This window comes from Nostoc sp. DedQUE05 (genome assembly GCF_034530955.1).
Taxonomy (GTDB): Bacteria; Cyanobacteriota; Cyanobacteriia; order Cyanobacteriales; family Nostocaceae; genus Nostoc.
This window is the reverse complement of sequence record NZ_JAVRCB010000023.1, coordinates 1-57,671: the sequence shown is the minus strand read 5'-3', so window position 1 is coordinate 57,671 and position 57,671 is coordinate 1. Positions and strand designations below refer to the sequence as shown.

49 protein-coding genes and 1 pseudogene (1 of these 50 running past the window's edge) are annotated in these 57,671 nt (G+C 41.1%); 24 read left to right on the top strand and 26 right to left on the bottom strand.

All coding sequences use genetic code 11. From position 1 onward, the window contains the following. Nucleotides 1-41, bottom strand: partial view of a high light inducible protein gene (locus tag RMZ42_RS18300; protein WP_322672723.1) — the 5' portion only. Its footprint begins 163 nt before the window's first position; only the first 41 of its 204 coding nucleotides appear in the window; the start codon lies at nt 39-41; the stop codon falls past the left edge of the window. Between the two features lie 724 nt (nt 42-765). On the opposite strand from RMZ42_RS18300, the gene RMZ42_RS18290 reads away from it, so the two are divergent. The 4 genes from RMZ42_RS18290 (at nt 766) to RMZ42_RS18275 (ending at nt 6,024) form a co-directional block, all read left to right on the top strand. Beyond that, complete coding sequence (locus RMZ42_RS18290) at nt 766-3,885, top strand: MFS transporter (RefSeq protein ID WP_322672722.1); 3,120 nt, start codon at nt 766-768, stop codon at nt 3,883-3,885. Nucleotides 3,886-4,175: 290 nt separating this feature from the next. Then, complete coding sequence (locus RMZ42_RS18285; RefSeq protein WP_322672721.1) at nt 4,176-4,448, top strand: hypothetical protein; 273 nt, start codon at nt 4,176-4,178, stop codon at nt 4,446-4,448. 278 nt (nt 4,449-4,726) lie between these two features. Continuing rightward, entirely contained in the window at nt 4,727-4,969 is a 243-nt protein-coding gene (locus RMZ42_RS18280; protein ID WP_322672720.1) for a hypothetical protein, read from the top strand. A 113-nt stretch (nt 4,970-5,082) separates the two neighbouring features. Next, a complete protein-coding gene (locus RMZ42_RS18275; protein WP_322672719.1) occupies nt 5,083-6,024 on the top strand; it encodes an alpha/beta hydrolase family esterase in 942 nt (313 codons plus the stop codon). 12 nt (nt 6,025-6,036) lie between these two features. Here the strand turns inward: RMZ42_RS18275 and RMZ42_RS18270 are convergent, their stop codons facing one another. The 3 genes from RMZ42_RS18270 to RMZ42_RS18260 all read right to left on the bottom strand — a co-directional run bounded on the left by RMZ42_RS18270 (nt 6,037) and on the right by RMZ42_RS18260 (nt 8,667). Beyond that, nucleotides 6,037-6,867 (bottom strand): dienelactone hydrolase family protein, encoded by an 831-nt coding sequence (locus RMZ42_RS18270; protein WP_322672768.1) that lies wholly within the window; start codon nt 6,865-6,867, stop codon nt 6,037-6,039. Nucleotides 6,868-7,426: 559 nt separating this feature from the next. Continuing rightward, on the bottom strand, nt 7,427-7,948 hold the full coding sequence (locus tag RMZ42_RS18265; protein WP_322672718.1) for a DUF29 family protein: 522 nt from the start codon (nt 7,946-7,948) through the stop codon (nt 7,427-7,429). Between the two features lie 95 nt (nt 7,949-8,043). Then, on the bottom strand, nt 8,044-8,667 hold the full coding sequence (locus RMZ42_RS18260; protein WP_322672717.1) for a class I SAM-dependent methyltransferase: 624 nt from the start codon (nt 8,665-8,667) through the stop codon (nt 8,044-8,046). Between the two features lie 93 nt (nt 8,668-8,760). Between RMZ42_RS18260 and hemH the strand changes: the two genes are divergently transcribed. Continuing rightward, nucleotides 8,761-9,927: a ferrochelatase gene (gene hemH, locus RMZ42_RS18255; RefSeq protein WP_322672716.1), complete on the top strand. Its 1,167-nt coding sequence runs from the start codon at nt 8,761-8,763 to the stop codon at nt 9,925-9,927. A gap of 119 nt (nt 9,928-10,046) precedes the next feature. Here hemH and RMZ42_RS18250 read toward each other — a convergent pair whose 3' ends face one another. Further along, nucleotides 10,047-10,601 (bottom strand): DUF4126 domain-containing protein, encoded by a 555-nt coding sequence (locus RMZ42_RS18250; RefSeq protein ID WP_322672715.1) that lies wholly within the window; start codon nt 10,599-10,601, stop codon nt 10,047-10,049. A 182-nt stretch (nt 10,602-10,783) separates the two neighbouring features. On the opposite strand from RMZ42_RS18250, the gene RMZ42_RS18245 reads away from it, so the two are divergent. Further along, the gene (locus tag RMZ42_RS18245; protein ID WP_322672714.1) at nt 10,784-11,059 is read left to right on the top strand and encodes a transposase; all 276 of its coding nucleotides are present in this window, start codon (nt 10,784-10,786) and stop codon (nt 11,057-11,059) included. A gap of 30 nt (nt 11,060-11,089) precedes the next feature. Beyond that, nucleotides 11,090-11,638, top strand: a complete 549-nt coding sequence (locus tag RMZ42_RS18240; RefSeq protein ID WP_322672713.1) for a transposase — start codon at nt 11,090-11,092, stop codon at nt 11,636-11,638. A gap of 101 nt (nt 11,639-11,739) precedes the next feature. Here the strand turns inward: RMZ42_RS18240 and purB are convergent, their stop codons facing one another. From purB to RMZ42_RS18225, 3 genes are all read right to left on the bottom strand, one after another. Beyond that, entirely contained in the window at nt 11,740-13,035 is a 1,296-nt protein-coding gene (purB, locus tag RMZ42_RS18235) for an adenylosuccinate lyase (protein WP_322672712.1), read from the bottom strand. 51 nt (nt 13,036-13,086) lie between these two features. Next, nucleotides 13,087-13,638 carry a DUF421 domain-containing protein gene (locus RMZ42_RS18230; protein WP_322672711.1) on the bottom strand — a complete coding sequence of 184 codons (552 nt, stop codon included), beginning with the start codon at nt 13,636-13,638 and terminating at the stop codon, nt 13,087-13,089. Between the two features lie 186 nt (nt 13,639-13,824). Next, the gene (locus RMZ42_RS18225; RefSeq protein ID WP_322672710.1) at nt 13,825-14,841 is read right to left on the bottom strand and encodes a YihY/virulence factor BrkB family protein; all 1,017 of its coding nucleotides are present in this window, start codon (nt 14,839-14,841) and stop codon (nt 13,825-13,827) included. A gap of 213 nt (nt 14,842-15,054) precedes the next feature. On the opposite strand from RMZ42_RS18225, the gene RMZ42_RS18220 reads away from it, so the two are divergent. After that, complete coding sequence (locus RMZ42_RS18220) at nt 15,055-15,696, top strand: type I restriction endonuclease (RefSeq protein ID WP_322672709.1); 642 nt, start codon at nt 15,055-15,057, stop codon at nt 15,694-15,696. Nucleotides 15,697-15,712: 16 nt separating this feature from the next. Here RMZ42_RS18220 and RMZ42_RS18215 read toward each other — a convergent pair whose 3' ends face one another. Next, the gene (locus RMZ42_RS18215) at nt 15,713-17,242 is read right to left on the bottom strand and encodes a YifB family Mg chelatase-like AAA ATPase (protein WP_322672708.1); all 1,530 of its coding nucleotides are present in this window, start codon (nt 17,240-17,242) and stop codon (nt 15,713-15,715) included. A gap of 114 nt (nt 17,243-17,356) precedes the next feature. Between RMZ42_RS18215 and RMZ42_RS18210 the strand changes: the two are divergent. After that, a pseudogene (locus tag RMZ42_RS18210) lies at nt 17,357-17,884 on the top strand (TRAP transporter large permease subunit); the annotation flags it as partial. Nucleotides 17,885-18,285: 401 nt separating this feature from the next. On the opposite strand, the gene RMZ42_RS18205 reads toward RMZ42_RS18210, so the two are convergent. The 7 genes from RMZ42_RS18205 to RMZ42_RS18175 form a co-directional block, all read right to left on the bottom strand. Further along, nucleotides 18,286-18,570 carry a hypothetical protein gene (locus RMZ42_RS18205; RefSeq protein ID WP_322672707.1) on the bottom strand — a complete coding sequence of 95 codons (285 nt, stop codon included), beginning with the start codon at nt 18,568-18,570 and terminating at the stop codon, nt 18,286-18,288. Nucleotides 18,571-18,868: 298 nt separating this feature from the next. Next, nucleotides 18,869-19,003, bottom strand: coding sequence for a hypothetical protein (locus RMZ42_RS18200; RefSeq protein WP_322672706.1), 135 nt, complete (start codon nt 19,001-19,003; stop codon nt 18,869-18,871). A gap of 165 nt (nt 19,004-19,168) precedes the next feature. Continuing rightward, complete coding sequence (locus RMZ42_RS18195) at nt 19,169-20,395, bottom strand: pentapeptide repeat-containing protein (RefSeq protein ID WP_322672705.1); 1,227 nt, start codon at nt 20,393-20,395, stop codon at nt 19,169-19,171. 574 nt (nt 20,396-20,969) lie between these two features. Beyond that, entirely contained in the window at nt 20,970-22,937 is a 1,968-nt protein-coding gene (locus RMZ42_RS18190) for a response regulator (protein ID WP_322672704.1), read from the bottom strand. Continuing rightward, nucleotides 22,937-23,413 (bottom strand): response regulator, encoded by a 477-nt coding sequence (locus RMZ42_RS18185; protein ID WP_322672703.1) that lies wholly within the window; start codon nt 23,411-23,413, stop codon nt 22,937-22,939. Before RMZ42_RS18185 ends, RMZ42_RS18190 begins: the two co-directional genes overlap by 1 nt. Beyond that, on the bottom strand, nt 23,410-26,544 hold the full coding sequence (locus RMZ42_RS18180) for a PAS domain S-box protein (protein ID WP_322672702.1): 3,135 nt from the start codon (nt 26,542-26,544) through the stop codon (nt 23,410-23,412). The genes RMZ42_RS18185 and RMZ42_RS18180 overlap by 4 nt, the downstream gene beginning before the upstream one ends. Nucleotides 26,545-26,548: 4 nt before the next feature. Continuing rightward, nucleotides 26,549-26,788 (bottom strand): helix-turn-helix transcriptional regulator, encoded by a 240-nt coding sequence (locus tag RMZ42_RS18175; protein WP_322672701.1) that lies wholly within the window; start codon nt 26,786-26,788, stop codon nt 26,549-26,551. 40 nt (nt 26,789-26,828) lie between these two features. Here RMZ42_RS18175 and RMZ42_RS18170 point away from each other — a divergent pair, with 40 nt between their 5' ends. Then, nucleotides 26,829-27,155: a hypothetical protein gene (locus RMZ42_RS18170; protein WP_322672700.1), complete on the top strand. Its 327-nt coding sequence runs from the start codon at nt 26,829-26,831 to the stop codon at nt 27,153-27,155. 492 nt (nt 27,156-27,647) lie between these two features. Here RMZ42_RS18170 and RMZ42_RS18165 read toward each other — a convergent pair whose 3' ends face one another. Both RMZ42_RS18165 and RMZ42_RS18160 read right to left on the bottom strand, forming a co-directional pair. Continuing rightward, nucleotides 27,648-29,123, bottom strand: coding sequence for a pentapeptide repeat-containing protein (locus RMZ42_RS18165; protein WP_322672699.1), 1,476 nt, complete (start codon nt 29,121-29,123; stop codon nt 27,648-27,650). Nucleotides 29,124-29,482: 359 nt separating this feature from the next. Further along, nucleotides 29,483-30,193: a pentapeptide repeat-containing protein gene (locus tag RMZ42_RS18160; protein ID WP_322672698.1), complete on the bottom strand. Its 711-nt coding sequence runs from the start codon at nt 30,191-30,193 to the stop codon at nt 29,483-29,485. Nucleotides 30,194-30,450: 257 nt separating this feature from the next. On the opposite strand from RMZ42_RS18160, the gene RMZ42_RS18155 reads away from it, so the two are divergent. Next, the gene (locus RMZ42_RS18155; protein ID WP_322672697.1) at nt 30,451-31,665 is read left to right on the top strand and encodes an FAD-dependent oxidoreductase; all 1,215 of its coding nucleotides are present in this window, start codon (nt 30,451-30,453) and stop codon (nt 31,663-31,665) included. A gap of 418 nt (nt 31,666-32,083) precedes the next feature. On the opposite strand, the gene RMZ42_RS18150 is transcribed toward RMZ42_RS18155, so the two are convergent. Continuing rightward, the gene (locus RMZ42_RS18150; RefSeq protein WP_322672696.1) at nt 32,084-33,904 is read right to left on the bottom strand and encodes a tetratricopeptide repeat protein; all 1,821 of its coding nucleotides are present in this window, start codon (nt 33,902-33,904) and stop codon (nt 32,084-32,086) included. A 165-nt stretch (nt 33,905-34,069) separates the two neighbouring features. Between RMZ42_RS18150 and RMZ42_RS18145 the strand changes: the two genes are divergently transcribed. Then, nucleotides 34,070-34,384 (top strand): hypothetical protein, encoded by a 315-nt coding sequence (locus RMZ42_RS18145; RefSeq protein ID WP_322672695.1) that lies wholly within the window; start codon nt 34,070-34,072, stop codon nt 34,382-34,384. Between the two features lie 322 nt (nt 34,385-34,706). Here the strand turns inward: RMZ42_RS18145 and RMZ42_RS18140 are convergent, their stop codons facing one another. Continuing rightward, nucleotides 34,707-37,877: a plasmid replication protein, CyRepA1 family gene (locus RMZ42_RS18140; protein WP_322672694.1), complete on the bottom strand. Its 3,171-nt coding sequence runs from the start codon at nt 37,875-37,877 to the stop codon at nt 34,707-34,709. A gap of 665 nt (nt 37,878-38,542) precedes the next feature. On the opposite strand from RMZ42_RS18140, the gene RMZ42_RS18135 reads away from it, so the two are divergent. Together RMZ42_RS18135 and RMZ42_RS18130 are read left to right on the top strand one after the other, a co-directional pair. After that, the gene (locus RMZ42_RS18135) at nt 38,543-38,965 is read left to right on the top strand and encodes a hypothetical protein (RefSeq protein ID WP_322672693.1); all 423 of its coding nucleotides are present in this window, start codon (nt 38,543-38,545) and stop codon (nt 38,963-38,965) included. A gap of 545 nt (nt 38,966-39,510) precedes the next feature. Beyond that, on the top strand, nt 39,511-40,311 hold the full coding sequence (locus tag RMZ42_RS18130; RefSeq protein WP_322672692.1) for a hypothetical protein: 801 nt from the start codon (nt 39,511-39,513) through the stop codon (nt 40,309-40,311). A gap of 862 nt (nt 40,312-41,173) precedes the next feature. Here the strand turns inward: RMZ42_RS18130 and bchB are convergent. Continuing rightward, entirely contained in the window at nt 41,174-42,700 is a 1,527-nt protein-coding gene (gene bchB / locus RMZ42_RS18125; protein ID WP_322672691.1) for a ferredoxin:protochlorophyllide reductase (ATP-dependent) subunit B, read from the bottom strand. 546 nt (nt 42,701-43,246) lie between these two features. Between bchB and RMZ42_RS18120 the strand changes: the two genes are divergently transcribed. Beyond that, nucleotides 43,247-43,942, top strand: a complete 696-nt coding sequence (locus RMZ42_RS18120) for a Uma2 family endonuclease (protein ID WP_322672690.1) — start codon at nt 43,247-43,249, stop codon at nt 43,940-43,942. A 13-nt stretch (nt 43,943-43,955) separates the two neighbouring features. Here RMZ42_RS18120 and RMZ42_RS18115 read toward each other — a convergent pair whose 3' ends face one another. The 3 genes from RMZ42_RS18115 to RMZ42_RS18105 all read right to left on the bottom strand — a co-directional run bounded on the left by RMZ42_RS18115 (nt 43,956) and on the right by RMZ42_RS18105 (nt 45,781). After that, entirely contained in the window at nt 43,956-44,333 is a 378-nt protein-coding gene (locus RMZ42_RS18115) for a DUF2358 domain-containing protein (RefSeq protein ID WP_322672689.1), read from the bottom strand. Nucleotides 44,334-44,386: 53 nt separating this feature from the next. Continuing rightward, on the bottom strand, nt 44,387-44,950 hold the full coding sequence (locus RMZ42_RS18110) for a hypothetical protein (RefSeq protein ID WP_322672688.1): 564 nt from the start codon (nt 44,948-44,950) through the stop codon (nt 44,387-44,389). A 156-nt stretch (nt 44,951-45,106) separates the two neighbouring features. After that, a complete protein-coding gene (locus RMZ42_RS18105; RefSeq protein ID WP_322672687.1) occupies nt 45,107-45,781 on the bottom strand; it encodes a HupE/UreJ family protein in 675 nt (224 codons plus the stop codon). 193 nt (nt 45,782-45,974) lie between these two features. On the opposite strand from RMZ42_RS18105, the gene RMZ42_RS18100 reads away from it, so the two are divergent. From RMZ42_RS18100 to RMZ42_RS18090, 3 genes are read left to right on the top strand one after another with little or no spacing between them, the layout of a single operon-like run. Further along, nucleotides 45,975-46,676, top strand: a complete 702-nt coding sequence (locus RMZ42_RS18100) for a DUF416 family protein (RefSeq protein WP_322672686.1) — start codon at nt 45,975-45,977, stop codon at nt 46,674-46,676. 16 nt (nt 46,677-46,692) lie between these two features. Beyond that, nucleotides 46,693-46,815 (top strand): hypothetical protein, encoded by a 123-nt coding sequence (locus tag RMZ42_RS18095; protein ID WP_322672685.1) that lies wholly within the window; start codon nt 46,693-46,695, stop codon nt 46,813-46,815. Nucleotides 46,816-46,822: 7 nt separating this feature from the next. Next, on the top strand, nt 46,823-47,545 hold the full coding sequence (locus RMZ42_RS18090) for an A/G-specific adenine glycosylase (RefSeq protein ID WP_322672684.1): 723 nt from the start codon (nt 46,823-46,825) through the stop codon (nt 47,543-47,545). Nucleotides 47,546-47,679: 134 nt separating this feature from the next. Here the strand turns inward: RMZ42_RS18090 and RMZ42_RS18085 are convergent, their stop codons facing one another. Further along, nucleotides 47,680-48,495, bottom strand: a complete 816-nt coding sequence (locus RMZ42_RS18085; protein WP_322672683.1) for an SGNH/GDSL hydrolase family protein — start codon at nt 48,493-48,495, stop codon at nt 47,680-47,682. Nucleotides 48,496-49,097: 602 nt separating this feature from the next. Here RMZ42_RS18085 and RMZ42_RS18080 point away from each other — a divergent pair. The 4 genes from RMZ42_RS18080 to RMZ42_RS18065 all read left to right on the top strand — a co-directional run bounded on the left by RMZ42_RS18080 (nt 49,098) and on the right by RMZ42_RS18065 (nt 54,758). Then, nucleotides 49,098-49,379, top strand: coding sequence for a hypothetical protein (locus RMZ42_RS18080; protein ID WP_094350381.1), 282 nt, complete (start codon nt 49,098-49,100; stop codon nt 49,377-49,379). Nucleotides 49,380-49,483: 104 nt separating this feature from the next. Next, a complete protein-coding gene (locus RMZ42_RS18075; protein WP_322672682.1) occupies nt 49,484-50,671 on the top strand; it encodes a TRC40/GET3/ArsA family transport-energizing ATPase in 1,188 nt (395 codons plus the stop codon). 255 nt (nt 50,672-50,926) lie between these two features. Further along, complete coding sequence (locus RMZ42_RS18070) at nt 50,927-54,229, top strand: GAF domain-containing protein (RefSeq protein ID WP_322672681.1); 3,303 nt, start codon at nt 50,927-50,929, stop codon at nt 54,227-54,229. A 205-nt stretch (nt 54,230-54,434) separates the two neighbouring features. Then, nucleotides 54,435-54,758: a hypothetical protein gene (locus RMZ42_RS18065; protein WP_322672680.1), complete on the top strand. Its 324-nt coding sequence runs from the start codon at nt 54,435-54,437 to the stop codon at nt 54,756-54,758. A 73-nt stretch (nt 54,759-54,831) separates the two neighbouring features. On the opposite strand, the gene dnaN is transcribed toward RMZ42_RS18065, so the two are convergent. Then, nucleotides 54,832-55,995, bottom strand: coding sequence for a DNA polymerase III subunit beta (gene dnaN, locus RMZ42_RS18060; RefSeq protein ID WP_322672679.1), 1,164 nt, complete (start codon nt 55,993-55,995; stop codon nt 54,832-54,834). A gap of 545 nt (nt 55,996-56,540) precedes the next feature. Here dnaN and RMZ42_RS18055 point away from each other — a divergent pair. Together RMZ42_RS18055 and RMZ42_RS18050 are read left to right on the top strand one after the other, a co-directional pair. Further along, nucleotides 56,541-56,981 (top strand): hypothetical protein, encoded by a 441-nt coding sequence (locus tag RMZ42_RS18055; RefSeq protein WP_322672678.1) that lies wholly within the window; start codon nt 56,541-56,543, stop codon nt 56,979-56,981. A gap of 253 nt (nt 56,982-57,234) precedes the next feature. Beyond that, nucleotides 57,235-57,630, top strand: coding sequence for a sugar ABC transporter permease (locus tag RMZ42_RS18050; protein ID WP_322672677.1), 396 nt, complete (start codon nt 57,235-57,237; stop codon nt 57,628-57,630). Nucleotides 57,631-57,671: the final 41 nt, after the last annotated feature.

The following is a 57,671-nucleotide window of genomic DNA, read 5'->3' as shown; positions in this document are numbered from 1 at the left end:
GGTGCAACAGCTGGTAAATCAGTAGAGGGACGAGTTTTCATTGTTTTTTCCTTCCTAATCAAGTTGGTTTTTATTCTTTAAATGCTCTCGTAACCAATCAAGTACAAAACTTTATAGCCAACTAAATCCCAAATTAAATAGGCAAGAAAGCCAATCATTGCAAAACGACCGTTTAAAATTGAGGCTTGAGGAGTCTAATAAAACAGAAAATCATTGCGATCGCAACTATTATATTCTGTTGACATTATTAGCAAATCTCTAGAAAAAGGAGTTGCCATTTCCTTGCCCTCAACAATTCGTTTGTTAACTTTAATGTAGCTATTAATAACTAGAATGCTTTCTGTCTATAGACACAAAAGACAAGCACTTCTTCTGACCGATGCTTAAACGTATTATTATAAATAAATCCACCTAGAGAGGGTGATAAAAACAGATATTGAAATAAATCTAAACTATTTGAAAGCAAACTATTTTGAAAATAGAGTTACTCACTATAAATTAAACAATTAAAATTAAAATTAGCAGTAAATTAAGTAAGATTGCTTGCCATTGAATTATGTTCTTTACCAAGAGCTAACAAAAGTTATATCTTCCGCTGTATGAGGGTTTCAGCCTTTGGAGAGATGCTTTAAAGACGTAAATTCTACGATTGTGATCTAAAGAGTTAGGTATTGCCATAGGTACAAACATAATAAATACTAAGAGTTGCTTCTCAAGAAATTCTTAATTCCCCAAATTGAAACTTAGTAGGTAGAAGGAAATCCAATGTTCCAAAGTACGGAAATCATGGTGGGACTCTATAAACCACTATTGTGGTTAGCACAGGTTCCATTAGAACGCTCAAACGTCACACCAGAACAAGCATCGGTTCTCATTTCCGGGCCACGCTTTTTTGTGGCTTTAATCTCCGGCGTGATTCTTGCCTTTGCTTTCCAATTAGTTCTAACTAATCTCTCCCTTGCATTCGGTATTTCCTACCTGGGGCACTCATCTGACTCGGATTCAGATAGTAGGGAGGTGGAAAGTTTGGGCGGTAATATTCGCAAAATCGGTACAGCAGTGGGAATTTGGACATTAGCCACTGTGACGATCGCCTTATTAATCGCTTCTTACCTAGCAGTAAAATTGAGCCTTGTGATCTCAGACCGAGGATTGGGAGCGATTCTCGGTTTAGTGATTTGGGGTGCTTACTTTTTGCTCTTAGTTTGGGTAAGTTCCACCACCGTAGGCTCCTTAATTGGCTCAGTTGTCAATACGGCAACATCTGGCTTTCAGGCGATTATGGGAACTGCTACCGCCGCACTAGGTGCGAAAGCTGTAAATAACCAAGTGGTAGCCACAGCTGAAGCCGCCGCTGCTGCTGTCCGTCGAGAACTAGGAAGCGCCATCGACCCCGTAAGTATCCGAGAAAACATTGAAGATTACTTAGAAAAGATTCGTCCTCCAGAACTCGATGTATCAAAGATTCGGAGTGATTTTGAAAATTTACTCAACGATCCGCAATTAAAAGCGATCGCTGGGACTCCAGATATCCGCAACATCGACCGCCAAAAGTTTATCGAGTTAGTCAGCAGCCGCACCGATCTTTCCAAAAAAGACGTTAGCCGGATTTCTGATACCTTATATAAGGTTTGGCAGCAAGTGGTAAGTCAGCAAGCACCCACCGCAGATCGGCTGGGTGAGTTAATGGATTATTTGAAATCACTCCCACCAGGACAAACCAAAACAGATGAACTCAACGCCAAACTGGATCGGTTATTAGCAGAACAGGGTGGTTCCAAAGAAACTGACCAAAACCAAAAGGCAGGCTCTGGCCCAATGCAAAGTACAATCCAGCAAGCACTATCCGCCTTAACCGCCACTGTGCTGGGACGGGCAGATTTGCCTGATTTGGATGTGGAAAAAATCTTGCGTAGTCTCACCACCGCCAAAGATAAAGTCTCTCAACAAGCAGATAAGCTAGGTTTGCCAACACCATCACAACCCTATAGCCCAATTCGGGCTGATGTTGAAAACTACCTGCACAATACTTATGCTTGGCAACTGAGTCCAGAAAGAATTGCCCAGGAATTTCATGATGTCATCTACGACCCAGCAGCCGACCCTGGAATCGTCCGCCGGGAACTAGAACGACTATCCCGTAATGATTTTGCCAATATTCTGCAACAACGGGGATTGCTTACCCAAGCCCAAATTCAGCGCATTGCCAATCAGCTAGAAACAGTCCGCCAAGAAGTGCTAGTAACAGTCAGAGCTATTGAAGAAAGAGATATAGTTCAAGACTTGCAACGTGCAGTAGAAAGTTATCTGCTCGTTACTCCCAAGGCAGATTTGACACCCGAAGGCATTGAGCAGAATTTTAAACCACTGCTGGAAGACTCAGAAGCAGATTATGAAACCCTGACATTGCGGCTAGCGCACCTTGACCGCCAAGAAATTCGGCAGATATTGCTACAACGTAACGATGTCCAGTTATATGAAGTAGATAGCATTGTCGATGAGTTGGAAAAACAACGCGATCGCGTCTTGGTAGAATCCAAAGGACTAGCAGAACAGGCACAATATCAAGCAGAAACCCTGTGGATAAATGTAGAATCATATCTGCGTAACACCGGCAAATCAGAACTGAATCCTGATGCCATCCGCGCCGACTTCAAAAAGATACTAGAAGATCCGCAAGCTGGAATTAGCTCAATTCGGGCACGCTTGTCTCGCTTTGACCGCGATACCTTAGTCCAATTGTTGAGTCAACGGGAAGATTTGAGTGAAGATCAAGTTAATCAAATCATCAATGCTACTGAGGAGTCATGGTATAATATTCGCCACACACCTCAAATTGTAGTCGATAAAGCTAAAGAGCAATACGACTCTGTGACAACAACGATCGCAGATTATCTCCGAAATACTGGCAAACAAGAACTCAATCCAGAAGGCATTCAGCGAGACTTGACCAGATTGTTTGAAAATCCCAAAGAGGGAGCCGTCGCATTGCGCCGTCGGTTGTCGCGGGTAGACAGAGATACATTGGTGAAATTGCTTAGTCAACGCCAAGACTTGAGTGAAGAACAAGTCAACGAAATCATTGATTCCACCCAAACTTCGATTCGTAACTTTGTGCGTGCGCCTCGTCGTCTAGCTAGCCGTACACAACAAAGAGTAGAATCCTTCAAAGGTTATTTGGAAGAGTATCTGCGTCAAACGGGTAAAGAAGAACTCAACCCAGAAGGTATCAAACGCGACTTGCAATTATTGTTGCACGATCCGCGAGTTGGAGTAGAAAGTTTTGGCGATCGCCTTTCCCAGTTTGACCGTGATACCATCATTGCCTTGCTGAAAATTCGGGAAGATATTTCTGATGAAGAAGCAGCGCGGATTGCCGATAATATGGTGTCCGTAAGGGATCAATTTGTCGAACAAGTACGCAGCATTCAACGGGGCATTCAAGATGCAATTGACGGGGTTTTCGCCCGCATTCGTAACTATCTCAACTCCCTGGATCGCCCAGAACTTAACTATGATAGTATTAAGCGCGATCTTCGCACAGTTTTTGACGATCCCCAAGCAGGTTTTGATGCCCTGCGCGATCGCTTGTCCTCCTTTGACCGTGATACCCTAGTGGCAATCATGAGTTCTCGTGAGGACATCTCCGAAGAAGATGCCAACCGAATCATCGACCAAATTGAACGGGCACGCAACACAGTATTACAACGTGCAGAACGCATACAGCAGGAAGCCCAACGCCGTCTAGAACAGGTAAAACATCAAGCACAGCGGCAAGCAGAAGAAACCCGCAAAGCCGCAGCTACAGCAGCGTGGTGGCTGTTTGCCACAGCATTCGTCTCCGCCATTTTCTCTGCATTAGGAGGAGCGATCGCTGTAGTTTAACAAGTTGTCTCCGCTAACTTTTCAGCCTCCCATTATGGGAGGCTTTTCTATTTTAAGTACGTCGAGAATAAAGAAATACGCATTGGCATTTGTGTAATTATGTCTTTCAATATAGTCATATATGAATATCCTTTACTGCTCTAATCTCAGCAATTAGATGGGTGAAAATAGAATTGGTTTAATGTTTTAATTTTTTTAAATAACTTGCAATTAAATCTCAGCCTATTATCAATAAATTACTGCGTAATTTTTGCAAGTTAATAATTTTACCTAAGTAGTAATTTCAAACAATGGAAAACACGTTAGTTGATAAAACCTTCCGTGACAGCAGTGGCAAAATTGTTGTGGCTCAAATGCCAAACCCACCACTTATTCTTTGGATAGTAGCTAGTTTACTCACTCTAGTTTTTACAAGTGGTAAAATCAATACAGTGTTAGACTTTGTGGCAAATGGCGCATTGTTTACTTGGGCGTGGATGGAGCTATTTCAAGGCGTTAATTATTTTCGCAGAGCGCTAGGTCTTGCCGTATTGATTGGAATGATTGCATACAGAATTCAGTAATTATACTTTATTAAGTAATAAATAAGACTCAAGGGAGAATTCTAAACTCCTTTTTTTTTGTCCAAAGTTTAAAATGTGAATAAAGTCATACTGACATTATGACTTTACTACACTGTGTTTTCTTATTCAGCATTTTAAACTGAGAGCAATACAGCAAATCAATTAATTCGTGTAACAAACAAAGCTTACTGTAAAGCTAATGAGTAAGAATATTTGTTCGCGAATTATTGATAAATGCTGTATAAAACTCAAGCAAATTAATTGATGGAGATTTGGATATGAAACGTATTTTATTAGGTACATTACTTGCTCTCCCATTTGCAATTTCCTCCTTACCGTCACAAGCATCAGCAGCAGAAATCATTGTCAGACCCAATGTTCATAGAGCTGCTATTGTGCGTAGACCTGTTGTTGCCCGATATCAACGAAAGTTAATTCCTGCACATTGGGAAACAGTACGACGCGGTCACAGGTGGGTTAAAGTTAGAGTTCCTGCTCGTTATGTAAATGTCAGAGTTTAATATCTAAATAGAGGCTAACAACTAAAGTTGTTAGCCTCTATTAGTTAAAACTTTGTTGCTGAATAAGACTTATAATTAAATACAAGTAGTTAAGATAAGTCAATTTAATCAACATGAATATATCTAAAAATTCTCATCTTTTAAAAAAGTTTTTAATATTTATACTAGGAGTTAGTTTCGTAACAGCCTGCGATTCCATTCAGGCTGACGAAAAAAATATAACTAAAGAAAAAATCTTGATTGGTGATAATTATGGAGAACTATACGATCAAGGAAAGTTACGGACTTACTATTTTTACACTCCAAAATCTTATAACCTACACCGCCCGATACCATTAGTTTTAGTGTTTCATGGAGATGATGGTAATGGTCGGTCTATCAGTAATGTGACTCGCTTTAATGAATTAGCAGACCAAAAAGGATTTATTGTTGTTTATCCAGATGGAATTGACCAAAAATGGAGTCTTAGAGGTAACGCTCAAGGAAAGGTAGATGATGTTTTATTTGTCAGTGCTTTGATTAATCATCTTCAGCAGCAACTTAATATTGATAGTCATAAAGTTTATGCCACTGGTTTTTCTAGAGGTGGCATACTTACTCAAGCACTAGCTTGTAAGCTACCTGATAAAATTGCTGGCTTTGCATCAGTAGCTGGTTCGCTCCCAGTTAGACTCAAACCTAGTTGTCAGCCTCAAACTCCGATATCGATGTTAACGATCAACGGTACAAACGATCGCGATGTACTTTATGAAGGTGACGATCGCACTCAACGAGGAGCGCTGGTTTCGATCTCAGACATGGTACAGTTTTGGCGATCGCACGATCGATGCACCTTATCAAATGCATCTCCAAATTTTTCTGAAGATAAAGTAAAAACCGCTATCTACACAGGTTGCAGTGGCAATTCCGAAGTTTGGCAGCTAGCGGTAGTCAACGGTGGACATTTCTGGCCTGGTGGTTCTTCAACTGACGAGAACCTAAACAAATTCAATGCGAAGTTGGGGCTGAACGCCAGTGAAACAATTTGGAACTTTTTTCAGCGTCACAGTTCATAAGTAGCTAATTTTTTAAACACCATTTTCCTTAAACCATGCCAAGAGGCGTTTCCAACCATCTTGAGCTTCTTGCTGGCGGTAGGAGGGGCGATAATCGGCAAAAAATGCGTGGGGTGCATTGGGATAGACGATAATTTCAGATTTGCTACTGCTGGACTGTAAGCGATCGCGCATCTGCTCTACTGTATCAAGAGAAATACCTGTATCTTTCCCACCATAAAGTCCGAGAATCGGGACTGTCAGTTTTGATGCAATATCCACGGGATACTGGGGCTGAAGTTCGTTAGCATCGCCCACAAGTCGCCCATACCAAGCTACACCAGCCTTCACCTGGGGATTATGTGCAGCATATAACCAGGTAATACGACCGCCCCAACAGAAGCCTGTAATTGCCAACTTCGCGCCATTACCCTTAGCTGACTTCTTTGCCCAGTTTACAGTAGCATCAAGATCGGATAATACTTGGGCATCTGGTACTTTGGCGACAATTGGACGAATTTCGTCTATATTGCTTAACTTCGAGACATCGCCTTGACGGATAAATAATTCGGGTGCGATCGCTAAATATCCCAACCGAGCAAAGCGACGAGTGATATCCTGGATATGCTCGTGTACGCCAAAAATTTCCTGGATTACCAGAACGATTGGGAAATTGTCACCGGTAGCTGGTGCTGCTCTATAGGCAGGAATTTCGCCATCTTTAACAGGAATTTTCACTGCACCAGCTACTAACCCCTTGGCATCAGTAGTGATGACTCCGGCAGAAATGGGTTGTACTGCAAGGGCAAAACCTGTCGCCACTGTCGCTGTTGCAATAAATTTGCGGCGCGTTATTTCTTTCATCATCTCTACGTTGAATTACTAAGTTCCCTTATATTTAGGTTACTGTATGGTCAAATGCGCGCAAGGGTAGGTGTACAAATTTCACACCCGAAAAAAAGTGCTTCTATCTCAACACCAGCAAGCATTTCACCCCACTAATTGTCCAAATTCATCCGCGCAATCTTTGAAATGCTTACAAAAATTGAGTTTCAGCTTTCAAACTTTCCCGACACTCTTTCCAAAGAAATTCTCTAATGCTATGATTGCTCTAGAACCGCGCAACCGCACCTTGAAAACTAAATATAGCTTGGCTTTCAGGCTCCCGCTATTGCAATTTATCTAAATCCCTATTAGGGATTGAAACTAAAAAACAGTGGCTAAGTGTTGGATGCTAAACGATTGCAATTTATCTAAATCCCTATTAGGGATTGAAACAAAAGCATTATATCCTAGATGGCTTAAAAAACATATTGCAATTTATCTAAATCCCTATTAGGGATTGAAACCTCAAAAGAAATAGAAACCAATGGATAAACTCTAATTGCAATTTATCTAAATCCCTATTAGGGATTAAAAAATTTTACCGCCTACCTGTTTTCCAATCTTCTCCACCGGATAACTGAATTAAATTTTCAGCCACAACTGCGGTTAATTCCTTAGCTGAATAAGAATAAGTTAGCGCCAAAAACTTCAACGCAATCTGAATAATTTGGTTCCTATCCACTATTTCAGACAGTTGGAATTGATTATATACTCCATTCATTACTTCATCGCTGGCATCAGCGATCGCATCTTCAATCACTTCCTCTTCTATTAAACTCTCCCACTCACCTAAATTAATATAGTAAGATTTTTTCTTATCTTTGATATTAAGATTTTTAATTTCTCGGATTGAATTACGAATAGAATTTGCCCATGAACCAGTTAATCGTTGTTCTACTTGGTTCTTAATCAAATGAATCAGCAAAATCCTTAAATAAGCTTGGATATTCCGCAGAATAGCTTGTTTACTCATGCCTTCTAATTCGTCTACAATTGCTAAAGCATCTGCATAACGTCCTTCCAAAATACTCTTTTTGAGGTCTATTAGTTCCTGCGTCATTTTTTCACCGCCTACCTGCTTAAGTACTATATAAAAATCACCTATACTTTATTAATAGCAGAGTCTCCTAGCTGCCATTAATAAAGTAGTATTGTTCATTTATTCGCCTGTATCACTTGCAAACTCCCACCTGCATATAAAGTAGATTTACTCACTTCAAAGCCAGTCATAGCTAACAACTCAGCTAAATCAGTTTTCAGCAATTCCCAAGCTGTTTCCGTCTCAAACAACAACAAAAACACCGATATCCCAGGCCAAAATATCGGATTTGTCGGAGCGTGAAAATCCACCAGCGTAAACACTCCTCCCGGCTTCAGCACCCGATAAACTTCATTAATAATTTTTCGTAATTGCTGAGGCTGCATCTCGTGTAATGCAACGCTCGTATGCACCACATCAAACAAATTATCTGCAAATGGCATCTCTTCAGCAAAAGCTTCTATGTATGAAGCTTCCGGTACATTTAGCCGCGCCCGTTGTAAAGACTTAGGTGAAGCGTCTAATCCTGTTACGTTTTGTGAAGTTTTTACTAAAAACTCCGTCGTTTGTCCACTACCACAACATAAATCTAAAACCTGAGAATCTGAGTGAATTGTTAAGCCTTGCAAAGCAAGTTGCCGAAAACGGGCTTCACCACCTACACTTAAGGCTGCTAAACGAGAGATACCATCATATAACCACTGATAGCGGTAACTCCAATCTCTTAAAATTGTTGCCATTGCATATTTCCTTGCTATTAAGCTTTATATTTAATAAAGATATATTGTTAACATTAGTAAAAAACCTGAAAAGATTGGGGGAAAGTAACTGCTATGGGTCGTGTAGGCGTCTTATTACTCAATCTCGGTGGCCCTGATAAGCTAGAAGATGTTGGGCCGTTTTTGTACAATCTATTTTCCGATCCGGAAATTATTCGCCTACCATTTCGCTGGTTGCAAAAGCCCCTAGCCTGGTTTATTGCCACACGGCGAACCAGAACATCTCAAGAAAATTATAAGCAAATCGGTGGTGGTTCCCCGTTGCGGCAGATCACAGAAGCGCAAGGGGAAGCTTTAAAAGAACAGTTAGGTTTTTTAGGGCAAGAAGTTAATATTTACGTGGGAATGCGTTATTGGCATCCCTATACAGAAGAGGCGATCGCACAAATTACCCAAGACAAGGTAGAACACCTGGTAATATTACCACTATATCCCCAGTTTTCTATCAGTACCAGTGGTTCCAGCTTCCGGCTTTTAGACAAGCTTTGGCAAGAAGATCCAAAACTCCAACCTATTGATTACACCGTCATTCCTTCTTGGTATAAACAACCAGGCTATCTTCAAGCAATGGCGCAACTCATAGCCCAAGAACTTGAGCAATTCCCCAACCCGAATGACGTTCATATATTCTTCAGCGCTCATGGCGTTCCGAAAAGCTACGTTGAAGAAGCAGGCGACCCTTACCAAGTGGAAATTGAAGAATGTACTGCGTTGATTATGCAGACTCTCAATCGACCCAATGCTCACACCTTAGCTTACCAAAGTCGTGTCGGCCCAGTAGAATGGCTCCAACCCTATACTGAAGATGCCCTCAAAGAACTAGGCGCAGAAGGCGTGAAAGATTTGGTTGTGGTGCCAATCAGTTTTGTCTCAGAGCATATCGAGACACTACAAGAAATTGATATTGAGTATCGAGAAGTAGCCGAAGAATCAGGAATTCACAACTTCCGCCGCGTACCTGCTCCTAATACTCATCCAGTATTTATTAATGCACTAGCCGAATTAGTGATTGATGCACTGAGAAACCCCAGTTTCAAGCTTTCGCAAGCTGCTCAAATGAAAAAAATGGTCAAGATGTACCCTCAAGAGCGTTGGGAATGGGGTCTGACGACTAGTGCTGAAGTATGGAATGGTCGGATTGCGATGCTGGGTTTTATTGCCTTAATCGTAGAACTGATTACCGGTCATGGCTTCTTGCACATGATTGGGCTTTTGCGATAAAGGGAATGGGGCATTGGGCATTGGGCATTGAGCAGAGGCGAAAAGCTTAGTGCAAATCTCCCCTTAGTTTTCCTACTTCCCATACTTCCTCATCTCACTTGTCTGTCATGCCCCATTCCTTATGCCCCATGCCCTTTTCTGCCTTTGTTATACCAGTCATACCACTGTTTAGCACTACGAAGTGCGAACCACAGCAGTATTAAAGCAATTACTCCTCCTTGCCAGGGAGCATCAAAGGCAAATAGTACTAGAGCAATGCACAAGGTATCTTGAAGAAAGACTGCCCACAACGGTAAGCCACGTAACCGATAGAACCAACCAATTTGGACGAGCTGGAGTACCAAAGCTAATAAACCTCCAATTATGGCAATCAGCCAGTTTGGGGTTGCTGTTGCTGTAGCTACTCCTAACCCCATAATTGCGCCTACAAGGGGAGACATGAATAACTGAACCACTTGGAGCAATCTTTGCCCCCAGAGCTTTTTTGAGGCTAATAATTCAATTAATGACCAACTGGTGAGGCAACATAATAATATTGGTGGAGAAATGTGAGATAAGATTGGAACTTGTGACCACAAGTTGCTACCCTGCAATAAGCCAATAATTAGCAAAGGTATGCCTATTCTCATTCCTGCTGCCGCAGAGGCAGAAAGTGTGGCTAGGATTTCAATCATCAAAGCACTCGTAATATTAATACATAAGTAAGTATTTGTTATGTATACTACCCAGTGCTGGCAATAATTCGAGCATCAAACAGATTGCAATATTAAATATTGTTGGTACCTTTATAGAACCCATTTGACATCTTGTGAGGTTTTGAATTAAGGTACTCCTCAGCATCTAAAATCCAATGCTAATGACGTATTCCAGCGACTTCACTGATGCAGAATGGGAAATTTTTGAACCCTTATTGCTTGAGATATTACCGACTAAGAAGCAGACTCGACCGAGTAACTGGACAAAGCGAGAGATATTCAACGGAATTCTCTATCAACTGAAAAATGGGTGCAATTGGCAAGACTTACCTAAAGACTTCCCCCCTTACTCCACGGTCTATTGGCATTACAAACAATGGCGATCTGCTGGAGTATTGGAGGAACTGATGAGTGTCTTACTTAGGACTTGTGCGTGAACAGGTTAAAAAAAACCGCACTGGACGACGTTGATCATCATTGACTCCCAAGCTGTGAAAAATACCTGCAATGCCAGTGTGGAGTCGAAAGGTTTTTGTTTCTACAAAGCTACCAACGGCATTAAAAGGCATCTGGCTATTGACACCCTTGGGTTTCCCTTTTTTACGCACTGCACTCGTGCCAATGTCTCGGATGATGCCGGATTAAAAGAGAAGTTTACTCTCAACATCGACTACTTCAAGTCAAAACCTATCGACATTCCCAAGATCACCATTCTGCTAGATCATGGCTATCACTCAGAATACTTGACTCAGGAACTAGAGCGGATTTACCCAGAGATCATGACCAAAATACAGTTTCAACTTTCTACTAAACCCTCACAACAAGAAAAAGCAGCACAAGGAAAATCTGGATTTGTTCCAGCAGTAGCCAGATGGGTGATCGAGCGCTCCAATGCTTGGATGGAGCGTTGTAAAATTCTGGTGAAAAACTTTGAACGAACTCTAGCTAGTGCCACTGCCAAACTCAACCTCTGCTTCATCAGGCTAATGATTAAGAGGCTTGCGGGTTCTTCCTAAGATGTCAAATGGGTTCTATATCTTTTTTGATGATATCTGCATATTTTTGGGGTAATTTACTTATAGTAAGTGCCTAAACGCCTACTACAAGTAAATTAATCTTAAATACCTAATCGTTGGTAAACTTCTTCTAAATGCCGCAGATGTTGCTGGGGATCAAAACAAACCTCTAGTTCTGCTGGAGACAACTTTTGGGTAACACGCGGATCTTTGCTAATCAAGTCTTGGAAGTTTCCTTCTGGCTGATTCCAAGCGGCGTGAGCGCTTTCTTGAACGATCGCATAAGCCTCTTCTCGGCTGCTTCCCTTGTCTATCAAAGCCAATAACACTTTTTGGCTGAACACAACGCCGCCGTAACAGTTGAGATTGCGTTTCATGTTCTCAGGATAAACCAACAAGTTTTTCACCAAATCGGTTATTTCTGACAACATAAAATGCGTCAAAGTACAAGCATCTGGCAAAATTACCCGTTCTACAGAACTGTGAGAAATGTCTCGCTCATGCCATAAAGCAACGTTTTCTAAAGCTGCACCGGCATGACTTCTGACGAGTCGTGCCATTCCTGTCAGTCGTTCCGAACGGATGGGGTTGCGCTTGTGTGGCATTGCTGAGGAGCCTTTTTGACCTTTGGCGAAAAATTCTTCAACTTCCAAAACGTCTGTTTTTTGGAGGTTGCGAATTTCTACAGCAAAGCGTTCAATGGTTGCGGCTACCAAAGCTAATTGTTGCACGTAGTCAGCGTGGCGATCGCGGGAAATAACTTGAGTTGAGGCTGTATCGGGTTCGAGTCCGAGTTTTTGACAAGCGATCGCTTCTACACGCGGTTCAATATTCGCGTATGTTCCGACTGCACCAGAAATTTTACCGACAGCGATCGTTTTGCGGAGTATTCTCAAGCGTTCTTGGTGTCGCAACACTTCTGCTAACCAACCAGCTAGTTTAAAACCAAAAGTAATCGGTTCTGCGTGAATACCGTGCGATCGGCCAGCCATTACTGTATGACGATGTTCCCGTGCTTTTTGGCGAATTACACCAATCAAATCTTCCAGACGTTGCAACAATATATCCAGACTGGCAACTAATTGCAGTGCTAAAGCTGTATCCAAAACATCCGAACTAGTTAAACCCAGGTGAATGTAGCGTCCGGCATCACCAACATATTCATTGACATTTGTCAAGAAAGCAATGACATCATGGCGGACTACAGCCTCAATTTCTAAAACCCGCTTTGGATCAAAATCTGCCTTGGCCTTAATTTCCTCAACGGCCTCAGATGGAATGTAACCAAGTTCAGCTTGAGCCTCACAAACAGCAATTTCGACTTGCAGCCAAGTTTTTAGTTTATAGGCTTCACTCCACAGATTAGCCATTTCGGGCAAAGTATAACGCTCAATCACAGTTCGGCACAGAATACAACCGTCATATTTTACAGTCTAATTAATGTCTAATTAATGTAGATCGCTTTTTAACGCGACTTTTTCCTCAGGGACAGCAGTAGTTTTTGAATCCGACGTGATGATACTAATCCTGCCATCAGCCTCCATATATGCGAACTTCACATCAGCTAAAAATTCTACACCTTGCTGACGTAACTTGCTCATCAACTCATCATCTGTAATTAACTCTCGTTGCAGATGGCGCTCAATCATCCGACCGTTTTTTACTAGTAGCAACGGTGGCGGATTCAGGAAACGTTGAAACTGGGGTAGTTTGTAACCCAACCAGTTCAGCAAGTAACTCCAAAAAATCACTGTTCCGACCAGAATAGCGCCTTCAGTAATTGATGTGTAATTACTTGCCATAGCATTTTGAGCAGCTTCCGCAAATAGCACAACTACGAGTAAATCAGTAATTCCTAGTGTTCCTAGTTGTCGGCTAGGAAGCAGGCGTAGCACTGAGAACAGCGCTAAGTAGACTAACGATCCGCGGATAATCAACTCAAAAATGCTGATACTAGGAATAAAAATTGCTTGCCAATTGATAAAAAACCATTTTTCCATTAGCACTGATTTTCTTCCTTGTTCAATAGACTTCTGGAAAAAATCCAGTATAAAAAAGAGTCAGAATTCAGAATTGCTGAATACTCTACTCATCAACTGTAGCAATAAAAACTAATTCACTGGACTGGATATTAGGTACTTTCATATCTATCAGATTTACAAATATAAATCTCCAGCAATCAAGCATTAAAATCGCTGATTTTTTCTTCTCTGTTTTAAGCGTTTGGGCTTCCTAAAATACTGGAATAAGCGATTAATCAAGCGAGAAGATGGCTTCTTCTTATTCGATACTTGTTCTGTTGGCGCCTTGCCATTATAGTTTGTGTTATCAGATACATGTATAGCATTTTTAGTTGGGACTATGCCGCTGCCATGCCTTCGGGAATAAACTTGAGTAAATTCTGCACCGAAGAAAAGAATTTGTGCGGCATAGTTAACCCAAGCTAAAATCACCACCAGTGAACCAGCAGCACCATAGGTCGATCCAAAACTACCATTACCTAAATATTGTCCTAATAAAAATCTCCCAATAGAGAACAAAATTGAGGTGATAGACGCTCCAATTAAAACATCACTCCATGCAATTTTGACATCTGGTAGAACTTTAAAAATTAGTCCAAACAGTACTGTAGTTATTGCAAAAGAGATGACTAAATTAGCAATCTGCCAGATGAAATCAAAACCTGGCAATAAATTACTAAAGTATGTTACTAAGGTTGCTAATATCGTACTAATTACTAGAGAAACTAAAAGTAAAAAGCCAATTCCAATCACCATTGCAAAGGACAAAACGCGGAGGCGAATCATGTTATTTATGCCACGTCCAGGTTTGGGTTTCACTTCCCAAATCGTGTTCATGGCATCTTGCAACTCAGTAAATAAGCCTGTAGCACCCACTAGTAGAACTAGGACACTAATAGTCGAAGCGATCGCTCCTGTCTTTGGTTGGTTAGCATTTTGGATGGCTGTTTCGAGAAACTTTGCGCCATCTACCCCGACTAAACCTTGAATTTGTCCGACAATTTGACCTCTTGCCGCTTCCTCTCCAAATACTGCACCTGCGATCGCAATTACAATAATTAGCAATGGTGCAATGGAAAAAATCGTGTAATAAGCTAACGCCGCCGCTAACCGCGAGGCTTTATCGTCACTCCATTCTTTGAATGTCTCTTGTAATAACTTCCAAATTTCTTGCAAATTCATCCAATCAGTCTCCTTGTAAGGGATGTTGCTTAGTCCCTGATATATTGGATACTGATTTGTTGAGTTGCGGCATCCTCCCAAGGGTGTTTGTGAAGCGTTCTTGGGGAGGAATTTAGAATTTTATAGTGACATGACAATGCGATCGCGCCAATTGGCGATAATAAAGATGTGCTGATATCGATCCTATAGCAAAGCAATTTTTACCTAGAAGCAATGACACAGACCGCAGCAATTACAGAAGCGATTACTACTCTTCAGGATGTAGAAAATCGATTTGGTTTTGTCCGTGTTGAAAACGAGCAATTTTTCCCAGAGTGGTATGAGGAATTGTCTGAAATTACGGAAGCGGAAAAAGCCTCTGTGGATATTGTGCGGCGCAGGTATCTTTATCACCGTGCCGGAGGTGATTTACTAGAAGGGACAGTCATATTGTTGTTGGTGTCACCAATACTTGCACTCTCTGGATTTTACGATCCTCCTTTCAGAATTAAGGCTGAATCATCTGTGGAACTAATGCTGAATGATGACGAGGAAATACTGCGCGGACGAATTGATGTTTTAGTGTTACAAGATCGGTTATGGGTGATGGTGTTGGAGTCGAAAAAAACCACACTCTCAGTTTGGTCGGCTGTACCGCAAGCTCTAGCTTATATGATGGCTAACCCCAATCCCAGTAAACCTGTGTTTGGAATGGTGACGAATGGAGACGATATTTTATTTATCAAAGTGATGCAAACAAATACACCACAGTACGATTTGTCAAGAGTTTTTGCTCCGTTTACATCCGCGAGGGAACTGTACGCCGTTTTGCAAATTCTCAAACGTATTGGTCAGTTAATTTCTCCTACGTCTTAGCGTTCCCTTTTCCCTTTTATTGCATTCTATCAATTGTGCGATATTGAATTGCTTCCGCTACATGATTGGTTTTTAACTCATCTTCTCCTGCTAAATCTGCAATAGTCCGTGCTACTTTGAGAATGCGATCGCTTGCTCTTGCCGATAAACCTAATTTTCTAATTGCTGCTTCTAATAAATTGCGGCTAGCATCATCTAACTTACACCATTTCTGGAGATGACTACTTTGCAAATGGGCGTTGCAACGCAGATTTGTTTCTCCTTGAAAACGGGTAATTGCGCGATCGCTTGCTTGTTGCACTCGTTCGCGTACTGATATTGATGTTTCTCCCGTCGGTTGTTGGGTAATTTCTTCTGGTTTCAAGCGATTCACTGCAACTTGTAAATCAATTCGATCCATTAACGGCCCAGAAAGTTTTGCCCAATATTGTTCGCGTTGGCGGGGAGAACAAGTACATTGTTGGATGGTATCGCCATAGTAACCGCAAGGACAAGGATTCGTACTCGCCACCAAAGTAAACTGCGCGGGAAACATTACCGATAGTTTGGTGCGGGAAATTGTCACATAGCCATCTTCTAGAGGTTGACGCAAAAATTCTAAAACATCTCGTTTAAATTCTGTCAGTTCATCCAAAAAAAGTACACCTCTGTGAGATAATGAGATTTCTCCAGGACGAGGGAAGCTACCGCCACCCACAAGAGAAGGCCCGGATGCCGAATGGTGGGGACTGCGAAAAGGGCGATCGCGTACCAATGAACCACGATTTTTCAATAAACCAGCTACCGAATGAATGCGAGTCACTTCCAAAGATTCGGCAAAGCTCAACGGCGGTAAAATTCCTGGTAAGCGCCTTGCTAGCATCGTCTTCCCACTACCAGGCGGCCCGACAAAAATGAGATTATGCCCGCCAGCCGCAGCAATTTCTAAAGCACGACGCCCATGAGCTTGTCCTTTCACATCATGTAAATCTGCGCCAGGGTAGGATACTGTTGTTGTCTGTATTGTACTATCTATCTGCACAGGTTTGTAACGCCCCGGATTATTTAAAAAATCCACCACCTCAGACAAATGCTTGCAGCCGTAAACAGCCAAATCTTCAACCACTGCTGCTTCTTGGGCATTATCAGCAGGGAGAACTAAACCTGCAATTCCCATCTTTTGGGCTGCTGCTGCGATCGGTAATACACCAGCCACCGGACGCAAACTGCCATCCAAAGAGACTTCGCCCAAAAATAGATAATCCCCCAACAAATCAGCGCTAACTTGCTCAGAAGCCGCCAAAATTCCTACACTAATAGGCAAATCAAAACAGGGGCCTTCTTTGCGCAAATCTGCCGGAGTTAAATTAATTACTATCTTTCGCATCGGAAAGGCAAAGCCAGTATTTTTCAAAGTTGCTTTGACTCTTTCTCTTGACTCTTGAATCGCTGAATCTGGAAGTCCCAAGACAACAATTCCCGGTAATCCCCCTGACACATCGACTTCTACGCCTACTTTGACGGCATCGATGCCCACAATTGATGCACTCCAGACTCTAGCAAGCATTGCTTATATAATAGTAAACCTTTAGGATCTCTAGCAGATGAGTTGGTAAATTGGCATTAGTGAAACCACATAGACGATTTTTCTCAATTACAGCAATTTTCATCCACATTTGATTGTGGTGGTGCGATCGCACTGGCGGCTGCTAATCGTAAACTTACCTTAGAATATCTGCGTCAAGTTTGTGATACTACTTTGCGAATCACCAGCATGGTAGTTTTTATCCTATTTGGTTCCACAGCTTTTAGTTTAGTCTGTCGAGGGTTAAATAGCGATCGCTTTATGTTCGATGTTCTCGCCAATCTCCCCGGTGGTAAAACTGGCTTTTTGGTTGTCAGCATGGCAGTAGTATTTATCCTCGGCTTTTTCGAGATCGCCTTATTGTTGTATCATTGTTTACACTTATTGCCCAAAACTTAGGTATTGACTTGATTTGATATGGTGTAGTTTTGGGAGCAAATTTGCAAGCATTTTTCCTCACACCTCCCTTTGGCTTTGCGCTGTTTTACCTGCGTGGTGTCACCCCACCATGAAGTTACGACAAAGGATATCTATCGCGGTGTAATACCGTTTATTTTGTTGCAACTATTGGTGGTGTTAATTATTGTTTTCCCAGGATTGGTATCAGCTCTAATGCCTTGGTGAATTATCTAAAATATACTGCTCCTGGTTTTGTTTACAGCAAGGAAAAGGTCATATTGTCTTGCTCTCATAGTACAATAGTATTTTGACCGTGTTGTGTGGCGATCGCGCAATATCAAGAAACGCGATAATAATGTTTAAAAAGTCAGATCCCCCAGTAGTATCAAAGCTGAACTGACTCGCACAAAGATGCTCTACGCTAAAGTAGACACGCTCTCAGTTTGCGTCGGGTGCAGTGATTTGTTAGACCGACGTTTGATCGGAAGTTTTACAACTTTACGCCCATGAGCAATCTGTTTCTTTCGTAGATCGTTAAAGATTGCGTTCAGGTCATAGTTAAATGAGCTAGCGTATTCCTCTCTGTACTTGTGAATTTCCTCTAAAATTTCGTTTTTATACATAGATTATTCTTCTGTAAAATCGTATCCCATTAACTCATAGGGTGTACAAATGACTGGTAATTCATATCCAAGTTCAGAGCTAATTTGTGATAGCTTTCTCTGGATTTGGGCGTTTGCCATATGCTTACAGTTCCATGTTAACAGGTAGTCTAAACCGTAAACTGTTGCTAATAAGATATGCAAAGCATCATTAGAGGCTTTTGGTGGTAGGTTGCTTTGTTGCAAAAACTCTTGTGCAAGCTCTATCGCTTCTTCTGTGAGATCGAGAAACGTTAAGGACTCTAACAAATTCAGCCTTTGATCCGCGATCGCTGCATCTCCCCTAGCCGCTTCATCTTCTACAATCTCAGAAGCATAAAGGACAAAAGAACCGCGACGAATATTCCATCAATCTTGCGTGATTTTCATGTTTGCTGCCAGAATCAAGTTATCTGTCGATCTGGCAGTCAAGTATCCCAAAATACTAGTTTCAATATAGACGGTTTCGCTCACAGAAATCTCTAGAATTTATTTATCCCTCATCCTACAGCGTTTAATTCTCCTTCTGAGGGTCTTGGATTTTCTTCTGTCAACCCAATCTATAAGATCAGCGATCGCTCAGTTGCAAAACTACCATAACCTTATAATAAAGAGGGGATTTACCAGCTTGGCTACAGGAAACTAGACTAGCAGCAGTTACAGTGACGATCGCAGCTGTGTTAAAAACCTCTCGGCGTTTCATAATTGTTTGTGATTTAAATTGGGGAAAATTTAGGCTGATAGAGAATATTTATCAGGTTTTTAGCAATTTTTTAGCTTTGGGTACTAAATTAAACACGATAGGGACGCATAACTATGCGTCCCTATCTTGTAATCTAGTTTTAGATGGTGAAACTTTAGGTTGTTATTACCACCAATGTTGGGGTATTTTCAAGTTTTCCGGTAAGATTGTTGTGCGATCGCCAATTGCTTGTTCAATCTGCTGTGATTCTACATTTTCCGAGCCGCTCAAGTTGGCTCCACAGAGGTTAGCTTCTTGAAAATTAGCTTCTTGGAGGTTAGCTGTACTAAGTAATGCACTTTCTAGATTAGCGCCAGCAAGTTTTGCCCCTTGCAAGTTACTGCCAATCATGTTTGTATCTTGGAGATTGCTACCCTCAAAGTTAACTTCTTCTAAGTTGGCATCACAAAGGATTGCTCCTTCCAAGTTGGCATCACAAAGAACTGCTCCTTCCAAGTTGGCATCACAAAGAACTGCCCCTTCCAAGTTGGCATCGTAAAGGATGGCTTGAGAAAGGTTCGCTTTTCTAAGAACTGCGCCTTGGAGATTGGCTTCTGGGAGGATTGCTTTTTGCAGGTTGGCTTCATAAAAGATTGAGCCACAAAGACAGGTAACAGATAAGTCTGCTTCAGAAAGGTTTACTTTGGTAAAATTGACCCATTGCAAGTTAGCTCCGACAAAAATTGCTCTAGAGAGGTTAGCATCTGTTAAGTCTGCATTGCAGAGGTCTGTATTGCGTAAATCAAGTTTCTGATTGACTGGATCTTTAGATGAATCGCGTCTGCCAATGACAGTTAAGGCTGTTTGAATATCTGTAGGAAGTTTTGATGATTGTAGTGACTCATCCTCATATTCCCTATTTACTGGGGCATTCTCGCGGATAAAAGCAGCAAGGATTTCCATGATTGTCCAATGATCTTTCGGGGAATCTTTGGCAATTCGTTCTAAAGCATAAATTGCCGCAAATCGCGTTTCAATCTTTTCATTTCCCAGTTGTTCAATCGCTTTAGAAAAACGTTCAGAAACAATTTCTTGGGGAGTTAGTTGTGTCTGATTGATACAATTTACGATATTGTTATCCCAAGCTACTGTTCCAGTTAGTAGTTGCGTTAACAAGCTGTGATTCTCATCTAGAGAGAGTTTAGAGGTATAGTAAGCATTAAGAATTAATGCCAATCCCCCAATAATTATGGCAATTGTTGTTAATGCTTGAGAGATGTATTCAATTTTTTCTTGATTTGAAAATCCTTGAATACTTTCAAAAAATAATATAATTAGAGTGAATGATAAAATAAATATAACCGAGACAAATGCCAACAAAGTCGTGAGTCCATTGGTCTTTATGAAAGACATGTCATAAGTCTTCATATCCGACTCCTTACGGAAATAAATTTAGGTTGATTCTAAGAGTATCCGTAAAGTTATGATAGAGTACAAACACGGATAAAATTGGCGAACTATTAAATCCACTATATAAAAATTATCTATATAACAATCCTGAATCATTTGTGAGGAACAAGACCCTTGACTTTCTAGAGAAGCCAGGGAGGTGATTATTCACGAATGATTAGATATCTGATGAAATTAAATATGCTGTATCCAGAAACCTTGTAGAGACTTAGTACTGCTACATCTCTACACTCTTTTTCACTCAGATTTATTTGATAAAATTTTCAGGTATTTAGCCCACGATCCAGACAGGGAATGAAAAGTAGTGTAATTCAATTACTTGAAAAATACTGTCAATAGGGTGATATAAATTTTTGACAAGAGAATAAACTTTTTATATCAACACGCTGTTGGGGCACGACATTTTTCTGTATTACCCGGAGTATTCCAGGCAATTAAAAAGACCATATTACTTGTGAAGAATAGTTTAAAATCTGTAACCTGAAGCCAGTTCAATTACTCAGATCGATCGCCAACCCTAACTAGATTGGACTAAGTTAGAAATCGCCACGAGCAATTCCTCTGGTGCTACAGGCTTAACGATGTGCTGTTGAAATCCTGCTCTTAGTGCGTACTGCTGATTGATTTCGCCTGCATAAGCAGTCAGAGCGATCGCAGGTATCTTTTTTCCCCCAACTTTTGCTTCTAGAGTTCGCACCTGTTGCATCAGCATATAGCCGTTCATCTCTGGCATTCCAATATCGCTGAGTAAGATATCTGGCTTTGACTGGGTTAGCGCTTGTAATGCTTCATCTCCTGATGCTACTGCGGTGACGATCGCGCCAAACTGTTCCAGTACAAAACTAAAAAAGTCGCGGGTATCATCATTGTCATCCACAACCAGCACTTGTAAACCCATCAGGGGAGAGGAGGGAAAAGCGGTAGTTGAGGAATCAGTATTTGTGTCATTTTCGCTCGTCGTACTGTCTTCGATCAACGGCAACCTAACTGTGAAAATCGCTCCTTTGTCCTCACCAGGACTTTTTGCCCCAATCGTTCCGCCGTGCATCTCGATCAAATGACGAGCGATCGCTAAACCTAACCCTAATCCACCAAACCTTCTAGTTGTTGTACTGTCACCCTGACGGAAATAATCAAACATATAAGGTAGAAAATCAGGATCAATGCCTTTACCTGTATCGCTGACGGTAATCTGCGCTTGAGCGTCGATGCGCTCCAATCGCACATTTATTTTTCCCTTAGTCTCAGTAAACTTGACAGCATTCGATAAAAGATTCCAGAAAACTTGCTGTAAGCGGGCTGGATCGCCCAAAACTTTCCCCACATTTGGATCGAGCATCGTCTCAATCTCAATATTTTTAGCCTCTACTGCTAAATGCACTGTTTCCATTGCGGCTTCAATGGTGGATACCAGATCGACTGGGATCGTGTTGAGGCTGAGTTTGCCTTGGAGGATGCGAGAAACATCTAGTAAGTCTTCAATTAGTTGAGCTTGTAATTTGGCATTGCGCTCAATAGTTTTCAGTGCTTTGTTGAGTCCTGCCTCATCAAATTTCCGGCTCTGCAACAGTTTTGCCCAACCGAGAATCGGATTCAAGGGCGATCGCAATTCATGAGAAAGTACCGCCAAAAACTCATCTTTGATTCGGTTAGCAGCCTCAGCTTCCGCCCTAGCTCTTTGCTCAAGTTGCAAAAGGCGATCGCGTTCTGATTCGCTGCGTTTGCGATCGGTGATATCAGTTAGCATGGCGATCGCACCCAAGCACTCACCTTGTTCGTTCAAAATCGCTCTGGCAGAAATCAGTGTCCAGATGTACGAACCATCTTGGCAACGCAATCGCCCTTCTTTGAGATCGCTCCCTTCTCCTTTGAACCACTCCAGTTTTGCTTCATCGGCGATATCATCAGCCAGATCCATAAAATCAAATATAGAACGACCGAGTATTTCTGCTGCCGGATAACCCAACATCTGAGATATCCGCTGATTCACAAACTCTGTTCGGGTTTGGGAGTCAATCATCCAGATTCCCTCATAAGAGGTATCAACAATTCGGCGATACTTGGCTTCACTCTTCTGTAAAGACTCCTCTGCTTGCTTGCGCTTACGCCGCTCCTTAGCTTCCCGCAATGCGCGTTGCACCGAGGGAACTAACCGCCCTATGCGTTGCTTTAATACATAATCGGTTGCACCGTTCTTCAAAGCTTCGATCGCTAATTCTTCACCCAGAGCAGCAGAAACAAAGATAAAAGGAATCTCAGGACAACGATTCCGGGCAATTTCCAAGGCAGAAATTCCATCAAAAGATGGCAAGGCATAATCGGCAAGAATTAAATCGAAAGTTTCTGTTTCCAAGGCAGCTAGGAAATCAGCACCGGTTTCGACTCGGATCAGTTCGCAATTAATTCCCCCTTCGGTTAATATCATTTGAGCAAGCTCTGCATCTAACAGGCTGTCTTCCAAAAGGAGAAAACGGAGAACATTCATCAGTTGCTCTCCTTTTGAAGATGAGGAGCCGGAGGTAAAGCCCCAACTGGAGGCTGATTGATCACTGCCCAAAACAAGCCAACACCTTTAATAGAATCGGCAAAATCACGGTAATCTACTGGTTTGACAATATAAGCATTGACCCCTAACTCGTAGCAGCGAACTAGGTCAGGCTCCTCGCGAGAAGAAGTCAGTACCACCACTGGAATTACTCGCATTACTGGGTCAGATTTGAGTTGCGCCAGCACTTCTAGTCCATCAACTTTAGGCAGTTTCAAATCGAGCAACACTACAACAGGATACCCTTCCATTCGCAACCGGAACAACCCCCGGCGATAAAGATAATCTAGTGCTTCTTCGCCATCACGTACCACCACTACTTCATTGGCGAGATGGTTTTCTGACAAGGCGGCTAGGATTAACTCTGCATCGTTGGAACTGTCTTCAATTAGCAAAATTCGCTTCAGTTCTTTCATTCACTCTCCTTGTTGGACAATTTAGGCAGCGAGAAATAAAAAGTGGCGCCACTGTCAACTACAGCCTCTGCCCAAACTCGACCATTATGCCGATGAATAATGCGTTGCACGTTTGCCAATCCAACACCAGTGCCTTCAAATTGTGGGTCGCTATGCAGGCGTTGAAATACTCCGAATAGCTTGTGGACATATTGCATATTAAAGCCTACGCCGTTATCTTGTACAAAAAAGATAACTTCGTTTTCGTTGTCAATACTGCCAACAGTAATTTCTGCTGGGTTTCGAGTCTGGCTATATTTTACGGCATTGCCTATCAAGTTGCGAAGCACCAGTCGCAGCATGGAGGGATCGCCCTGCGCTTCTGGTAATGGGTCTATGTGCCAATGGATTGTCCGCCCTGAAGTTTCTGCAATTAAATCGCGTTTTACCTCATGTACCAATTCCTCCATATTCAAGTTGATGTAGCGCATTTCGGTGCGCCCCATCCGAGAAAATGTCAGCAATTCATCGATCAGTATTCCTGCCTGTTTGGCAGTGTCGGCAATTATTTTCAAATAGCGCTGACTTGTTTGATCTAGGCTTGTTGAGCTATGGCGCTTCTGAAGCAATTCGACAAATCCGGCGATGTGGCGCAGTGGTGCCCGCAAGTCGTGAGAAACTGAGTAAGAGAAGGATTCGAGTTCTTTATTAGAGGCTTCGAGTTGGGCAGTGCGCTCTTGAATTCGCTGCTCTAGCATTTCGTTGAGTTGTTGCAGGGAGGCTTCGGCAACTTTGCGATCGTGAATGTCGCTGGCGATGCCCACCCATTTGATAATCTGTCCGCTTGGATCTCGAAATGGTAAACCCCGGACAATATGCCAACGATAGCTACCATCAGAAACTTGACGAAAGCGAATTTCTATTTCGTAGCTGGTGGCGTTAGCAACAGCCTGCATCGAACTTTTAAAGACGCGATCGCGGTCATCGGCGTGAATGGCATAAATCCAGCCATAGCCTGTAGTCTGCTCCATTGTCAGTCCGGTGAAATCCAACCAGTGTTGATTGCAATAGGTAATACCACCATCGCGATCGCCCATCCAAATGGCCTGCGGTGACACCTCCGTTAAAATTCGGTATCGCTCCTCGCTGTCACGTAGCGCTTTTTCTGCTAACTTGCGATCGTGGATATCAACACAAGAGCCGATATAGCCGAGAAATTCTCCTGTTGGTGTCAAGCGTGGCACACCAGTATCCAAAAGCCAACGGTATTCGCCATCAAAGCGTCTGAGGCGATATTCCATTGTAAATTTTTGTCGGGCATCAAAGGCATTGATGTATGTATCTAAGCAACGCTGAAAATCATCGGGATGTACACCTTCAGCCCACCCATTGCCCATCTCTTGCTCCAGAGTCCGCCCGGTAAAATCTAGCCAGAATTTATTAAAGTAGTTACAAAGTGTGTCAGTGCCGGACATCCACACCAGTATGGGAGTGGTGTCTGCCATCTGACGAAAGCGCAATTCACTTTCGCGTAACGCTGCTTCTGCTTGGTTGCGATCGCGTAGCGCAGCTTGCCGTTCGCTAATGTCAGCGATCAATGCTACATACCCTTCAACGATTCCCTGTTGATTAAACTGGGGAACAAAAATAGCATTAATGTAGCGTGTGCCACCATCTTTATAAGGCATTTGACTTTCAAATGTTACCTGCTCTCCTGCGAGTACCTGTTCTACATAGTGACGAACTCCTTGATATGCAGGTTCGCCCACAACTTCCCAAAGATGCTTTCCATAGATATCTGCCGCCGGATGTCCAAACCACTCTTCATATACTCGATTGTTGAAGCGGTAGCGTTGTTGTGAATCTACAAAGGAAATCAGAACTGGCAGTGTATCTGTAATTAAACGAAGTTCTGTTTCTCGTTGCCGCAGTGCTTCTTCTATGAGCTTACGGTTGGTGATATCGCGCCAGCAATCTATTGCACCAATAATCTCACCTTGGGAATCTCGAATTGGTACGACATTGGCGATCGCTGTAATTGTAGTACCATCTGGACGTTCAATGATACATTCTTCATCGCGGATCGTTTCACCATAGCGCGTTGCACGATATAAAGGTAGTTGCTCTAAGGTGAGGGGCGTTACACCATCAGCCAAGAACAGACTGTAAAGCTGAACATAAGATTCAGAAGACATACCAACGAGAGATTCATTCGGTCTGCCCAAAAGTTTTTGCGCGAGTTTGCTGTTAGCGATAATTGGGAAATCAGGGGGGCCACCAGCGATCGTAATTCCCTCTGGGACGTGTTCTAGAAGCATTTGCAAAATGCTCTGGGCTTCTTCTGCTTGGCGGGAGCGATGCTGGGCTTCTGCTTGGGCTTGTTTGCGTTCGCTTAAGTCAAGTACAAAACCAATGATTGTCCGATCTCCCTGTTTAGCAAAACCAACTAGAACGGGAACTAGAGAGCCGTCTTTGCGGATGTATTCCTGCTCAAAGGGCTTACAACTCCCAGTTATTGTTAGTTCTTGAATCGCTTGCTCGCTTACCTCAATATATTGGAGTGGAACGATCTCGCCCCAGCGGATACGACCAGAGCGCAAATCCTCATGGGTATAATTGAGCATTTTGAGAAAGGCATCATTGGCTTCAACGATTAAGCCGTTCAGATTAGCCACAATCATCCCAATAATATTGGACTCGGTTAAGCGACTAAACCGAGCTTCACTTTCGTATAGTGACTTCAGGCTTGCCTCTACTTGCCGTTGGGCTGCGCGGCGTGATTCGTTAAGCCAGCTGATTAATCCTGCTGTCAGGATGAACACTACCAAGGGAACTAGAATATTCAGATTTGTAATGTTCTGCGCATCGAGTGGCTTAAAAAAGAAGTAATTGACTGCAAAAGTAGACAAAAGGGTAGCAAGTAACCCTGGCCCCAAGCCACCGTACCAGGCACTCACCATCACCGCAGCAAAAAATAGTGCCGCAGGTGTTGGCATGAGATATGGATGGAGTAGCAGAGTTGCCAATAGTGCTAAGGCAACGGATAGGGAAGCAACACCATAATGCAGCAGTTTCTCCCGAATGAATGCGCCCTTGTCTTTACCGCCAGCAAAGATTGTTTGAGATTCAGATGCCCTTGCCTTACGACTCATAACCCTACTCTGCTTCTGGAAAATACTGAGTTAGCAGTCTTTTGCCAGGTTCACCCATCTTCCGTAACATTTCTTCTATTAGTTTTAGCGCTATCAGTGAAGGGACTGTATGCCCATTCTCCCAACGGTTGACTGTTTTGAAAGAAACTCCGACTTTAGCAGCAAACTGTTTCTGAGAAAGATTGAGCTGCTGACGAAGTTCCCGAATTAAATCTAAAATTTCCAGCCGCTTTGTTAGAGACATCTCTGTGTTTTATCCCCATAGGATAATTAGCGTAGGACAGATGTCTTATTTATTGTCTCTTACTCAAGGAATATTTTCTCTGTTTTTGTCTCTAACTGAACCGTTTGAGTTCAAAGGTTCAACGGTGAAGCTCAGAGGTTCGGCGATGAAGCTCAAAGGTTCGGCGATGAAGCTCAAAGGTTCAACGATGAAGCTCAAAGGTTCAACGATGAAGCTCAAAGGTTCGGCGATGAAGCTAAAAGGGTCGGCGATGAAGCTTAAAGGTTCAACGATGAAGCTCAAAGGCTCAACGATGAAGCTCAAAGGCTCAACGATGAAGCTTAAAGGTTCAGCGATGAAGCTCAAAGGTTCAAGTTTCAGTATCTAAGGGTGAGAGGATGAATGAACAAGTATTTTTCATCACATCAAAGCCTCGGAAACCTAACCCCCCTAGCCCCTCTTCCCTACTCTACGGTGTACACACAAGTCGAATTACCCCCCTCAATCCCCCCGATGCATTGGGGGGAAGCCGGAAATCTAATTCCCTCCCCTTTGCAAGGGGAGGGTTAGGGTGGGGTATAACCCTGGTTAATCAGCTATTTCAGACTTGTGTGTACACCGTAGCTTCCCTACTAAGGAATGGGGGTTTCAAAGCCTCTCTTTGCTTGCCTAATGGCAGGTTGACGCCAACGGGGAGAGGAATGGAAGTGGGGTTTATAATATACTTTACGACTTTTCAAACATCCTCTGAAACTTGAGCTTTCCAATGTTCGGGTAGTTGAAGATTTTTCGGTGATTTTTACGGAGAATTTTGGTAAAAACTATGGCACTAAGTGAAAACGGTAGAATACGCCCAAATAACTAATGATGCTGCGATCGCTTAACTCGATTGCCGCCAATGTGTAGGTGCTTCGATATAATCAGGTAGGCGAGTGGTGCGATCGCCAACTGCCTCTCTAATCTGATGCAACTCTAAATTTTTTGCTCCTGTCAAAATAGTCCCTTCCAGTTTGACATCATTGAGATTAGCTTGTGAAAAGTTAGCTCCCATGAGGTTTGCCTGAGTCAGGTTAGCTTGATAAAAGGTTGCTCTATAAAGGTTTGCTCCAATCAGATTAGCCTGATACAGGTCAGCTTCCGTTAAGCTAGCTTCTGAGAGGTTGGCAAAATAGACTTCTGTTTGGTGGAGTTTGGCTGCATTCAAATTAGCCCCAGAAAGGTTAGCTCCATTCAGATTTGCCCCACAAAGATTAGCACCAATCAAACCCGTTTGCTGCAAGTTGGCTTTACCCAATTTTGCTCCTTGTAAATTAGCTAAAAACAACTTTGCTCCAGAGAGATTAGCAGCTTTTAAGGTCGCTTGTTGCAAATTAGCTTTATAAAGGTTCGCCCCTTGTAAATTAGCTGCACGCAGACTTGCACCAGAGAGGTTGGCTGAACGCAGGTTAGCTCCAGAGAGGTTAGTACGATTCAGGTTAGCCCAACAAAGGTTGGCTCCATATAAACTAGCTTTTATTAATTTTGTTTCATAGAGAATCGACCTAATGAGTTTAGCGCCGCTAAGGTCACATCCACTCAAGTCAGCCCCACGCAGGTCAGCCCCACTCAAGTCAGCCCCACGCAGGTCAGCTTGTTGCAGGTTGGTTTTTAGTAGGTCTGCTTGTCTAATGTCGGTGTTACGTAAATCAAGTTTTTGATCTTTTGGGTCTTCGAGTAAATTACGCCTGCCGATAACAGTTAGAGCTGCTTGAATATCGGTGCGTATTTTGGGAAATTCTTCATGGAGATTTTGCTCTAACTGCGGCGTTGGACGCGACCCACTTCTACGCCGACTTGAGTAAATTGCTCCTTGATATTCCGGCTTTTGTTGCTCGCCTTTTAGGTGTTGGATGGGTGCATTCTCTCGCACAAAGGCAGTGAGAATTTCCATAATTGTCCAGTGTTCTTGAGGAAAATCCTGAGCAACCCTTTCTAAAGCATAAATTGCACCTGTCCGAGTTTCCACCTTTTCATGGCCAAGCTGGGCAATTGCGCCCATAAAGCGCTCTGCAATCAATCTGTCTTGATTGAGTTTGGCATTTTGCAAGCCAATTTCTAAGTTTTTCTCAGATGCGATCGCACTCTTGTGCATCGCTTGGGCACGTCTTGCTGCATAATAAGTATTAAACATTGCTGTCGATGCCAGAAAAACTATTGCAGTAGTTGTTAAAGCTTGGTTTCTAAACTGGATTTTTTCTTGAATTGACAATTCTTTAATATTGGACAAGGCAAAGAAAATTACAGTCAACGAACAGCCAAATATAGCTGTTAAAGTTATCAACCAATTCAAAAGAGCGTCTGTCTTTTTAGAAGACATGGTAAAAATTTTCCTTACAACCTAGAATTATTACTTAGATGTTGAGGAAAAATAGTATAGCATTTAGCAGAAATTTATAATAGGTGTCAAAACACTTATTGAACTAGGGAATTATATCTAATATAATTTTACGTCACACATCAAGAAACGCTTGCGCTACAAAAATTACGAATTACGCTGAAAATAGAGAATGAGGAGAGAGGCAATTAATCACGGCTCTACTAAAGAGTAGGGAAAAATTTTTCATTTACTTGCATTCTTCCCCTTAATCCCCTCTTTAATAAGGGTAGGGAAGACAAAGCGTGGTTTTGCTGGGGTGGAGTTTTTAGCGTTTAATAAGCAATCAAGCGGATATGATATTACTCAGAAAATTTGGTTTCTCTGAGGTTTGCTTCATCAAGTATGGTGTCATAAAGAATTGCTCCATGCAAGCTAGCTAGATATAAACTGGCACGATGCAGGTTAGCTTTAGAAAGATTAGCTTTCTCTAGATTAGCTGCACTGAGGATTGCTCCTTCTAAGTTCGCTAGATATAAATTAGCTCCTTCTAGATTAGCTGCACTAAGTATTGCCCCCGCTAGATTTGCTTCTCTAAGATTAGCCCCAGCTAGATTAGCTTGATAGAGATTTATCTGTTGGAGATTCGCCCCTTTCAAGTTTGCTCCTCTGATATCCGTGAAGCTCAAATCAAGTTGCTCATTTACTGGGTCTTTGTTTGCATCTCTTCTGGCGATAACAGTCAGCGCGGCTTGAATATCTAAACGAATTTTTGTTGACACGTGGCTCGTTACTTCCTCTTGGGGTATATAAGGAGCATTTTTTCGTACAAAACTAGTAAGAATATCTACGATCGTCCAATGGTACTGGGGATAGGTATAAGCAATTTGTTCTAAATCATTGATTACAGCTAGACTGATTTCTAGAGTGTTATTTTCTAGCTGTTGGCTTGCTATTCTGAAGCGTCGTTTTAGCGACTGATGCTGATTTTGTTTAACTTGTTTCTCGAAAACAGGTATCCGCAGGAATATTTGGGATAACTGGATGTGACTTTTTGATAAAATTTTTTTCATGGCATGAAAGGCATTAATAATTAATGGAAATAAATTTCAATTTTTAATTTTGTTGAATAAATTATTTACGTCTGCTATTGTTTCATACATAGTTAATACTGAAATTTATTTATGGAAGCAACAAAATGGAAAATATAACTTCTTCCTTAAGTAGACATTCCCAATAATCAGTTGTATTCACTAGTCTTTAGTCTTCACGGACAATTAACTCTCGTCATGATAATTTTGATTTATTTATAATCATTGATTAACTAAAAATGACTATTAAACCTCAGCAAAATATACAATCAATAGTTAAAAATCTGGTGTTAATTGGTGGCGGTCACAGCCATGCTATTGTTATAAAAATGTTCCGTATCAAACCGTTAACAGGAGTACGTTTGATACTGATTACCACAGCATCAGAGACAGCCTACTCTGGGATGTTACCAGGACATATTGCCGGATTTTACAGCCACAATGAATGCCATATTGACTTGCAACCCTTGGCGAACTTTGCTCAAGTACAATTGTATATTGACACAGTAGTTGCCCTTGACTTAAAAAACAACAAAGTTCTTTGTGATAACGGACTTGCGGTAGATTTTGATGTGCTGTCTATTGATATTGGCAGCACTCCAGCCATACTGTCTGTATCAGGTGCGGCAGAATATGCGATCGCAGCTAAACCAGTATCGCAGTTATTAGAGCATTGGTATGAACTAATTGAAGCTGTAGGTAAAAATCCTCAAGAACCAATTAGCATTGCGATCGTAGGTGGTGGCGCTGGCGGTGTAGAATTAGCGCTATCGATGCAATCTCGTTTACATCGGATTTTGCACGAAACTAAACAACCTATTCAAAACCTAGAAATTCATTTATTCCAACGCGGACAAGAACTGATGCCCAATTATCATCAATCAGTACGGCATCAACTTCAGCAAATTTTAACTGACCGAGGGATTAAGTTACATCTGAGAGAATTTGTGTGTAAAATTGCACCTAAAACCCAGAATGAAGCTAAAGAAGTATTTGAAATTAAATGTGAATCTGGTTTGACAGTAGAGTTCAATAAGATTTTTTGGGTAACACAAGCATCAGCACCCGAATGGTTAAAAAATGCTGGACTAGCAACTGATGAGCAAGGTTTTATTTTGGTAGAAGACACGTTGCAATCTCAAACGCACCCGCAGGTATTTGCTGCTGGTGACATTGCCACAATGGTAAATCATCAGCGTCCGAAAGCTGGGGTATTTGCTGTTAGACAAGGTAAACCTTTGTTTGAGAATTTGCAGCGAATTTTATTAGGCAAGCCACTCAAACCTTATAAGCCACAGAAACAATATTTAAGTTTAATTGGTACAGGGGACAAACGAGCGATCGCTACCAAAGGCATCTTTACTTTACCACCTCACAAACTCTTGTGGCATTACAAAGATTGGATTGACCGCCGTTTTATGGAACGCTTTCGCTTTGAAGAAACAAAGGAGTAGAAAGTGGGTAAGAAGCAGGAGGCTGGAGGGAGAATAAAATTACCTCTTTCCCCTCTGCCTCTTTCTAATGACTAATGATATCATGTCCGCCAAATTACCCATAATAAAAGAACCCCACCCCCAACCCCTCCCCGCTCTTCGGGCTACGGTGTATACACAAGTCAAATTACCCCCCTTAATCCCCCCTTATCAAGGGGGGAAACAGGAAATTTAGTTCCCTCCCCAATACATACGGGGAGGGTTAGGGTGGGGTAAAACTGACACAAAGAACCAGGTGAATAAACTATTTCAGACTTGTGTATACACCGTAGGCTCTTCGGGAGGGGAGACAAAGCATAGCTTTGGCGGGGTGGGGTTCTTCGGATTTAATAAGTAATCAAGCGAACATGATATGACAAATGACAAATGACAAATCCCCTCATCTAAGCTGTTCAATTAGCTCAATAATTTGTTGGTAATACTGAATATTCCCTTCTTGGTAATATAAGTCTGCGGATTTCTGAAAATCTTTAATTGCTCCCTGAGAGTCTCCCAAATTCCGGTAGACATCTGCTCGAAGGATGTAAGCTGAAGCCCAATTAGGTTGACGCTGTAAGGCTTGGTTTAAGTCTGCAAGCGCTCCTGGTAAGTCTCCCAACAGAGAACGGCTACGACCTCGATTGTACCAGTCTTCGGCAAAACTGGGGTCGATCGCGATCGCTCGACTGTAATCTTCTATTGCCCCTTGATAATCTTCTAGGGCATAGCGAGCATTAGCGCGATCGCTATAAAATGCAGCAGATTGGGGATTTATTTGCAAAGCTTGGGTGTAATCTGCGATCGCACTTTCATAAGCTTCTAAAGCATAATGAGTGGAACCTCGGTTGTAATATGCTTCAATTAAATCAGGATTAATTTTTAATGCTTGGTTATAATCTGCGATCGCTCCTTGTTCATCTCCTAAAAGACGACGAGCATTTCCTCGATTGCAATACGCTTGAGAAAAATCAGGAACAAGCTCTATGGCTTGAGTGTTATCATCAATTGCTCCCTGTAAATCTTGCAGGGCTTCACGAGCAATACTCCGACCATAATAAGCTGCGGCTAAGTTATCATTAATTTGCAATGCTCGATCGTAATCTTTAATTGCGCCTTTATAATCTCCTATAGAACGACGAGCCGCCGCGCGATCGCAATATCCTTCTGCTAAATTAGGATTGAGTTGTAATAGGCGATTACTATCTTCAATTGCACCTTGATAATCTCCCAATCGCCGACGAGCATTAGCGCGAAAGCCATATACTAAAGCTAGAGTCGGATTTTCTTGTAATGCTTGGTCATAATCTGCGATCGCACCCTGATAGTCTTCAAGAGTACTACGAACCAGACCTCGCTCACAATAAGCTTGCACATCATCAGGATTCAGCTTTAATGCTTGGTTAAAATCTTCAATTGCTTCATGATAGTTTTTGAGGTGAGCAAGCACCAAACCCCGATTATAGTACGCTCCGGCAAAGTTGGGATTGATTTTTAGGGCGCGGTTGTAATCTGCGATCGCACTTTGATAATCTGCTAAAGCGTAGTGAGCATTACCTCGGTTATGATAAGCTTCCGCCAAATTAGGATCTAATTTTAATGCTTGATTATGGTCAGCGATCGCTTCTTGATAATTGCCTAAAATATGGTGGATGTTACCGCGATTGCTGTAAGCTGCGGCAAAATGGGGATGCCATTGTAAAGCTTGCTGAAAATCTGCAATTGCTCCTTGACGATCGCCACGTTCAAAACGAGTTACGCCGCGATTATGATAAGCGTTAGCAATATCAATATTGATATTATCAGCTAATTGGGTACTCATTTCGATTGTTTGGATATAATCTGCGATCGCTTTATCGTAGTTTTCCAAAGCAAAGTAGGCATTCCCCCGGCTGTGGTAAGATTGCGCTAGATTGGGATCGATTTGTAATGCGACGTTATGATCTGCGATTGCGCCTTGATAATCGGCTAAAAAGTAACGAGCATTAGCGCGGTTGTAATAGGCTATGGCAAAATTAGGATTAATTTCGATGGCGCGATTAAAGTTAGCGATCGCATTGCGATAATCTTTGAGTTGACCACTTAAAATCAGCCCTAGATTATGGTAAGCTTCGGCATAGTCAGGATTTAACTTGATTGCTTGGGTGTAAGCTGCGATCGCGGCTTGATAGTCTCCTTGCAAATTTTGGTTTAATCCTTGGTTAAAAAAATCTTCTGCATTCATATAACTTTTTTGGCTTTTGACATTCTCTAGCCTAAAACATTGGGATTGTTAACGATATGTTTTTAAAATTATTCCAACTACTATTGTGCCGGTTGCTAGCATTTTTTGTTTCAATCGCGCGAACGGGTTTCATTTATTTGAAAGTCTAATTAAAGCTTAAAAGTTATGAACAGCATAATTCACCCCATTAGGTTTCGAGTCATTGAGCGCAAAATCACACCCGAAAGGTCTTACTGGCATTTTAGAAAAGGTAAAACTTTTTACAACCCATTAAATTTACCAGATGGCGATATTGAATTCATGTTTGGCACAACTAAAAAGAAAGTTGTTGTTGAGTTATTTCGGATTAATGGCGGAAAAGTTGGCTACTATCTAGCAGACTTACGCCAAAAAAAATACTACTACTGCGGGCAAGATTGGGATAGTGTAAGAGTGCAGTTGCGCGAGCTTGGCATTGGCAGAGACGATCCAATGGAGTAGGCGATTACAAAAATCCTCTTGAAAAGTTCTTCAGGAGGGGTTTTAGTTAGTTCTATTTAGCTTTCAAGACATCAACTAATCGCCTATGGTCTTTATCTCGTTCCCAGTCTCCGACTGGGAATGCCGTCCTTGAGGCTCTGCCTCAAGACTCGCAGCAGAGCAGCATTTCCCGACTTTGCCTGGAAACAAGGTTTTAAAGGAGTTTCAGCTTAAGTTGACACTAATGGCAAGATGCCCACCCCACAATATTGGATAATTTCTTTTTTGGAGTTCCCTGATTACAAACCCTAAAATGCTTTTGCGATAAAACAATTGATAATTGCTATATCTGAGATAAAGACAGAGTAGATGTAGAAGATAATTTATCGTCTACCTTTTCAGAGTTGCTCTGCATAATTTCAAATTTGCAGTCTGAAGAATAATCAGGTAACTCATAACCAACACTCTTAACATGAGCCAACATCAACTCATCTCGTTTATGCCAAACAGCAAATATTTTCTCCCTACCATCATGTAGTGTTTCTAAATCAATTTGATAAACCTGATTCACTAGTTTTAGCTTCAAACCTAATAGATTTAGTAGTCGCCCAAGTATTTTTATGGCTGAAACTTTTTCTTTCTCGCCGACTAAATTAATACCAAGCGCTCTTTTAACATGCTTACTATGCTGAAAAGCAATATTTTTCAGCAATATCAAATCTGTATCGTTTTCATGAAATTCGCGTTTTTCTTCGAGAAACTGAAGCATCCCTAATGCTCTCATAGCTTCAATCTTGAGCGTATAAGTTTTTAAATCTGGAAGAAAAACTTTTCCTTCACCCCAAGACAATTGCTGATGCCATTCTTGCTCATCTCTAACGTGAAAATACTCGCTCTCGTGAGTTAAATAATAGTGAATTAACAGCTGACGATAATATCCTTGTTCATCCTGTAATTTCAGCCAAGGAGTAATTTCTACACCATATCTTTGTCTAAGAACATATTTATTAATTTGGTTGCGTTCTCCATCCGTTAGGGAATGCTTAACTAACATCTGCTCATATTCTACATAATCGATATCTTTAGCATTAGCGACAGCAGTAGCTACCGATAGTTGGTTTTGCTGCTTAATTTCTTTAATTTTACGTTTAATTTCTTTAGCTTTTTGGCGACTTTGTGCCCAATCTTTTTGAACTTTAACAATTTCTAAGATTAACCTTTTGCGGGTAGCTAAATCATCGGCATCGGTTGCTAAAAAGGCTAGGCGTAAATCTCGAATAATATTATTGTGAACTGCATTACTCCGCACCTGAATTTGATGCCCATCAGCAATCAAACCATCTTGCATCGATTGTCGATAGAGACGAATAGAAGCATTTACTCTTGCAGATAACTTCGCCCAAGTTCGCAAATGAATCGGGTCATAAACTAAGGGTAAATCCACATCTATTTTATGTAGGGGACTCAGCAAAGCTAAGTTTTCTTTTTGATTTTCTTGATACCAATCAGATAACAAACGGTAATTTGTACTCCCACTACCAATTAAACCAATACCTCGTTTAGCACACCAGACAACACGCGGTACATCATCCCGGACTCTTGCTAACGCTTGTCTTGCTTCCGAGTCAGGAATTACCCCTTGAAAAATTCCATAAACACGGTCGAAATGTTGGACATCAATACTAATTCCTGTACCAAGACTAGGGGTAACAAAAACGCCGTCATATTCAGATATTTTTTGATTGATTGCTGCAATAAAATCAACTGCTGCGTGACCAGGTGTATTTGTTGTGTGACTACTAACTACCAGAGTTTTAGTAAATTGTCGCCGTAATTTTTGTAGCCTTTCTTTCAAATAACGTTCAATTGTTTCACAACTATAACGCCCAGCCCGACTATCAGTAGTAACATAACATTTACGTCCAGCAAGTAAATCCAATTCTAGTTGGTGAATTAGCGGTGTTGGATTCGGTGAATCATAAAAAGTTATGTCCCAACCTTGTTGAGGCTTCCACTGATTGAGAACTACCCAAGGTGTTAATTTAATTCCTGCCAATTCCTGTAAATATTCAAGTGAAACATTTGATAAATCAGCATCTTGGGCAATTACTAACCCCCCACTTGTTAAAACTGTTGCAATGAGTTGCTGGAATAACTTTAATATTTTTACCCGCTTATGCTTACAAGTATTACTGTTTAACAGATGCCATAAAGATTGCTCTACTTCATCTAAAATTACTATTGCTCCCCGCCAATGTTCTGGATTAAGTTTCCAAATCGAATCAACGCACAAGCCGAGAGATTGCTGAGGGAATAGAGAGCGTAGGATAGGAGGAGCCGGGGTAAGTGTTTTATTAATATTTTTCTCTCCATCTTCTTTATATGTTCCCCATTGAATACCAATTTTTTCACATAAGAATCGTCCAAGTAAGATTCTGTGAGTAATTAACAAAACGGGTTGATTTCGACTTTTTGCTTGTTGAACAACGCCTTGTAGTGCCGTAGTTTTTCCCGTTCCTTTCGCTGATTTGACTCCTACTAATCCAGAAGTGGGGAAAGGTATTTCACCTATATAAGGACGGTTGAAGATAAGTGCAGCAGGAATACTTAACTCTGTGTGGGGTTTGGTTTGAGCAAGATAGATTTCTAAATCAACACTTTGGCGATATACTCTCTCAAAATTATTTGCACCCTTAGCAACAATAAACTCATCAACCCCTTTTTCTATTCCTGGAAGTTCGATGACTTTTACAGGACAATTTTTTTGCTGAAATAAACAACCAAGTTGAGAAATAGCATTATTTACAGCAGCAATTGTTTTGGGTTGAGTTTCAAAATCAAAGCAAATGTAAAAGCTGCGCTTTGTAATCGCAAATGCAGCTAAATCAGGAATTAGCTGACGACGGGTAACTTTACCAAATTCATCTTTCACAACCCGATAACCACTGGTAATTCCGGGAATAGCAATAGCTACATATCCTTGCGTCAACAATGTGGCTGCTTTCTTTGCACCTTCACAGATGATAAGGGGAATGTTCTGTTGCATCACCCATTGCCAAAAGCCTCTAGCCTCGCCATCAGGAGTAATGGTGATATTATTAGGCATGACCAAATTGTAACGCCCAGCGACTTGCTGCCACACTTGCAACGTTACCCGCAAACAAAACACCCGCGTTGGTGTGCTAGGGGGATGCTCGTATTTGATGGACTTGCCATTGTGATTTTGTCGGGGTTGGTTTGGCTTAAAGCATCCCCATTCCATCATTTGCCAATTATTTAGAGGGTCTAGTCCCGAACACCACCAACCACCTTCTGTGATGTGAGCGTAACGCTGCAACCAACTACTTTTCACCATTCCGGTATTGGTGCGGGGGAGTAGCTCAGAAATCAACAGGTACTCATAAGCTGTTACACCTTGGAGCGACCTAAAATTGAGATGCACTAAGTGTAAGTCTATACCACTGCTCTTGACTAATTCTTCAAGGTGTTGGGGGTGTAAATAGTGCAGATGCATAGGGAAAAGCGCGAAGGGAAGACAATGAGATTAAAACAGTAACATGCATCTGCTTTTTTTTAATACGCGAGATTGCGAGGCTTTTGTGATGCTTTTTTTACTTCGTTGCTGGAGACACATCGGTTAGAACTGTAGTGGGTTATTCTGCCTATTAGATCCCCGAAGTAATAATTTTGTATTGTGATATTTGTTCGCTTTTAATTTTTATTTATCAGTAAATTTCTGCGTTAAAGAATGCGATCGCCCTATAACATCGCTATAAGGTAATATCTTCATATACTTCAGCAAAAGCTTTACACTGAGCATCCACTCTATATCACGCCTGTAACCTCTCTGAATGAATACAAAACGCTTACTCTACATAGTCCTTGAACTCTGCTCCAAAGGTTTGAGATAGTCTGAAATATTAATTTTTATTTGCGATCGCAGCTAATACAGATACCTCAACGTAAAACTTTTACTCCAGTAGCACGGTAACTTCTCAAGCTGATTGGAGGTAAAATAAACAACAACTTTTAAAATAAGTTCAATCTGCTTTATAAACCCTTTGCTTTTAGTTGCGAATGTTAGGAAATATGGCTTTGTACTTTTTCATTTTTCCGTGTGTTTGTTTCATCACTGGCTATTTTTTATTCAAAAATAGAAATAATGAAATCTCACATTTAGTGACTGTATTTGCAGCTATCAGCCTGATTTTAGGTTTAATGTTGGCTCCTTGGCAGATTTTACTTCTACTGTTAACTCTTATTCTTATCAGTACAAGCTACGAGTATTATACAAACAAAATAGTCAGCAGGGAAACACAATCTACACAACAGCCAGTTCCCAAATCAGAACCAGATTATCACTTAATCTACCGTGGAGCTTCCTATCGTCATGACCTCAACCCCAAATTAGATGGAGAAACCACACCATCAGTAACCCATAAGTTGAGCTTTCGGGGATGTATTTATGTTGTTGGCGCCGATCCTAATACGCAATCGACTGGAATCATTACACCACAAGCAACTCATAAGTTGAGCTTTCGAGGAAGCACCTATTCTATAAATAGAACTACGCACAGAGAAATTAAAGAGCAAAGTAGTTAGAAACTTGGTGCAAGTCTTTGAAAGTTTACATTTTATTGGCTCATATCTTTCAAATCCAAGAGGCGATACAATGGGCTATGACAATCTCTAACACTACACTACCGATGAGGTACTGGTGCTCTTTATACCAAATTTTGCTATGGCACCTACAATTTAATGTCATTTATAGACTTTATGTTCAGCAATATGTGATACCAAAGGAGAGCCTAGCAGCGATCGCACATCCTCGACTATTGCCTACCGAACTCAATGCTATTTGATTATGCGATCGCTATAAATCATCACCATTTTAAGAAATACCTCATACAGATACTTTGAGAAATGGTATTAATATATGGCTTTGTCAAGATTCCTAAACCGCAAATAATGTTAAAAAATAAGAAAATATTGTGGAAACTACTATTGAGAAAGTTTATTTTTTATATAAGTGAAGTGGAACTTCTTTAGTAAAAGACATATCTAGTTAGTTTGATTATTAACTATTCACTCCTTGGGGAGGCGGTTAGTCTCCAGAAATAGACAACATATTTTTAAAGTGTAAAATTATGTGGAAATCAAAGTTAGTATTTAGATTGATACTGTCGGCTGCGGCGGTCGCCACTAGCATACAGCTAAGTTCAGCCAGTAACTATGCTATTACTCAAAGTAAATCTTCCAATCCGATTGTTGAATCTGGGCAACAAAATCAAGCTTTAGAAGATGGCAAGGTTGCTATGGCAGGAGTTGGCATAGGAGCGATCGCAGGCTTACTCATTTCTGGTTTATGGTATCAGAAACGTCGTTACCGCAAAATCCAGTCACGTGCCAAAATAAACCGCTTTCGTGAAGAGTTTCTCTGCGGCTCTTTAGCAGATTATTACTTATCTAATTCTAAAGCAAATTCTTCACCTACAAATTCTCGGAAAACTTTACCAACACCCACTAAAGAAGAATTCCCTCATTCTGAGGAAACTTTCGTAACGCCAATTAAAAAAGAAATATCCGATCCCTCTACCTCTGAAAAAAATAATTTAGCAGCAGATATGTCAACTGCACTATCTGACTGCTACTATAAGTTAATTGAGGAAATTGTTAATACTGACCTCAAAGGTCAAATCAGTTCTAAAGATTATATATATCGTCAATTAGTAGAAAATGTGAGCAGTGGTAATGATGAAATCTTTGAACGCTGTTTGAGCGATCGCTTGCATTCCACTCAATCTGAATTACATAAAGTAATAAATTCTCCAAGTTTATTCCAAAAAGAGACTCCTGAGTTAAAGAAAGCTCGTTTAAATCGCACCTTGAAGGCATTACAAAGTATTCAAGGGGAATGGGAAAAAATCCAAAAACAAACACTAAATTAAGCTTCAGTTAACCCAACTGTGCAATAAATTCTCACAGACTCAAAAGCAAGAAACTTTTCAGTCTTGTTACCAAATATAACTAGCATTTTTAGTAATGATATCGAGTTACTTTTCCCAAATCCAATTGAAGTTGATTACTGAACTAATCAAAACACTAAACAAAAAGACTAAGTAGTTTGCTAGCTCTACTCACATAACAATATCAGCAGTCAACTTCCAAGGCTGACTGCTGATATTGTTAAGCTCTGAAACTAAGCCCCTACAGCTTCCTTCGCGGCATACAACATCTCAGCGTTGATTTCTTTGAAACCGCGATCGCGGGCAAATTTCTCAGTGCTACACTAGATTTATATTCTCTTCGTTCTTTACAGCTTGGGGACGTTGTAACAGCACGTTTTCCTCAACAAAACTCTTTCAATGTATGATTTTCCTCAGTTATTATTCAGGCCTTGTATTCCTTTCTATACGGCTTAATAGGTCAATGATTGCTATTAAAGCTGCTGTCAGAATATATATAATAATACAGGGAATAATCACATAAATTAAAGGTAATAAAATAAATATATTAGTTCCACCAAAACTTAAAGCTCGACCAAATATTGAAAATATTATAATAAAAAAAATGACTACAATAAAAAAGCCGACAAACTGAAGTATCTTGAGTGTAGTAACTAATCTGGTGTACAGTCTATTTTCGTTCAATCTGCTGGATAATTGATTATTGTTCATAAATACACCATTTTTAATAAATTAGTTTATGCAAAAAATATTATTTTATAATAAGTAGAAGAGTGTTTATTTGAAAAAACACTCTTCTATGGAATTCTAGCTATCAGTTTTATAGCTGATCGCTGAATTATTATTAAGCTCCGACAGCTTCCTTCGCGGCATATAATACCTCAGCATTGATTTCCTTGAAACCGCGATCGCGGGCAAATTTCTCAGTATTACGCTTCACTTTTCCGCGAACAAATCCCGGAATCTTATTCAATTCTGCTTGGCCATCTTTTGTCCAATTCAAATCAGAATCGGCAGAAATTCCCCTAGTAATAACTTCTTTGGTATCGTGACCACCGAAGATTTCTAAGAGGTGATCTTCCATTCCCAAAGTGAAGGAATTGTAGATCAAATCTGTAATCTGATTCGTCCCTTCGTAACCCATAAATGGTTTGTAACCAATGGGGAAGTTTTGGACGTGGATGGGTGCAGCAATTACACCGCAAGGAATATCTAAGCGCTTACCAACATGGCGTTCCATTTGCGTGCCGAAAATAGCAGAGGGTTCGACACGAGCGATCGCATCCCCAATTACACCATGATCGTCTGTAATCAGCACTTCATCGCAATATTCACTAACCTGTTCGCGGAACCAATCTGCATCATATTTACAGTAGGTTCCAGCCCAAACAACATGAATTCCCATTTCTCGCGCCAGAATCTTGGTAATAGCGGCGGCGTGGGTATTGTCACCAAAGACTACAGCTTTTTTGCCAGTCAAGTTTTGACAGTCAATCGAACGGGAGAACCAAGCAGCCTGAGAGACATGTAAGGTTTGCTCATTGATGAAGTCTTCATAGTCAACTTCTGCGCCTTGAGCGTTAATTACCTGCTGAATCTTGCGAATACAACGGGCAGTTTCCACTACACCCATTGGAGTAATGTCTATATAAGGTGTGCCAAATTGTTCTTCCAAGTAACGGGCTGTGGTCAAACCGAGTTCGCGGTAAGGTACTAAGTTAAACCAGGCTTGGGACATCTTCTTCAAGTCATTCACCGAAGCACCTTCGGGAATTAAGGTATTTACCTCAATTCCCAAGTCAGCCATCAGCCGTTTCAGTTCGGTGCAGTCGTGATTGTTGTGGAAACCGAGGGTGGTAGTACCGATAATGTTAACTGAGGGTCTTGCTGTTTTGCCCTCTGCCAATTCGCCCCGCTTCCGGGCTTTTTCAATGTAGTATTGGACAATTTGATCCAAAGTGCGATCGGCGGCTTGCAGTTCGTTGTAGCGGTAGTGGTTCACATCCGCCAGCATTACATCACCTTTCGCTTCCAACTGCGCCCGTTCGACAAAGTTGTGCAGATCCTCTTGCAAAATGCTGGAGGTGCAGGTGGGAGTTAACACAATCAAATCTGGGTGTTCCTCAGCATCCTTGCGGGTGATGTTATCTACCACCTTTTCTTGGGAACCGCGTGCTAAAACGTTGCGATCGACGACACTGGTTGTCACCGGAGTAAAATCCCTTTCCCGCGATAGCATAGAGCGCATGACGTTGAAGTAATCATCGCCAAGTGGGGCGTGCATGATCGCATGAACATTTTTAAAAGAACTAGCGATTCGCAGAGTGCCGATGTGGGCTGGGCCAGCATACATCCAGTAAGCCAATTTCATGTTTGTGTCTCCCTTTTAAACTCAAATAACTAAGTAAATGGGCGTAAAAAATATAAGATAGAGCTTACCATCAACCCCTTTGGTGCGTAGTTTACCGCCGTAGGCATCGCCCAGTGTGCCGTTGGTAGAGAAGGGGAGAGGTTTGGAGAGAGGTATTATCTTTAATTCAGCCCATTTACTTATAACTGCTTGATTATTAAATCGTTTCTGATTTTCTCAAACCTGCTGGCTGAAAAAAAATAAGGTTTGTTGCGGGTTTTAGGGGAGGCGATATGGCTGAAATCTATTTACTGCTTGGGATACAGCTATCAATTTCAACAACATTGCTGGTGATTTTGTAAAAAAATCTTAATGTTTCAGTAAATTAGACCTAACAAGAACAGCCCCTTCCCTACTAGCCTTGGAGAGTAAAATTCAAAGCCTCTCTCCTTTTAGGAGAGAGGAATGGACGTGAGGTCAGAAGTCCCTCATTCCCTACTCGGCAGCGTTTTTACCTAATTCGCTAAGATGTACACAAGCTCATTTTCACAACAATTATGGTGAAATATGGTGAAAACACCCTCCCAGCTTTGGACGATTCCTCCTTTGGAAAATGGCGACAAACTCACCCGCTACGAATTTGAGCGTCGCTACAATGCCACCCCTAACCTGAAAAAAGCTGAATTAATCGAAGGGATTGTCTATATTATGCCTGCTGCTTTGCGTTTCCGAAGTCACGGTCAACCGCATGGTTGGATTTTGACATGCCTTGGTACTTACGAAGCTGCGACTCCTGGTGTAGCCTTGGGAGTTGAACCTACCGTCCGCTTAGACTTAGATAACGAACCTCAACCCGATATTGTTCTGTTGATTGAACCGGAAGCAGGTGGTCAAACGCGGCTGAGTGAAGATGATTATATTGAAGGTGCGCCAGAGTTAGTTGTGGAAATTGCTGCTAGTAGTGCGGCTATCGATCTTCATGGCAAAAAACAGGCTTATCGTCGCAATGGTGTTAAAGAATATATAGTTTGGCAAGTTTTAGACCAAAAATTGACTTGGTTTTCTCTGGAACAGGGTGAATATCTGGAATTAGTACCTGACAATGAAGGCATTTTACAAAGTCGGGTATTTCCAGGCTTGTGGTTAGCGGCGACGGAGTTATTAGCAGGTAATATGCAGGGTGTGTTGAAGGTTTTACAAGCAGGTTTACAGTCTGCTGAACATGAGGATTTTATACATTTTCATGGTAATTATATTATTTGAATCATCGACTTTTTCAAGAGGAAAAATGCTGTTTCACCACATCTAAGCGGGAACAGTTCCAATAATCGATATGGGAGACAATCAAACCATCAGAGTTAAGACCTAATTCACTCCAACCAGGAATAGAGATCCGTGGTTTCCAGGGGAGAGGAGTATTCCAACTAAGTGTCCACTCAGTTTTGATTGTGTCTCCTAAACGTTGAATATTATGTAAGTCCATCTTGGGATTTAAAAACCAAGTTTCGATAAAATTAATCATTGCTTTGTAACGTTTAACACCACGGAATTTATTCATCGGGTCTTGAAAATAAACCTCTGGGGCATAAATGCTGTAAGTTTGATTGACTGGGAATCTTTGATAGTCTTCTTTGAGAATTTCAACGAGATTCATGATAGATAAATATATCTGTAAATTGGTTGAATCTAAAAACTGAAAAACTGAAATTAACCCTCATTCCATAAACGTTCTAACTGACGCCGCCAAGCAGTTAAGACTTCTTCTCGTCCTTGTGAAGTTTGATTTATTTCGCCCATCATTCCTTCGGCGTAAAAGCGTTCTAAGCTTTGCATGGTAGCTTGCAGAGATTGTCCTTGCTGTTTTGCTGCCTGAATAATTTGCCGGATGCGGCTTTCAATTAGTTGATTAAAGACATTATCTAATCTAGCCTGATGGAGAGATAAAAGTCGGTTGATTGCATTGGATAAATCTGCACTCACTAAAGTATCAATGTTATGTTGAAATACCCCCCAAATTACTCTTTCATACAAAGCGTAACGTACTTCTTGAGTGTCATCAAAGTTGGCTTCTAGGAACTGTTCTAAAAATGGTTGGGCTTCTTGGATGGGCAGAATAGGCAGTAAAACTCGCAGCCAAGTATTATCTTCGGAAAGCAGCACCAACAGCCGAAAAGTAGGAGTGTCTACTTGCCACGATCCAGGAGCAGTGGTAGTAACAGCCGATGTGTCAAATAATTCTGTAAGCGTAGCCGCAACTTCTTCAGGTGTCATAACTTTTTATTTATATATAGCCTCTAGATTAGCGCAGAGGTGCATCAACATATTCACTAACTCGATCCAGTCTGAAAACGCGGTGGGGGCGCACAGCTAGGTGTACGCCCCCACGAATGAATGTATTCCACTGAATTGAAATATCTGATTTAAATTTTAAATAAGCGAATTGCTCAAAAACACGATACCGATCGCACACAACGCAAAACCAGCAAGGCTGATTTTCCAGAGTAAAATTCGGTTTATTTCTCCCATACCCATCCCAACACCAATTTTTCTAGCACTCATGGCAACGGCAAACAGAGTTAAGGTGATACCTAGTATATAGGCAACTACTGATATTGTTCCTGCACTAACAATAGATTCAGCATTAGCGTAACCCTGAAATAAACCAGCACTGATGCCCACCAGAGCAAGTACCAGAAAGTTTAGTTGATTTAGCATCATCAGCATAGTACCAAAAACGATGGTAGAAATGGCGATCGCTATTTCTGTGCCTGGTAAATTTAGCTGAAATATATGAATTACAATGCCTAAAACTGTTGCCAAGACAAAACATCCAGCGATCGCAGCGCCACGAACAAACACAGATGAGAGTAAGCCAATTGCAACAATACCAACTAAACAATTTAAACTAATTACTGGATCTGCCAATCCCCACACAAAGGCTTCCCAGCCGTTAGAGATGTTATGGTCAAATGGTGTTCCACTCAATGAACTCAGTAAGCTAATTAAAATTAAAGCTGCGATCGCCCCAACATGGCGAGGCATTAACTTTGAGGTATAAAATTCTGGTGAAGCACGGAATTGCGATAATTTAGTTTTGAACATCACTATATGCCAAATTAGTTTTTTCGGTAATTTATACTACCCAGCTTTCAAAAAAAACTAACAGTTATGTAAAGCCGCAGTTGTAGGAACAGCCCCGATCGTCAACTGTATTAATAATCACTAGCAATTTAAATTTAAGATGCGATCGTTGATTAGCGATCGTTTCAAATGGCAATACAACTAAACTATAAAAATGAATCTAAAGTACGGTGAATTCGATATATTAGAGCGAGAACTAGAAGCTCTTCCACCGATGCATCAAGTGGCGTTTGCAGCAGCTTGTTGCGAGAGATTGTTTCCGAACTATGGCATTTTCTTGCGAGAAATAAAAGAACAAGGCTGGAATGAAAAAGATCCTATAAGAGAAGCACTTGACGAAATCTGGGAATTTTTGGCAGGTAAAAAAATCGATGCGGCTAGATTTCGTGAGTTATTGTCTAATTGTGAAGAATATCCCTACGAGTATGAAAATCAAGAAACTCCGGAAGGACAGAGAGGCGCATGGATTGTCTGTGAGACTATAGAACTTTGTCTCGAACAAATTCCGCAAGAAATTATTTTAGTAGCAAAAGAAATAGACGAAACTCTTTTTCTATATATAGATTATTTAAAATGCGAGTCTGAAGACCAAAACTCGCAAGACATTCCACACGAACAACTATTACAATTAGAATTTTGTTTAGATCCAACTACACAACAGACTATTTCAGTAGCAAAAGAAATACATGAAACTCTTTTTGAGTATATAGATTATTTATGCCAGTGTGAAGACGAATACTCGGCAGACATGTCCCACGAAGAACTAGTAGAAATAGTTTCCAACCATCCGTTACAGTACGAGAAATGGCAAAACAAGGCGAAGATTTGCGGCGCTTGCGAGAAACTCCCACGTTAACTGGTGAGTTTTTACAATGGCAAAACAAAGCGAAGATTTGCGGTGCTTGCGAGAAACTCCCACGTTAACTGGTGAGTTTTTACAATGGCTGCGTACTTCTTCTGAAAATGGTGGTAAAAGTCTGCTAGATTTAAGTTGAGAAAACAATGGTGAAGGGTGCGGCTAAAGAAACTCAAGAAAACGCAGCGTCAAATTTGGATGCTGTAAAAATTAAATGGTTTCGCCACCATCTCTCTATATGGGGAACGCAAAATTTACGCGATTTTCCTTGGCGGCAGACTTGCGATTCTTACGCAATTCTTGTTGCAGAATATCTGCTACAAAAAACAGATGCAGTTACGGTTGTTCCTATCTACAATATATTTCTCTTGAAATATCCAACGCTTGAGCAACTAGTAAAAGCAAGCATTAATGAATTGAGCGAATTGCTTGAACCTTTAGGTCTTTTCTTCCGCACTGAAAGATTACAAAAGTGCGCTGGCATTATCTTAGAGCAGTATGGCGGAAAAATCCCCGATTCAGAAAAGCAGTTGCTTGAATTACCTGGAATTGGTAAATATACAGCTCGTGCTATATGTTCTCAAGCCTTCAGTCAACCGCTAGCCGTACTCGATACTAATGTCGCTCGTATTCTCGAACGCTTCTTTGGGTTGCAAGGAGAAAGAGTAAAATCGCGCTGTAAGATTCTCTGGAATGCAGCAGAAAGAATTGCTCCTAATAAAGAAGTTGGCAAGTGGAATCTAACCTTGCTAGATTTTGGAGCGATGGTTTGCAGGGCAAAAAATCCTCTTTGTAATGATTGCCCTCTCTCAGCAAAATGCAATTATGTCCAAACGCAATATAACTTAGAGAGTCTTAATAAAACATAGCATCAAGTTGATCGGAACCCAAAATTATCAAGGCTTTTTTGGGATTCTTTGTCACTCAACCAAACCTACCATTCTAAATTTATTTATCTGTAGCACTGTTTTTACTTTTAATTTCCGTTAATTGATTCTGACTCCTAAATACTGACTTCTGAATTCTTTATGAAGATGTACTCAATTAATTGTTGAATCATTTCGGCATCTGTTTCACTTAAACTTTCTAACTCAATTCTGTTGTTTTCTTGTGGCGTACTAGCATTAGTACTATACATACGACGACTCAAGCCTACAGGACTATTATCATAAAATGTTGTATAGAATACACACGCTGCTACATACGATCCAATCGGACTAGGGTGGCTTTTATCGGAATTGTAAAGGTTTAATTTCAGATTCGCTTCCTGAATTTTTTGCCAAGCTATTCCCACAGGTGCAACTTTAGCTTTCAGTTCTTGAGCAATGCTCATATAAGCATCAGTCAATATCTGTTGCGTTTCTGGTTGATTTTGCTTTGCCCAAGTTAAGTAAAACACTGTTTGGGAATTCACTCGCTTAATCTCGGCATCAAACAGACTAGCGTACTTGTACATTTCCTTGGGATTAGTAATTGGTAAAGTACTTTGCTCTTGCAGTACTACGTAATCCCAGCGTTTTGCTTTCAAAAGCCTGAGTGCTTCACCACGTTTCCAGTGGTTTTGAAGTGTAGCTCCACCAACCACAACCATTTCAGTTTCCAGCGTTTTAGGTTCTTTCGCTGAAGCAGCCAACTGTTGTGTCAACCAAGGAAGATCGTTGAAATATGTATAACTATTGCCAATAAATAAAACTCTGATTGCCTGCTGTTCAGTTACTGGGAAATAATTTGCCTGAGTCTGCCTTCTTAGCATTTGAAACAAGGCAATCATCATCAAGAGGAATAAACATACATATACAATGTTGGCTTTGCTCATCATCCCTGAAATTTTTGCATTATAACTTATTCTTGGACAATATGTTTTTGGCAATAGTTCTGATTATTGATGAGTGGATGAAATTTTTTCCCAAGAGATTGCAAATTTTACGCAACCTAAAACTTCTCTTAACTGAACTGTATTAAGAAGATGCTATGGTATCAAGCCGACAGGAAAACCAGGATACAAAGTTTCTTGCATCACTTCTCTGATGCAATTCCCGCAATTAACACTACATCAAATACAAGAGTGAAGATGGTTAAAGGCTCCCACTTTCACTACTTTTCAATATATTGGCTCAACAATAGACAAGATGAGTTTACCTACAGATGAGCAAATAGCACTGATTCGGCTAACGCTCGAAGATAGGAAAATGAATTACGCCGATAGATTTAAACAGGAAAAGCTGTTGAATTTGCACAAAGCTAAGATGCATGTTGAGTAAGCTTTTACAATGTTGAGCCAGTAAACAGCCCCGATCGCAATTTTTAGGTAATTAAACCATAGTACCCGGTAGCACAGATGTGCTGCCCTACGGGGGATTGAAACAAAATCCCTCGATACTTTAGAGTTAATAATAAACTCAACTTCAAAGCGCGATCGCAATGACTGATAAAGAACTCAAACATCTAATTGAGAGTAATGCTAAAACAGTCCAAGCTATGCTAGATGAAATGGCGGAAGCACGACAAGAACGCCAAGAACTCCGAGAAGGAATGCTCCAAATTCAGAATGCAGTCGCACAATTAACGAATATACAAGAGAGAATAACCAATTTACTAATTTCTATTGATGGCGATCGCCCTACAATTCTTAAAAAACTCTCAGCACTGGAAACTAAGCTTGACCAGTTATTGCAGCAAAACCCAACAGACGAGTTAGGGTAAATACTCATAATAATGCCTAGACGTGTTGAAACAACATTTATTTTCCTTAAACAGTCGATAATGTAAATAAATGTAAAAAATTCTCAGGCAGGATAAAAACATCTATGCGTGTAATTTTAATGACTGGTAAAGGCGGCGTGGGCAAAACTTCCGTTGCTGCTGCAACTGGACTCCGTTGCGCAGAACTAGGCTATCAGACGTTGGTTTTAAGTACAGATCCCGCCCACTCCCTCGCAGACAGTTTTGACATGGAACTGGGACACGCACCCCAAAAAATTCGCCCAAATCTCTGGGGTGCTGAACTGGATGCACTGCAAGAACTGGAGGGAAACTGGGGTGCTGTGAAACGTTATATTACCCAAGTTTTACAGGCAAGGGGTTTAGATGGCGTACAGGCGGAGGAATTAGCAATTTTACCAGGGATGGATGAGATTTTTGGCTTGGTAAGGATGAAACGCCATTACGATGAAGGTGAGTTTGATGTCTTAATTATCGACTCAGCCCCCACCGGCACAGCACTGCGTTTGCTGAGTTTACCTGAAGTCGGTGGCTGGTATATGCGCCGTTTTTACAAACCATTTCAAAACATCTCGGTGGCACTTCGACCTCTGGTTGAACCTTTGTTTAGACCAATTGCTGGTTTTTCGCTACCTGATAAAGAAGTAATGGATGCACCTTTTGAGTTTTATGAACAAATTGAAGCTCTGGAAAAAGTATTAACAGATAATACTCAAACCTCAGTTCGTCTTGTCACTAATCCCGAAAAAATGGTGATTAAAGAGTCTCTCCGTGCCCATGCTTATCTGAGTTTATATAACGTTGCAACAGATTTAGTCGTGGCTAATCGGATTATTCCCAATGAAGTCCAAGACCCATTTTTTCAACGTTGGAAGGAAAGTCAGGAGCAATATCGCCGAGAAATTCATGATGATTTTCACCCTCTACCTGTGAAAGAAGTTCCCCTATTTTCTGAGGAAATGTGTGGATTGGCTTCATTAGAACGCCTGAAAGAAACTCTTTATAAAGATGAAGATCCAACTCAGGTTTATTACAAAGAAACAACTCTTAGAGTAGTGCAAGAAGAAAACCAATACAGCTTAGAACTTTACTTACCTGGTATTCCTAAAGACCAAGTTCAACTAAGTAAAACTGGAGACGAATTAAACATTACTATTGGCAACCATCGTCGTAACTTAGTTTTGCCACAAGCCTTAGCAGCACTACAACCAGGCGGAGCAAAGATGGAAAATGACTATCTAAAAATCCGCTTTACTGACAACACAAGAGTTTAATTTTGTTGGACTTTACTCTGTCAACAAAAAGTTAAAAGTAAAAAGCAAGAATTTTCTCTTGTAACTAGTACAGACGCCATCTTTTTAGCGTCTGTTTTTATGATTTTTTGGTAAATTTTAATAAAAGCCAAAAAAATATTTTTATTAATGATTTGACCGTAGTTTTACTGAAGACAAATTGATGAAATAAATTTCACAATGTCTTTAGATTTAATTATGCCAGTTTTCAAATTATTAATTTATTTTGCTATAACAATGACTTCCAATCCCCAACAAGATTTACCCTTATGTCGCGATGAAGAAAGTTTACTACGCCGCATTACAAATCGTATCCGACGCAGCTTAGAGTTAGAAGAAATTATCACAGTGACAACAACAGAAGTGCGATCGCTATTAAAAACCGATCGAGTGATGATTTACAAATTTCATCCTGATGGTAGTGGTCAAGTGATTGCTGAATCAATTAATAAAAATTGTTTGCCGTCGCTACTGGGGTTAAATTTTCCTTACGATGACATTCCATCCTATGCCCGCGAACTATTTATCAAATCACGCGTGCGTTCTGTTGTGAATGTTGAGACTAAAGAGATTGGTCAAATTCACCTGCGTGACTTGGATAATGGAGATATTTCAGAGGAGATCCGTTACCGCCCTGTAGACCCCTGCCATATTGAATATTTGACGGCAATGGGGGTAAAATCCTCTGTAGTAGCGCCTATTCTTTATCAAGATCGACTTTGGGGACTGCTGGTGTCTCATAATTCCCAAGCGCGTTTGATTTCAGAATATGAGCTAGAAGCCATACAAGTGGTAGTCGAGCAGCTGTCAATGGCGATCGCTCAAAGTACCCTTCACACTCAAGTTCGCAAAACAGCCGAGCGAGAAGCGATCGTTAACCGCATTGCTACCTTATTACATTCACTGCCGACGATTGTCTTACAGCCAGCCCTAGAAGCGGCTGTTGCTGCCTTTAATGGTATTGGTGGCAGGCTTTGTATTAGAAATGAAGCTCTTGATTTCCATAATGGCAACGTCACCAGCTTAACAGAATGCTTAATACCAGGAAATACTTGTATCAAGCTTTATATCTGTGGAGAGCAACCTGTAATGCCAGAACAAACTATATATCCACTGATCGAACAGTATAGTATCTGGCAGGAACACTACAAGTCTACTAACTACGATGTTTGGGCAATTTCAGATATATATAACACTCCTGGCTTGCGAAGTTTGCAAGTTGCTTTTCAACCAACTAAAATTCGCAGCGTGTTGATGATCCCACTCCTGTATCGTCAGCAGTTGCTGGGCTACCTAAGTATTTTCCGCAATGAAGTAGATACAGAAACTTTATGGGCGGGGCAGCATGAGGGCGATCAAAGGCAACAGTATCCCCGGCGATCCTTTGAGGTTTGGCGCGAATCTAAAACAGCACAAGCTCAAAAATGGACAATTGAAGAGATTGAACTGGCTAGAAACCTCAGTAAACACTTCGCTTCCGCAGTTCAGCAGTATGAACTACACCAACAAGTCCAAGTCTTCAATGAAAATTTAGAAAAACAAGTTAGAAGGCGCACCGCTGAGTTACAAAAGACAGCTGAACAAGAACAGGCTGTGTTTAAAGTTATTGCCGAGATTCGAGAATCTTTGGACACAAATACGATTTTTCAGACCACAACTAAAGAAGTTTGTCAATTAATCAAAGCCGATCGCGTTTCTGTTTATCGTTTCGATTCTAATTGGGGTGGTGAATTTGTCGGAGATTTCGAGGCTGCTAGTCCATACTGGTCGAATGAGTCCGAACTAGGTATTAATACAATTTGGAATGACACCTACTTACAAGACACACAGGGAGGGCGTTACCGCCACAATGAAACATTTGCAGTCGATGACATCTACAAAATGGGGTTTACTCAGTGTCATATCGACAATCTAGAGCAGTTTCAAATTTACGCTTTTGTGCTTGCGCCGATTTTTGTTGGTCAAAAACTTTGGGGTTTGCTGGCAACTTATCAACACACTGGCCCTCGGCAATGGAAAACTTCTGAAGTTAACTTCCTCAGTCAGATTGCCGCCCAAATGGGCGTAGCACTCCAGCAAGCTGATTTACTCTCTCAGACGCAACAACAGACATTAGATTTGCAACAAGCAGCAGAACAACAACGGGTATTGTTTGAAGTTGTGGCAAAAGTTAGAGAATCTCTCGATCTAGATGCGATTTTTCAGGCAACTACCCAAGAAATTTGTAAATCACTACAAGCGGATCGAGTTGCAGTCTACCGCTTCCAGGCTGATTGGAGTGGTGAATATATTGCCGAGTTTGTGGGCGATAACTGGTTAAAGTTAGTAAATTCTGATACAAATACAGTTTGGCAAGATAGCTATTTACAAGAAACCCAAGGTGGGCGATATCGTCACAATGAAACTTTTGCAGTTGATGATATCTATGAAGTTGGCCACTCTCAATGCCACGTTGCAGTTCTAGAGCAAATTCAAGCAAGAGCTTATGCGATCGCACCTATATTTATCGGGCAACAGTTATGGGGCTTATTAGCAGCTTACCAAAATTCTGCACCCCGCCATTGGGAAGCTTCAGAAATTAAATTTATTACTCAAATTGCCAATCAGCTTGGGGTTGCACTCCAACAAGCCCAATTGCATAATCAAACCAAAGAGCAGACGCAAAAGCTAGCTCAAGCTTTGCATGATTTACAGCAAACTCAAACCCAACTGATCCAAACTGAAAAAATGTCTTCACTAGGTCAATTGGTAGCTGGTGTGGCTCACGAAATTAATAATCCCGTAAACTTCATTTATGGCAACATCAATCATGTCAACGATTACACCCAAGATTTACTCAGTATTCTAGAACTCTATTTACACAATACTCCCAACCCTAGTCTTGAAATTCGCGATCGCGCCTTCGAGATCGACTTAGAATTTATCATAGAGGATTTGCCCAAAACTCTATCTTCGATGAAAATTGGGGTCGATCGCATCCGGCAGATTGTCTTGGGTTTACGGAATTTCTCTCGCCTTGACGAGGCAGAAAAAAAACCAGTTGATATTCATGAGGGTATTGATAGCACCTTGCTAATTTTGCAGCATCGCTTGAAAGCAAAACCAGAAAGTCCGGCGATTAAATTAGTCAAAGAATACAGCAACCTTCCTTTAGTAGAGTGCTATGCCGGGCCGCTAAATCAAGTATTCATGAATGTTTTAAGCAATGCGATCGATGCTTTAGAAGATTACACAGAATCTCAATCAAAACCTCATAGCAGTCAAATTACTATCCGTACTGCTTTTGGAGAACTTGAAGGCAATATCAAGAGTGTAGTAGTTCGGATTGCAGACAATGGACCAGGAATACCCGAAGCTCTCAGAGCAAGAATCTGCGATCCCTTTTTCACAACTAAGCCAGTGGGAAAAGGCACTGGTTTGGGATTATCAATTAGTTATCAGATTGTTGTAGATAAACACGGTGGTGTTTTTAAATGTGATTCTCAACCGGGGTTAGGTACAGAATTTTGGATTGAAATTCCAATTAAACAAATCAATTAATCATAGAAACAAAAAATCAACTTGCATAGTGCAGATTATTCCTGGTTTGGAAATAGAAGAATGCAAAGTTATGTAATAATTTTGATTTTCTGCAAAAAATTTGAGTTTTGGGGTGAAAGCATAGTAGCTTGATTGACAAGTGATAGATAGCTAGTAACCTGATTTATACTTGACTAGGGTTTAACGCTTAGGAGCATACATAATTATGAATTCGATAAATCCCTCTGAAAACGTCATTAGTTGTTTGCAGACTATCTTAGATGCCACCTCTACGGGAAATTACGATCTTTTTCTTACAGTAGGTGATTCAGACTACAGAGCTGATATTACCAAAGAAAATTTTGACCAAGTTAGTTCCCCACTAATTGCACGTATGTCTGAGGGCTATACAACTACTTACTTCGGTCATCTCAAACAAGGAGAAACTCAGACCTATTTGTGGAAGCTGAGTTTTGCTGATGATGGACATGAATTTATAGTACGTGTGGGGATGAAGGGGGACAAAGTTAATCTGATATGGATTACTTAATATATATGCATATCTGCTGTGAAAACAAAAATACGCTGTAGGGTAGCAAAGATGTGCTACCTTACAATTTTTTTTAACTTCTAAGTTGCACAGGCATAGCTAAATAGGTCATTTTCAAAGCACCCAATGGTGTAAAAATCACTGGAGTTAGGCTTTGATTTAAATGCATTTGAATTTCGGAAGATGGTAACTCTTTCAAGCCTTCCATCAAATATTTAATGTTAAAGGCAATCTCGATATTTTCACCAGAAATTTGTGCCGGCATTGACTCTCTACCACTGCCTACATCTTGAGCCTCACAAGATAAAGTAATTTCTTGAGCTGCGCTATCAATACTGAGTTTAACAATATTATTTTTCTGATCGGCTAACACAGCAATCCGCTCCAAAGTGCTGATAAATTGTCGCCGTTCGATTGTTACTTGTCGCTCAAATTGGCGCGGAATTAATTGTCGATAAGTAGGATATTGCCCTTCTAAGGTGCGACTAGTCAAGCGTTGATTTTGCCATGCAAATACAACTTGACCTCGATCGAAATATAAAGCTACAGGTTCATCTGATGAGGCGCTATGAGCTAACATTCGTTGAAGTTCGCGTAATGCTCTAGCTGGTACTGTCACTTCTACTTCACTAGTTCCGCCTAAAGGGCGCTCGTTGCTAGTTTCTACGACTGCGAGGCGATGTCCGTCTGTAGCTGCAAATTCTAGGGTGTCTTGTTTAACTGTTAAATGCACACCAGTGAGTACTTGCTTGGTTTCATCAGCACTGGTAGCAAACAATGATCCGCGTAATCCTTCAATTAATGCAGTGGTAGTGAGATGAATTACTTCTGTATTTTCAATTACAGGGAGTTCGGGAAATTCTTCCGGCCCCATTGCCCGGACTTGGTAATGTCCACTCTTGGGTGTGAGTGTGACAATTAAACCTTCTCCACCAGATGTTGCACCTGTCAAGGCTGATTCATCGTCTAAAGTGATTTCGCCTTCTGGAAGACGAGAGGTGATGTCTACAAGTAACTTAGCAGGAAGTGCGATCGCCCCACTTTCCCATACCTCTGCGTTAAAGCTGGTGCGGATTCCCAAGCTGAGATCGAAGGCTGTTAAGCTTACTTGGTTAGTTTGGGCATCCGCTTGTAACAGCACATTGGCAAGTACTGGATGAGTTGGTCGTGAAGGTACTGCACGACTAACGAGTGAGAGGTTTGTACTGAGATCGCTTTGGGAGCAAACTAATTTCATAAGTCAGATACAGCTTGTGAAAGATATCCTAACATCCTTATGTTTATAGGCGATCGCTATTTGTTTGATTAGCGCTTAGGCGTAGTCCGCCACAAGTATCGCTTCTACGCTTCAAACTGTAATAATTGAAACACTTGCAACAAATATTCTTCCATGTATAAGAAACCCTTAAGTATTTCCAAAAAATATATAAGCATTTGCTGCAAAGGCTTAATACTTTGCAACACACATTCTTCCATGTATAAGAAACCCTTAAGTATTTCCAAAAAATATATAAGCATTTGCTGCAAAGGCTTAATACTTTGCAACACACATTCTTCCATGTATAAGAAACCCTTAAATCATTGCAGCATTTGTTGTAATGAACTTATGAATTTATTTATTACCTAAAATGTCAAAATAATCTAAGTGAAATTAACTAAACTTTGGGAGATGGGATGCCTACTATGGTCTATGTCTACGCAACTTATTTGTAGTATTTCCCCATGACATAAAAGATATTTTTGTATAAAACAGTACTATAAATCTAGTAGCAGAGATGGATTATGGCACGTCGCAAAAGAAATTCCAGCGTTTTAGAACGAGCCGATCGCCGAATTGAAAGTTTACAATCTATCAGCGTAGAACTTGACTTTGGGGAAGGACTAACTATACAAGCTTATAATACGACAATTAACGATCTCCGGTCTAAGCTTGCTGCCTACAATACTGCTTTATCTACCATTGACAAACTCACTGATGACGTGAATAACGCAGAACAGGCTGTAATAACCATGTCAGAAAAAATGTTACTAGGAGTTGCCAGCCGTTACGGTAAAATCAGCCAAGAATACGAGATGGCGGGTGGTGCTAGACGAGGTAATACCAAGAAGAAGCGAGGCGTACTAGGCAATTCCAAAGTCACCAATTCTTTAGCAGCCGATTCTATTCAGCCTTCTTCTGGAAATAAATCTATGAATGGGGCTTCGGGTGCGATCGCAAATTAGCTAAAATCCAATAGGAAACGGCACTCACTTAAAATACAGCCTTTGCTTTAACTTTCTAACTCGTTCCCAGCCTCCAGGCTGGGAACGAGGTAAAATAAAGGTTTTTAGTCCTGCAAAGGTGGGTTTTGTATTTCGACTCCGCTCAACACAAGTCTCTATAGCCGCAAGTTATCTTTGCCCAATGTAATATTTACAGCTCCAAAAATATTACAATCTATCAGAGATACTGCTAACATCACTGAGACGCTTCATAATGGCAACCACATCTAATGTTCAGGTGACTATTTCCCTGTCGGAACCGGGTTTAGACGAAGAGCAATTGCAAGCAGAAGTGCAAAATTTGCTCCCACAAATTAAAGAAGTGGATGGAGTAGAAAATGCAGATTTAGTGGCAGTTACAGAAGCTCCCCAAGGTTCAAAGGCTTTCGGGGGTTTTTTGTTGGCGACATTAAAGGCAGTGGGCAATCCAGGGTTAATCAAGCCTTTGTTTGGGTTTTTGAGTACTAAACTTTCTGGAAAAACTATTGAAATTAATGTAGAAGTTAATGGCAAGAAACTCGAAGTCAAAGCCAGTAATCAGGAAGAGTTTGAATTTGCCAGACGCCAAGCTGAGGATTTTATAAAAAATACCAAAGATGGCGTTGCATAAATGCGGGATGAATCATGGAAACACGGGTATTTCTCTATACT

Coding starts and splice junctions, on each gene's coding strand:
- RMZ42_RS18085 (WP_322672683.1), bottom strand. CDS start 48,495: ATGATGAGCAAAGCCAACATTGTATATGTATGTTTATTCCTCTTGATG.
- dnaN (WP_322672679.1), bottom strand. CDS start 55,995: ATGAAATTAGTTTGCTCCCAAAGCGATCTCAGTACAAACCTCTCACTC.
- RMZ42_RS18150 (WP_322672696.1), bottom strand. CDS start 33,904: ATGAATGCAGAAGATTTTTTTAACCAAGGATTAAACCAAAATTTGCAA.
- RMZ42_RS18260 (WP_322672717.1), bottom strand. CDS start 8,667: ATGGCAACAATTTTAAGAGATTGGAGTTACCGCTATCAGTGGTTATAT.
- RMZ42_RS18280 (WP_322672720.1), top strand. CDS start 4,727: ATGAAACGTATTTTATTAGGTACATTACTTGCTCTCCCATTTGCAATT.
- RMZ42_RS18075 (WP_322672682.1), top strand. CDS start 49,484: ATGCGTGTAATTTTAATGACTGGTAAAGGCGGCGTGGGCAAAACTTCC.
- RMZ42_RS18165 (WP_322672699.1), bottom strand. CDS start 29,123: ATGTCTTCTAAAAAGACAGACGCTCTTTTGAATTGGTTGATAACTTTA.
- RMZ42_RS18160 (WP_322672698.1), bottom strand. CDS start 30,193: ATGAAAAAAATTTTATCAAAAAGTCACATCCAGTTATCCCAAATATTC.
- RMZ42_RS18180 (WP_322672702.1), bottom strand. CDS start 26,544: ATGAGTCGTAAGGCAAGGGCATCTGAATCTCAAACAATCTTTGCTGGC.
- RMZ42_RS18050 (WP_322672677.1), top strand. CDS start 57,235: ATGGCAACCACATCTAATGTTCAGGTGACTATTTCCCTGTCGGAACCG.
- RMZ42_RS18155 (WP_322672697.1), top strand. CDS start 30,451: ATGACTATTAAACCTCAGCAAAATATACAATCAATAGTTAAAAATCTG.
- RMZ42_RS18100 (WP_322672686.1), top strand. CDS start 45,975: ATGAATCTAAAGTACGGTGAATTCGATATATTAGAGCGAGAACTAGAA.
- RMZ42_RS18195 (WP_322672705.1), bottom strand. CDS start 20,395: ATGTCTTTCATAAAGACCAATGGACTCACGACTTTGTTGGCATTTGTC.
- RMZ42_RS18140 (WP_322672694.1), bottom strand. CDS start 37,877: ATGCATCTGCACTATTTACACCCCCAACACCTTGAAGAATTAGTCAAG.
- RMZ42_RS18270 (WP_322672768.1), bottom strand. CDS start 6,867: ATGAAAGAAATAACGCGCCGCAAATTTATTGCAACAGCGACAGTGGCG.
- RMZ42_RS18130 (WP_322672692.1), top strand. CDS start 39,511: ATGTGGAAATCAAAGTTAGTATTTAGATTGATACTGTCGGCTGCGGCG.
- RMZ42_RS18090 (WP_322672684.1), top strand. CDS start 46,823: ATGGTGAAGGGTGCGGCTAAAGAAACTCAAGAAAACGCAGCGTCAAAT.
- RMZ42_RS18245 (WP_322672714.1), top strand. CDS start 10,784: ATGACGTATTCCAGCGACTTCACTGATGCAGAATGGGAAATTTTTGAA.
- RMZ42_RS18225 (WP_322672710.1), bottom strand. CDS start 14,841: ATGAATTTGCAAGAAATTTGGAAGTTATTACAAGAGACATTCAAAGAA.
- RMZ42_RS18200 (WP_322672706.1), bottom strand. CDS start 19,003: ATGAAACGCCGAGAGGTTTTTAACACAGCTGCGATCGTCACTGTAACT.
- RMZ42_RS18095 (WP_322672685.1), top strand. CDS start 46,693: ATGGCAAAACAAAGCGAAGATTTGCGGTGCTTGCGAGAAACTCCCACG.
- hemH (WP_322672716.1), top strand. CDS start 8,761: ATGGGTCGTGTAGGCGTCTTATTACTCAATCTCGGTGGCCCTGATAAG.
- RMZ42_RS18250 (WP_322672715.1), bottom strand. CDS start 10,601: ATGATTGAAATCCTAGCCACACTTTCTGCCTCTGCGGCAGCAGGAATG.
- RMZ42_RS18190 (WP_322672704.1), bottom strand. CDS start 22,937: ATGAATGTTCTCCGTTTTCTCCTTTTGGAAGACAGCCTGTTAGATGCA.
- RMZ42_RS18230 (WP_322672711.1), bottom strand. CDS start 13,638: ATGGAAAAATGGTTTTTTATCAATTGGCAAGCAATTTTTATTCCTAGT.
- RMZ42_RS18290 (WP_322672722.1), top strand. CDS start 766: ATGTTCCAAAGTACGGAAATCATGGTGGGACTCTATAAACCACTATTG.
- RMZ42_RS18110 (WP_322672688.1), bottom strand. CDS start 44,950: ATGACACCTGAAGAAGTTGCGGCTACGCTTACAGAATTATTTGACACA.
- RMZ42_RS18080 (WP_094350381.1), top strand. CDS start 49,098: ATGACTGATAAAGAACTCAAACATCTAATTGAGAGTAATGCTAAAACA.
- RMZ42_RS18285 (WP_322672721.1), top strand. CDS start 4,176: ATGGAAAACACGTTAGTTGATAAAACCTTCCGTGACAGCAGTGGCAAA.
- RMZ42_RS18145 (WP_322672695.1), top strand. CDS start 34,070: ATGAACAGCATAATTCACCCCATTAGGTTTCGAGTCATTGAGCGCAAA.
- RMZ42_RS18185 (WP_322672703.1), bottom strand. CDS start 23,413: ATGAAAGAACTGAAGCGAATTTTGCTAATTGAAGACAGTTCCAACGAT.
- RMZ42_RS18170 (WP_322672700.1), top strand. CDS start 26,829: ATGTCTTATTTATTGTCTCTTACTCAAGGAATATTTTCTCTGTTTTTG.
- RMZ42_RS18275 (WP_322672719.1), top strand. CDS start 5,083: ATGAATATATCTAAAAATTCTCATCTTTTAAAAAAGTTTTTAATATTT.
- RMZ42_RS18055 (WP_322672678.1), top strand. CDS start 56,541: ATGGCACGTCGCAAAAGAAATTCCAGCGTTTTAGAACGAGCCGATCGC.
- bchB (WP_322672691.1), bottom strand. CDS start 42,700: ATGAAATTGGCTTACTGGATGTATGCTGGCCCAGCCCACATCGGCACT.
- RMZ42_RS18265 (WP_322672718.1), bottom strand. CDS start 7,948: ATGACGCAGGAACTAATAGACCTCAAAAAGAGTATTTTGGAAGGACGT.
- RMZ42_RS18220 (WP_322672709.1), top strand. CDS start 15,055: ATGACACAGACCGCAGCAATTACAGAAGCGATTACTACTCTTCAGGAT.
- RMZ42_RS18120 (WP_322672690.1), top strand. CDS start 43,247: ATGGTGAAAACACCCTCCCAGCTTTGGACGATTCCTCCTTTGGAAAAT.
- RMZ42_RS18175 (WP_322672701.1), bottom strand. CDS start 26,788: ATGTCTCTAACAAAGCGGCTGGAAATTTTAGATTTAATTCGGGAACTT.
- RMZ42_RS18070 (WP_322672681.1), top strand. CDS start 50,927: ATGACTTCCAATCCCCAACAAGATTTACCCTTATGTCGCGATGAAGAA.
- RMZ42_RS18105 (WP_322672687.1), bottom strand. CDS start 45,781: ATGTTCAAAACTAAATTATCGCAATTCCGTGCTTCACCAGAATTTTAT.
- RMZ42_RS18115 (WP_322672689.1), bottom strand. CDS start 44,333: ATGAATCTCGTTGAAATTCTCAAAGAAGACTATCAAAGATTCCCAGTC.
- RMZ42_RS18065 (WP_322672680.1), top strand. CDS start 54,435: ATGAATTCGATAAATCCCTCTGAAAACGTCATTAGTTGTTTGCAGACT.
- RMZ42_RS18215 (WP_322672708.1), bottom strand. CDS start 17,242: ATGCTTGCTAGAGTCTGGAGTGCATCAATTGTGGGCATCGATGCCGTC.